Origin of the sequence: Streptomyces graminofaciens, from assembly GCF_030294945.1 — a bacterium.
In the GTDB taxonomy this organism is placed as follows: domain Bacteria; phylum Actinomycetota; class Actinomycetes; order Streptomycetales; family Streptomycetaceae; genus Streptomyces; species Streptomyces graminofaciens.
In genome coordinates this window covers 225,947-282,054 of record NZ_AP018448.1, presented here as the reverse complement: position 1 = coordinate 282,054, position 56,108 = coordinate 225,947, and the positions used below count along the sequence as shown (strand labels likewise).

Sequence of the window (56,108 nt, the reverse complement as noted above, 5' to 3'; positions counted from 1 at the left end):
GAGAGACCGTCGAGGCGGTCACGGGCGACGTGATCCAGGTCCCGGCCGGGAGCGTCGGGCGTTACTGGGCACCGGAATACGCTCGTATGCTCGCCGTCTACGGCCCCAACCCGCAGGGGCTGGAAAGCCGCGTGCACGCCTACACGCGACTGGAGCCGCCGTCGGAGCGCTCCGGCGGATCCCCCTCGTAGCAGCTGCTTCAGCCCCGGGACGAAGCGCATCCTCTGCCCGGTCGCCATCTGTCCTACCTCACGGAGAAGCATTCTCATGGACCAGGCCGTGCGCCGGCGCCGTCACGCGCTGTTCCTGCTCTTCCTGCTGGCCGGAATCGCCATGTCGTCGTGGGTGACGCGCACGCCCGCCATCCGGGACCGGTTGGACGTGTCCACCGCACAGATGGGACTGGTGCTGTTCGGGCTGTCACTCGGCTCCATGGCGGGGATCTCCTTATCCGGGCGGCTGGTGTCCGGGTTCGGGACGCGGCGCGTGATCGCCTGGGGGACATGGCTGCTCATGGCCGGCATGGCCGTGATCAGCGTGGGCAGTCTCGCCGCGTCTGCAGCGGTGGTGGCCACGGGACTGTGCGCTTTCGGTGCCGGTCTCGGCGTCGGCGACGTCGCCGTGAACGTCGACGGCACGGATGTCGAACGGGTCAGCGGCAGGACCACCCTGCCCGCCCTGCACGGCTTCTTCAGCCTGGGCACGGTGGTCGGAGCCGGTGCGGGCATGGCGGCCACGGCGGCCGGGGTGCCGGTGCAGTGGCACCTCGCGGCGGTCGTTCCGCTGGCCGCGGGACTCTACCTCTGCTCGGTGCGCGCCATCCCGGCGGGCACCGGCCGCACCCTCCCCGAGGAGCCGCACGGAGCCGACGGCGGAGGGCGCCACCGCCCGGCGGTGTGGAGGGACGGGAAGCTCCTCCTCATCGGTGCGATCGTGATGGCGATGGCGCTGGCCGAGGGCTCGGCCAACGACTGGCTGCCGCTGCTCATGGTCGACGGGCACGACATGGACGCCACATCGGGTTCTCTCGTCTACGCGGGATTCGCCGCCGCGATGACAGTGGGCCGCTTCTCCGGCGGGTTCTTCGTGAACAGGCTCGGCCGCGCCGCCGTCGTCAGGGCCAGTGCGGTGTCCGGGGCACTCGGCCTGCTCCTCGTGATCGTCTCCGACAACGCTGTCCTCGCCGGAGCCGCCGTGCTGTTGTGGGGGCTGGGTGCCTCGCTCGGCTTCCCCCTCGCGCTCTCGGCCGCCGGGGAGTCCGGCCCCGACTCGACGGCCCGGGTCAGTCTGGTCGCCGTCATCGGCTATGTCGCCTTCCTCGTCGGGCCGCCCGGCCTCGGCTTCCTCGGCGACCACATCGGCCTGCGCCCCGCCATGCTCGTCGTCCTCGCCTGCGTCGGCTGCGCCGCCTTCCTCGCCCCCGCAGTCGAGACCCGGCCCCGCGTCGCCGCGGTGTCCGCCCGCGACGCCGACGCCCCCGCCACCGCTGACGACGCCTGACCTGGGCAGGCCGGCGCACCACATCCGGTCAGGCGGTCGCAGGCAGGAGATCCGAGGAGCTCGCCGACACCGTCAAGGGTGAGGCGCGATGTTTGCTCCGGCGGCAGTGCCGAGTACCGGTCCGCGGGGTGGACTCAGGTGGTCACCGCGATGGTGAGGGCGTCGGCGTGACGGGCCATCGCCATCTCCAGTTCCGGGTCGTCTCCGACGACGGATAGCTCGTGCGGGGCGGCGCCGAGCCGTTTCGCCGCGCACCCGAGGCCGATCGGCGAGGGCTTGCCGACGACCTGCTCGGCGACGCCCGTGACACTGCTGATCATGGCGCAGATGGCCCGGGACGTGCCCAGGGCCCTGCCCTCGGCGCTGGCGAAGAACACCGACTGCGAGCTGCTGTACAGGTTGGCCCCGTCGAAGACGGCATGGCAGGCGGCCTCGAGGTCGTCCATGGTGAACTCGCGGTACCAGCCGACCAGTACGGCGTCGGCTTCCGGCCTGCCCTTGGGTGCGACGCTCTCGATGCCCGCGCGGCGGAGCGGTTCCTTGAGACCTTCGCCCCCCAGCACCAGCACGCTTCGGTGGCCCATGGCCACGAAGTGGTCGACGGCGTTGGTGGCGGGGGTGAGCATGGCGTCGTCGGGCAGGTCGAAGCCGATGCGGCGCAGTGCCTGTGCGTAGGCCTCGGGTGTACGGGTCGTGCCGTTGGTGAAGGTGAGCCAGGGCAGGCCCCGGGCGGTGAGGGCGGCGGTGACGTCCAGGGCCCCGGGCAGGGGGCGAGTCCGTGGTTGCGCCGGCGCCCAGAACGAGCGTGCCGTCCAGGTCGAAGACGATGCCGCGGATGTCGCGCAGGCGGTCTTTCAGTGAGGCGGCGGCTTCGTCCGCCGTTTCGGCGGTCATGGTGCAGCTCCAGTCGGAAGTCGGGCCGTTCCAGGATCAGTTCGGGTATCGCAGGGCGCGTTCGCAGGCCGTGGAGCAGGTCCAGTACCGGCTTCACCGCGGGGTCGTGGTGCCGCCGGGCCGGACCGGCGGCCACCATGGCGTCCACCTGCTCGGTGGGCATGGTGGCCCGCAGGAGCAGTTCTTCGTCGCTGATGCCGCGCGGGAACCGTTTCCGCAGTTCGGCGACGGTCGACGGGGGTGGTTCCGCGGCGAGCTCCCTGGCCTGCGGCCGGTCGAGGATGCGGTCGGCGATGTCCGGGGCGACGGGGGCGGTGGGGCGGCCGAAGCTGCCGAGCACGTACCGGATCACCTGGTCGGTGACGTTCTCGTAGCGTTCGGCGCCGATGACGTTGTACAGCGCCTGAGTGCACACCATCTGCGGGAAGGGGGTGACCATGATGGGGAAGCCGAGTTCGGCGCGCACTCGGGTCACCTCCTCGATCACGGCGTCGAAGCGGTCACCGAAGCCCAGTTCGTCGAGCTGGCGGCGCAGGGTGGTCATCACGCCGCCCGCCACCTGGTGGCGCATGAACGCGGCGTCGAAGTCCCGTGGACCGCCGACGGGCAGTCCTTCGGCCTCGGCCATGTGGTGGAAGTAGTCCGCCACGACCCCGAGCAGCCGGTCGTCGACGTTCACGGTGTGGCCGAACTCGCCCAGATTGGCCACGATTTGCTGGGCGTTGGGCAGCGAGGTCCGGCCTGCCAGGGCTCCACAGGCGACTTGGAGGGCCTGTACCCCCAGGTCGGCGGCCTTGAGGTAGGTCAGGCCGGGCAGGCCGATGGCGCAGTGGAAGTGCAGTTCCAGCGGATTGCCGGCGAGTTCGCGGATGACCTGGCCCTGGCCCGGCTCCTTTCGGCCCAACTCCTCACCCACGCCGCACCGGACAGCGCTCCGAGCGCGCTGGTCACGGACCTGCGCACCGCAGCCCGCCAGTGGCAGCGCGAGGCAGAGGCATGGCATCACGTCGTCGACCTCGACGACCCCAGCGCACACCCGCTCCTGCCCCCGTACGGCTACCTCGCACGCCGCCGAGGCCAGACATCTCCGCTGCCCCAGCCCCCCGCCGCGCATCCCGCCTGCGTCATTGCTGCCACCATGGCGCTGCGCGCCGGACGCCTGCTGTACGGCCCGGCCTGGCAGCCGGACGAAGGAAGCCGCATCCGACCACGCAGGCCGCCCGGCATCCTCGCGGAGGCTGGGGGAGAAGCCCGGCTGCTTCACGCCCTGTACCGGATGTTCGCAACGGGCCGCTTCCTGGCTGCTGTCCTGCCCGCCCTCGTGGAAAGGACGGCGGGCAACCTCGTTACCGACAGTCTCGACCACCGGCCTGCGGACATTGCGGACGCCGTGCGGTTCCTCCCGCCCACCACCGGCAGATCGAACAGATCACCGCCCGGTTCCGCACGGCCGGCACCACCGAAGACGGCCTGTGCACCCGCCTGATCCATCAGGCGCAGGCGCCCGGTCGCCCGATCGCCCGAGCGGGCCTCGACAACGCGATCACAGACCTCTACCCGCCCCGCCCGCCCGCTTTCTCCCGCAGACAAGAGAAGATCATCGAACGCGTCATCGCCGACTCACAACGCCCCATGGCGCAGTTCGCGTCGGCCACCACCCGACTCGCCCAAGCAGCACCAACTCCGCGGCAAGAACGCGAGCTCGGCCCCGCACGCACCCCTTTCGCTACCGCTTACCGCTGGTCCGTCACCGCAGAGCAGCGCGTCCGGCCGCGGTGCACAGCCGGGCCACTCGCACGAGCCGCGGTCTCCGGCAGGATGTGCCTCGGGGGCGCCGGAATCACGGCCGAGCCCGCCCTGCACACTGGGGCGGGGCAACCACCAGGGGAGGGAGCGCAGATGGATGTGGGCTCGGTACTCGGCAACATGGGCCGGGTTGCGGCCGGGGTCGGCCGGATCCTGTGGGCGGTGATGACCGCGCCGACCACGGGCACGGAAGATGACGCCCGGGACGAGATCGGCAGGCTTGCGCAGAAAATCGAGGACGAGGTACCGGAGGAACTGCGGGACCGGGCGTGGGGTCTGGTCCTGACGGCGCTGTACGACGTGCCCCGGGAGATCGAGCAACTGGTGCAGGAACACCAAGTGCCGGACGACGAGGAGCCGCCGGCTACCTGACGGGCATGAGTACATGACGCCTGGCCACCGCGCTCTTCGACGGCGGCTGGACAGCTGAGTACACCGCGCTGTCAGTGCCTCGCCGTAGGGTGCCGGACGTGGCCTCTATCGGCCTCGACTCACAGCTGTAAACCACCGCACTGGCCCCGTACCGCCGCCCGGTAAGCCTGACAGAGAGCAGATCACGCCGTGTTCCAGGAGACCCCCATCTTCAGCCGACTCGTCGCCGAGCGCGGCGACGTCCCCGCCCAGGTACGGGGCGAAGCCGAACGCATACGACGCGACTTGGCCCGCGTTCTGCGTCAGGCGCCTGTATCCTCCCTGAACACACCGCGCAACGCCGCGGGCCCGACGGCTCCCTCCACCGTCTTGTAAGGGTGTGGGGGCCCGGCCGCTTGCCGTGATCCCGCGCAGCACGCCTCGCCCCTTCGGTCCTGGCCGCGCTGATGGCGTCTGGTGGCCCTGTGGCTGGAACGGCCCTTGTTGTCAGTGCTGCCCTTCATGGTTCGGATCATGTTTGAGGGACTTGATGACATCGACTGGGCATCGATGGAGCACGCGTACGGCACCGCCGAGGAGGTACCAGCACTGCTGTGGGCGTTGCGCTCCCCGCACACCGAGGAACGCCGCAAGGCCCTCGACCGCTTCTTCGGCGCGGTCCATCATCAGGGCAGCGTGTACCCGTCGACGGCGGCCAGCCTGCCCTTCCTGTTCGAGCTGGCCGCCGACGGCACCACGCCTGAGTGGGCCGCCGTCGTCGCGCTGCTGGTCAGTATCGGCCGGGAATCCCTCGACCTGGGCTTTGAGGACGACGGCACCGAGATCGAGTACTACCCACCGATGGGCTGCGGGCAGGCCGTCGCCTTCCTGCGCGAGCGGGGTGCGCAGTTCGCCGAACTCGCCCGCGACCGAGACCCGGACGTGCGCCTGGCCACGATCGGAGGGCTCGGACTTTTCCTCGACGACGCCGACCGGGCCGCCGCCGTGCTGCGCGAGCGGCTGGCCGTCGAGCAGGGGATCGCGGCGCGGCTGCGGATCGTTCAGGCGGCGGCCACCCTGGCACTGTGCCTGCCGGCGGCCACGGAACAGGTGATGGGCTGGCTCTCGGGGCTCGCCGCCGACCCGGCCCGGGGCACGGTGACCCGGCTCGCGGCCGTGGTCCAGCGGGCCCGCTGCGCTCCGGATGAGATCGGTGAGGATGCCGTGCCGGTCGCCGTCGGCCTGCTGCGCGGGACTGCCCGCGCCATACCCGTGCGGCCAATCGCACCGGCTCCGAGCTGCCCGGCGGCACCCACGGACAGGTTGCGCCCCAGATCGCCGCCACCTTCGAAGATCTCGACCGGCACACGCGCGTGTACGCACGGACCACAGCTTTGCTGCTTACGTTCCACGAAGCCCTGGGAGCCCGGGTCCCCGAGCGCACCGCAGTGCTGGCCGAGCAGCTGAGCAGCCCCGACCCCGGCTCACGCCTGGACGCGGTCCGTATGAGCGGGGAGTTGATGCTCACCTGGCGCGGGGATCACACCGGCCGCCTCCTGCTGGTCGCCGGCCAGCTCACCACGGCCGACCAGGAGGTCGCCGCCGAGGCTGCGGCCGTCCTGGAGGCATGCCACGCGATCGCCGCCCCGGCCCGGGAGGCACTCGCCGCGCACATCGACGCTCAACGCGCGGCGCACGGCCCTCACGTATGGGCGCGGCCCCCGACGTGCTGCTGCGCAGAAGCCATCAGGAGGCCGTGCGGGCCTTGGCGCGGCTCGGCGACGCACGCGCGCTGCCGAGTCTGCTGGCCGCGCTGGACAGCGGCGTCGACGTCTGGCGTGCGATCCAGGGCGCAGGGCATCTGCCGCAGGCGGCGGACCAGTTGGCGCCCCGGCTCCGCGACCACCTGCACCGGCTCGACCTCTCCCAGCAGTGGAACGAGATGAGCGCCGACGCGATCCTGGCCGCCTTGGCCGCCCTCGGCGATCCGGCCTAGGTCCCTGTGTTCGTGGACACGCTCGGCGCTGCGGTGCGCCATGAGCAGCACGGCGTCACGCGATCAGCCCTGAAGGCGCTGGGGGCGTTCGGCTCGGCGGCAACCGGCGCACGGGACACGATCCGGTCGCTGACCACCGCCACCGACGCGCACGTACGGCCCGCCGCTGTCGCCGCGCTGTGGGCCACCGGCGGTGACCTGGCTGAGGTCATGCCGCTCCTGCTCGGCCTCCTCGACGACCCGATCACCTTCCGGATCAGTGACGCGGCTGATGTGCTCGGCGAGTTAGGGCCGCCGCCCTCCGTCGCACTGCCGCGCCTGCGAGGCCTCCTGACGCACGACTACGAATGGGTCCGGGTGCATTGCGCGGCCGCGCTCTGAAAGATCGCCGGCGAGGCCGAGACACCGCCCGTCCTGGACGCCCTGTTGCAGGCCATGGCCAAGAACCCCGCAACGGCCAACCACATCGTGAACTGCCTGGGCCGCATGGGCCCCCTCGCGGCACCGGCCCTGCCCCTGCTCCGCGAGCAACTGGCCCAGCCCCGGCGCGGCGGCAGGTTCCAGAGCATCGACCACGACGAGGAACTCCAGCGGGTCAGTCGTACCCTCATCGCCCGGCTCGATCCCCCGGCGCCGGCTGGTCCGCCCACCTCGCCCTCGACGACGCGCTCTGGCTGCCCCTGACCCGGGGCCGGCGCCGAGCACACCCCGCCGCGCGTCCCAGGCACCGCCGCCGAACGCGCTGCCGCGCACCCCGGCGTGGTTTGTTGACGGGTCGGTTCTGGCACAACTTTCGTGGTGATCGCAAAGAGTTAGCCTCGCCGTTTCGGTTGGACTGAGGCGGCTGCGTTGATCATCAACTGTTGGGTGGTCGAGGCGATTCTGTTGCCTGGGCATGGTGGAGTCCCGGCGCAATGGTCGGGTTCTCCGGGTCCTTCGGATCGTGGGTGGGCGGGGGCCGCAGGTCAGTCAGCCGGTCGGGGCAGTGCGGCGAGGCGGTGGAAGGCCGTGGCCAGTTAGTGTCTCCAGGGCCAGGTCGCCGAGATCCGCAGGCGGAGGCGGCGTCCACCGCGGGTGAGGCGGGCGGCAACGTGTAGCAGCCGGTAGCGAAGTTTCTTGGGTTCGGCGGCGGCGAGTTCGCCATCCAGCAGGAGGACGCGGGCCCAGGCGAGGAGATCGATCGCCGTGAGGCTGAGTTCAAGCCAGGTGGCGTTGACGTCGAAATGGCGGGAGGGGAAGTGGCCGAAGCCAGTGTTCTTGCCGCACCGGATCTGGTCCTCGACGGTGGCGTGTCCTCGGTGGCGGACCTCGAGGAACTGTGCGGAGCCGCCGCCGGAGTAAGGGGTATCGGTAAGGAATACCTGGTGCCGCAGGCCCTCGTTGTGGTCGAACAGGGACAGTTGGGCGCCGGGGTGCGGTCGTTCGCGCCGCACTGTGATGCGGGTGCCGGCCGGGTAACCGGCGAGGTCGACCATGCCGGTCAGTTCGGCGACCTCGGCGCCGTCTCGCAGTGTCCCGTTCTGGTCCAGGGCGGGATGCCAGAGAGCTTCGGGCAGTGAGCGGATTGCACGACGGACTGGCTCGGTGACCGCGTATCCGACCGAGAACCGCAGGTTCAGCCCGTGCTCGCGCAAGGTCCGGATGTGAGTGAGGAAGGCTTTCGCGGATCCGGCGCTGTCGGCGCGGACCAGGATCTGGGTGCCATACCGGTGAGCGTCGGGGATCTGCGCGAGGGCGTCGTCCAGCACCGCGATGTGATCGGCGGCGGTGTTGGCTCCGGAGTTGCCGGGCCGCAGTCGGCCAGACATGGCCTCGCCGGTGTTCGCGAGGAAGCAAAGCAGCGGATGAAAGCCGAAGCCGCCTTTGTAAGTGGGCGCGGCCTGTTCCTTTTCCGAGTGGGAGGTGATCAGCGTGGCGTCGAGGTCCAGGACCAGGCCGGGAAGTTCTCGTCCGTCGGCCTGGACGGCGGGTATGCCCTGGCCGGTCTCGGCCGCCTGCATCCAGGCGACTTCCCGGGCTGAGGCGCGGGCCGCTCGCAGCGAAGCGAGTACTGCCCCGTCGGTGGCGGCGAGCAACCGCCAGGCGGTGGGCGTGGAGGCGACCGGTCCGAATACCTCGCCCTGGTCCCGCAGCACGGCCAGATCCGCTATCGCCTCACCGCCGTCGGCGAGCATCACCGCGAGATCGGTGAAGGTCCGACCTGGATCGTGCCCGGTGCCACGCGGTCGCAACGGCCTGAGCGCAGTGGAGTAGGCGGAGGTCAGACCGGTGGCATCGGCAAGATCCGCCAGCAAACGTGCGCCCGCGTGCCCGACCACCCCCGAACCGTCAGTGGAGACGTGGAGCTTGGGACGAGAACCGATACCCTGCACGCGCAGAAAGTGCCTTCCACTTGGACCGACAGAACCCCTCGACAACCGTCCCAGCTCAGAAGGCACTTTCGTATTTCCTCCCCGCTTCCGGCCTCATCTCAACCGAAACGGCGAGATCAGTCGCCGAGGATCCGCTCCCACAGCAGCCCGTCCCGCCAGCTCCCGTCGAGAAAGATCGAGGAGTGCGCGACGCCGTACGGGCTGAACCCGTTGCGGCGCAGCACCCGCTGCGACGGCAGATTCTCCAGATTGGTGGACGCCTCGGCGCGGTGCAACCCGAGTTCGTCCGTCATCACCCGAAGTACAAGCTCGACGGCGTGCCCGGCGTGCCCTTGGTTCTGGGCGACACTGGCGATCCAGTATCCGACGGAGGCGCGGCGCAGGTGCGGCTGCGGCAGGATGCCTCCGACGGTGACCTGCCCGATCACCTGGTCGTCGGCGAGTACCACGCCCGGCCAGACCGTGCCGGCTCGGTATCCGGCCAGCAGCTTGTCGATCCGCTCCGCCTGGCCCTCCGGGGTGAAGAAGTCGGCCGGCTGGGCCGGTTCCCACGGCCGGAAAGCCTCGAAGTCCCGCACCCGATGCGCGGCTATCGGGGCGGCGTCGGTGGGCTCGATCAGGCGAATCCTGGTGCTGCTGCGCATGGGCGGGCTGATCCTCGTCGCGGTGCGTCGGATGAGACGGCCAGCCTATGCAAGGGTGCCCGCGCCGCCGCACCCTACGCCCGCCGGAGGATCGAGTCGATCGCGCAGCTCGTGTTTCGATAACCTGCACGCAGAAAGTGCCTTCCGCTTGGACCGACAGAACCCCTCGACAAGGTTCATCGTCCCAGCTCAGAAGGCACTTTCGTATTTCCTCCCGGCTTCCGGCCTCATCTCAACCGAAACGGCGAGGTTAGATGCTTGCGGATTCACGCTGCCTTTGCCGATGGCGACAGCCCATGCTGTGCCTGCCGGATGCGCTGGACGAACATGCGGGTGACAGAGTTGGGGATCTTGGCATCGGCCGCAGCTGGACCATCCGTGTTGATGTTCACGTAGGCGTACACGGAGTCCCATGCGGAGGTTGATCGAGGTGCTGCAGGGGTTCGTGCCGACGCAGAAGGAGGCCGTGAACGCTGCGTCGGTGTCCGGGATCTGTGCAGGTCCCAATTGGGCGTTCGCCATCTGGGACTTCTTTTCCGTGTACCTCGTGATGGCCTGAGCTCGAGTTTGGAACGAGTAAATACCGAACCCGACATCGCCTTCGAGATCGGTCGCAGCGTAGCCTCGGGTGCCGGAGGCCAAAATGCCGCCGTCTTTCGGGTTGGTACCATGGAGACGGAGTGTCCCGGATCTCTCCCAGCCCGCAGGCACATCGTCCAAGTCCGGGACCGCTGCCTGTATTTGTTCCTTCTCCAGGACTCCGGCGCTTTGAGCCGAAGGCGCGTCGGCCGGGGGCGGGCGGTGCTTTCCAGCTCCGGTCCCGGATCCGCACGCTAACAGCGACATGACAGTCGCAATCGGGCATAGAACCTGAATTTTCCTCTTAGTGGGGATTTAGGCATGTCTCGCGGTGTTATGTCGCCCTTGCGGCCGGTGCTCTTTGAAGTGATTAGCTCCCTACGTTCACCTTCGCGGCCTTCCAGGCTCCGACCTCGACGCCCATTTACTCCGCGTCTCGCACCAGGGTTCCGTCTGGTCTATGAGCGTCACAGAAACGCCCTACTGATCAAGTCGCGCTGTCGGTGGCGCCGTTCGTGTAAGAGCCCTTTCGTGAGCCAGCGGAAGCCGTACCCCAGCGACCTGTCCGACACCCGATGGGCGTTGATCGAACCGACCTTATCCGCCTGGAGGAAAGCCCGCCTCGACCGCAGACCCACCGGCCAGCCGGCCCAGGTCGAACTTCGCGATGTCTTCAACGCAATCCTGGCCCGGGCCAAGGGAGGTCGCAAACCCCAACCCACCGCCTCCGTCATCGACACCCAGAGCGTGAAGACCTCCATCAACGTGCCCCTGCCCAGCCAGGGAACCGATGCCGCCAAGAAGATCGTAGGCCGCAAGCGCGGCATCGTGACCGACACGCTCGGCCTCATCCTCGCCGTGACCGTCACCGCCGCCGGCCTCCACGAGAACGCCTTGGGAATACGCCTCCTCGACCAGGCGAAGGAAACGTATCCGACCATCTCCAAGAGCTGGGTCGACACCGGATTCAAGAACGCCGTCGTCGAGCACGGCGCGAAGCTCGGAATCGACGTCGAAGTCGTCGACAGGAACCCCGAAGTTCGCGGATTTCACGTCGTGAAAAGGCGCTGGGTGGTGGAGCGGAGTATCGGGTGGATCATGATGCACCGGCGCCTCGCCCGCGACTACGAGACCCTCACCGCCAGCTCCGAAGCCATGATCCATGTCGCGTCCATCGACAACCTCGCCAAGCGCATAACGGACGAGACCGCGCCAACCTGGCGAGGAACCTACTAGGGCATAAGCGGCAATCCGCCTAGATTAAACGCCCTCTTAGCGCTGGACGGCCCCCGGCGGGGTGGCGGTGCCGTTCAGGCAGTGGTCGAGGAGAGCGTGCATGCGTGGCACGGTGAGGGCCGGATTGGACGCAGCGCCCTCGGCGGTACGGGGGTCGGCGAGGAGGGTCTCCAGGGCTTCGGGTGACAGGCTGGGGTTGGTGGCCGCTGCCCGGCGCACCGATGCGTCGGGGTCCTCCACCGGGGGGTCGGGCAAGGCGGGATCGGCTGCGGCCAGGGCCCGTACCTCGGGATCCGGGTGGTCGATGAGGTGAGCCCGGCCGGTACGGGGGAACGCGGGCAGGGTCAGCAGGTGCGGACGGTGGGCCGGGCGGGTGACGAAGACATCCAGGAGGAGGTGCGGCGGAGCCAGGGGGTGGTGGCAGGCCAGCCGGATCCTCACCTCCTCGTCGTCGTGCTGCGCGAGGGTCTCGACGAGTTCCGCCGACAGGCCCGGCCAACTTGCCGCGACCCGGCGGAGCACCGGTTCCTCGGACACCGCACAGGTGGCGAACCAGTCCGGCGACGGCTCGGTGGCCGGCTGCGTGATCGGGCAGGTGCAGTCGGGCCCGTGATCGACGACCTTTTGGACCTCCTGGAATTCGGCCCAGGTACGGATGGAGGGCTGGAGGCGGGCACGCATCCGCACGTCCTCGTCCGGATCCTGCCTCAGCTCCGCCGCCTCCGGTCCCAGGTCGGGCCGGGTGGCGACCAGCCTGCGGATCTCTGCATCGGGGTGGCGGGCGAGCCGGGCGAGGGCGTCGGCCGGTGTATGGCGGTTCCGGGCCAGCGGGTGCACCTCGTCGTCCGCGAAGCACTGTTCGACGACCGCGGGTGACAGGGCAGAGGTGCTGAGCACGGACACCGCGTGGCGTGATCCGATGGGCGGCAGCTCGGCCTCCACCGCCTCCGGGTCCAGCTGTCGGCTGCCCTTCCTGGCTGCTTCCCGTACGGCGGGGGCGGGGTCGTCGAGCAGGGCATGGCGCTGCGCAGCGGTGAGCGACTGCCACTGGAAGGCGGCGTACAGACGGAGTGCGGGGTGGTCGTGACCGGCCATGTCCCGCGGGAAGGACAGAGGGACCTGCCGGGAGGACCAGAGCTCCCCGACGATGTCCTTTTCGGTGACCCTGCCGTCCTCGCCTCCTTCCTGGGCGGTCAGAAAGGTGACGAGGATGTCGTCCGGCAGGGGCCGGACCCACCGGGGCTGGAGCCGGGTGCCGCCGGCGAGACACGCACGGACGAGTCCCGAAGGGTCCGATGCCAAAGGAGCGAATCGTGCGGGGTCGACGTGCAGGTTGCGGGCGAGGGCGCAGCGGATCCGCTCGACCGGGTGGCGGAGGGCCGCGTCGATGACGGCGTCGGGCAGGTCGCGTCCCTCGCACATCAGCAAGCCGGCCTCACCGGCCGCTTCGTCCAGGAGACGTATCAGCACGTCGGCGGGCGCCGCCGCGTTGAAAGCGATGCCGCGCAGCCACAGTTCACGGAGAGAGTCGGACACCACGTCATCCTGCCACCTCGCCTCCTGAACCGGGCCGCCCGATGGCTCCCTCGTCGGCGCTGACCGGCGGCTCCGTCCGCAGGGCTTCGGACCACGTGGCGACAGCCTTGCTCATCATGCGTACCCTGACCGTACGCGGCACACCGTCAGACTCCGCATCCACCCCCGCCGACGGATGCACGACATCCGGGGCAAGTCAAGCAACCGGGCGTTGCTGAAACTCGGCTACTTCGTCTTCCGTGCCCATGGGGTGTTCTCGCCTCCTGGATAACAAACGCTCTCGCTACTGACCGACAAAGCCACGCGGTCACTGCGACACTGGTGGCCGACGCCCGGTCGCGGGGCGCGGCAACCGTCTCCCTGTCAGCAGGTGACAACCACGTCGCGCAGATCTACGCGCGACTCGGGTTCCGCAAGATCGGTACGGCGCTGATCGCCGAACCGGCCGAATAGGTCCGCTTCGCAGTGGTGCTACGCAGTGGTGCTACTTCTCGCCAACATTTCTGCGCTCTGTGATCGACAAGTGAGTGTCCAAACTCCCGTTTTCACCTACGAAGCCAGCCCCGAACGGCACGTCGACGCGGGCGGGCCGATCGGGAGAAGTGGATCACGCAAACCTGTCGTCTGCTGCACACGCCTCGGCGAGCAGGATTCGCCACGCAACACGGATCGGTACGCGGATATCCGCTGACCGGGCCTGCCGGTCTGCGGTGCTCTATTCGTGGATGTACTGGTCGGAGCATTGACCGATGACGCGTCTGACGCAGGTGCGGGTCGTCGGCAGTGAGGCCCGGACTGCCCAGGAGGTCAGCGCGCGCGGTCGTCGTCCGGCAGGGCGGAAGGGGCCTCAGCGGCCCAGGCCAGCAGCATCCGCAGGGCGTCGTGCGATGGGCTGCCCGGCTCGGCGGCATACATGATCAAGGCCTGATCGGGGTCGTCCGTTGCGCGCAGGGTCTCGTAGGCCAGTTCCAGATCGCCGACGACCGGATGGTGGAATCGCTTGGTTCCCGAGGTCTTGTCCTGCACTGGGTGCTCGGCCCACCAATGACGGAAGTCCTCGCTCTTCATCGACAGTTCGCCGATCAGGCTGGCCAACCGGGGGTCCTCGGGGTGCCGTCCCGCGTCCAGGTGGAGGTAGGCCACGTTCTCGCGGGCGCAGGAGGTCCAGTCGGCATACAGTTCCCGGGACGTCTCGTCGAGGAAGGTGATCCGGGCGATGTTGCGTTCCGCTCGGTCCAGGGCCGCGTAGTCTCCGAAGAGGGCGACCGCTGCCGCATTCCAGCCCAGGATGTCCATGCGTCGGCCCATCACCATCGCCGGCATGTCCACCAGATCGTCCAGCAACCGCTGGAGCATGGGCCGCACGCGTTGCGGTCGGGCCTGGCGCCGGGGAACGTGCCGGGCGGAGGGCTGCGGTCGGGCTAGGCGGTGCAGGTGCCGCGTGGCATCCCCGTCCAGCCGCAGTGCGCGGGCGAGGGCGTCGAGTACCGCGTCCGAGGGGTTGGGCACGCGGCCCTGTTCCATCCGGGTGTAGTAGTCGACGCTCACTCCGGCGAGCTGCGCGATCTCCTCGCGGCGCAGGCCCGCGACCCGGCGCTGGCCTCCGAAGTCCGGCAGGGCAACGTCTTCAGGGTGCAGGAGGGAGCGGCGGGTGCGGAGGAACTCGCCCAGGTTGATCGCTGCGCTCATACGACGATTGTGGCCGATCATGACGGGCGGCTGCCTGGCCCTGCCGGGGCCAGGCAGCCACGCCCGCCGTCAGGGGGCGGGGATCGCGGTCACCAGACCCCCGTCGACGGCGATGTCCTGGGCGGTGATGTACGACGACTGCGGGGAGAGGAGGAAGGCCACGGTCTCGGCGATGTCCTGGGCCTGGCCGAGCCGCCTCAGCGGCACCTGGGAGCGGATGGCATCGTGCGAGGCGGGGTCCGGGTTGGCGGCGTCGAACATCTCGGTGACGATGTAGCCCGGGCTGATCGAGTTGACCCGGATGCCGCGCCCGGCGAGATCGCTGCCCAGCGTGCGGGCCAGATTATGGACGGCGGCCTTGGTGGCCGCGTACACCGGTGCGACGGCCAGGCCCCGGTGCAGTGTCCACGACGCGTTGATCACGATGGAACCGCCACCCGCCGCGTCGAGCAGCGGCAGAACCTTCTGGACCGTGAAGAACACCCCCTTGAAGTTGACGTCGACGCTGAGATCGAAGTCCTGCTCAGTCACCTCGCCACTGCGCTGGAACACTCCGACCCCGGCATTGGCAAACACCCCGTCCAGACGTCCGTGGCGTTCACGGATCAGGGCAGCCAAACGTTCGAGATCGGTGAGGCTGGCGGAGTCGGCCCGGACCGTGAACAGCCGGGCGCCCTGGTCGGACACCTTGTCCAGTTGTTCGGCCGCGCGGTCGAGGCGGGCATCGTCGCGGCCGGTGATGACGATATCGGAGCCGGCTTCCAGGAGCAGACGCGCGGTGGCCAGGCCCATTCCGCTGGTTCCGCCGGTGATCAGGACGACACGGTCGTGGAAGCCGGTCACATCACTGTTGCTGTCGGTCATGACCACAGCCTCACCACCAGCCTTCGGGTCAACCAGGCCCAGATCAACCTGGGTCTCCCAGGCCCCCCTTCTGCAGACAGCCGAGACAGCGTCCACCACATCGCCTTGGACGTCCAACGATGCGACACACACCGCCCGGCTCCGGAATCAACCCCCGAAGGACTTCCGGAGCCGACCACTAATCTAAGAAGACGATCAAGATCGGGCCCCTGAGCATCCTCACTGAGTGCCAGCCATCAGGGCCTGCCCGTCACGGCGGATCATGGTGATGGCCGCGATCTGCGGGTGCCGCTCGGCGACGGTGACCCGCCCTGCACCACGGCGCCCACGCCCTGGTCCTCGACTGCAAGCGGATCTTTCACCCGTGGGCGCGCCAGTTGCCGACGGTGACCTACCGCGCGGACATCGCAGACCGTGCCCCACCGATCCGCGCCGCGGCAGCAAACGTGGGGTCCAGGTGGCGCCCGCGACTGCGGATCAGTGTGGAGGGACGAGGAACCCCTCGGTCACGAGCCGCACCTTGTCCACCACCTCTTCGTCGCCGAGCCGCAACGCGGTGTTGGCGGCGAGGAGTACCGCGTCGAGCTGGAAGGCAGTGAGGTCGGCGTCGAGTTGAGCGATCTCTCCGGTGCCGACGGCATGGCTTGGCTCGGCGGTGATGAGGTCACGCCAGCCGCGCTGGCAACGGAACAGTGCGTCACGTACGGGCCCAGGGCGGCTGTCGAAGCCGGCCAGGTTCGCCGCCCGGAAGCAACCGCCTGGGAACAGCGGCACCGACGCGTACTCGATCCACCGCTCGATCAGCGCGCGTACCCGCGCTGCGCCGCGGGGCACGGTCCGTGTGGGGCGTACTACCGCGTCCGCGAACACGTCACGTGCGCACTCGACTGTCGCTACCTGCAGGTTCTCCTTCGTCCCGGTCGTGGCGACCGTGGGCCTGGCGTTTGGCGGTGTGGTCGGCATCCGGCTACGTCGCGGCGTTCATCCGTACCGCCAACGCGGTGTACGACACCCCCGAGGGACGGCCGGTGTGGAAGGTGCTGCCGGTCCGTCTGGGTGTGACGGTGGCGCTGCTGGTTCTGGCGGTGGTCAGCGCACTGATCGTGGTGTTCACCGGCGGCCTGGCCCACCAGGCAGGCACCGCTCTGGGCATCGGCGACACGGCGCTGACGGCCTGGTCGATCGCGAAGTGGCCGGTGCTGGTCGTGCTGGTCACGATCATGATCGCGCTTTGGTTCTGGGCGACGCCGAACGTGAAGGGCCGCGGCTTCCCGTAAGTCACGCCGGGCAGTGTCCTGACCCTGGTGATCTGGGTGATCGCGTCGGCCGGGTTCGCGTTCTACGTGGCGAACTTCGCGTCCTACAACAAGACCTACGGCACCCTCGCCGGGGTGATCGTGTTCCTGGTGTGGCTGTGGATCAGCAACATCGCGGTCCTGCTCGGTTTGGAAGTCGACGCGGAGATGGCCCGCCAGCGCGCCGTCGCCGGCGGTCTGCCCGAGGAGGAAGAGCCCTATGTCCCGCCCCGCGACACCCGTGCCTGGAGTGAGGAAGACCAGCGCCGCCTCGAATGAGGTAATTGCCGAGGTCATCGAATTAGGCGCTGCTCAGGCCGGGAAGACGCAGGTCATGAGAGTGCTGGCGGATCTTCGTGAGGGTGATCACCGGTTGACGCGGTGGGTGGCGTCGTGGCGGTCGACCTGCGAACGGTGGGGCCTGCCGGCGGTGGAGGAGAGTGCCGAACACCAAGCTGTGGTGGGGCGCCGCCGCGGCCCTGTCCGCCGCCGGGTGGCGGGGGCGCAGGGCCGCGACCGCCGGCCTGGCGAGTATGGCCGTGGCGGAGCTGGCTTCGAACTGTGTCCTCAAGCACGTGTGGCATCGGCGTCGGCCGGCGAAGGAATGGATCTCGCACGAGGAGATCCATGACCGCCCCGGTTCCTCCTCCTTCCCTTCCGGGCACACCGCCGCGGGGTGGCGTTCAGCGCCGCGGTGGCGGCGGTGCGGCCGTGGGCGGGCGCGGTGTGTGCGGTGCCGGCCGTCATGGTGGCCGCCGAACGCGTGCACACGGGCGCCCAGAACCCCTGCGACGTCACCGTCGGTGCCGCGCTCGGTCTGGCTGCAGCAGCCTTGGTACATCGTGCTCCCCGCATGGCAATGCGACTGCTGCGGTGACAAGCACCAACCACCCGGCTGCCGCAGGTCCGCTGGATGCTGCACCCGCATCCGGGTACCCGAGCACCGGTGAGGTGGGCGTACCTCGTTCAACGGCACAGCCGACGCCTCCATCCAAGGCCCGACTACTACCGGCAGCTGAGAAAGGCGGCAATCCGTCATGAGTACTCAGGATTCCCACCACGGCCCGAGCGGCTCGCAGGAGCCGGTCGGTGATCTGGTCCAGCGGGCCTCCCAGCAGCTGAAGGAGCTGGTACGTGGGGAGATGCGGCTGGCGCAGGCGGAAATGAAAGAGAAGGGCAAGCGGTACAGCAAGGGCGGGGGCCTGTTCGGCGGGGCCGGTCTGGTCGGCTTCCTGACGCTGCAGGCCCTGATCGCCACCGCCATCGCCGCGCTGGCTGTTCCGCTCCCGGTGTGGGCCGCGGCCCTGATCGTCACCGCCGTCCTCGGCGTCATCACCGCCGTCCTGGCCCTGACGGGCAAGAAGGAGGTCAGCCAGGCCGCACCGCCGGCACCGCAGCAGACCATCGACAGCATCAAGGCCGATGTGGCCGAGATCAAGGAGAGTGCACAGCGATGACCCAGCCGCCCCACGACGAGCCCACCGCCTCCAGCACCGAAGAGCTGCGGGAACAGGTCGAGCAGACCCGCCACGAACTCGGGGAGACGGTCGAGGAACTGGCAGCCAAGACGGACGTCAAGGCCCGCGCGCAGGAGAAAGCAGCCATGGTGAAGGAGCAGGCGGGCGCCAAGGCCGCGGAGCTGACCGGGCAGGTCAAGGTGAAGGCTGCCGAGGCTGCGCACCTGGTGCAGGACAAGCTGTCCGAGCCGGTCAAGGACAAGGCCACCGCAACTGCCGAGCAGGTGAAGGCCAAGGCAGGACAGGCCGGTCAGGTCTGGCAGGACAAGGCACCCGAACCGGTTCGCGCCAAGGCCCACCAGGGCGCCGAGGCCGCCCGCGACAACCGCACCGCGCTGATCGTGGTCGGCGGCGTGGCGGTGGCCGCCTGGCTGCTGCTGCGCCGCCGGGGCAGGAGGTAGCCGTGGAGGCATCGAAAGTCGCCTACAAGCCGGTCGGCCTGGCGCTCGGTGCGCTCAGAAGCCATCCGCTTACCGATCAACGGGCTTGTCTGGTCGAACGGGGGTCCTGATCGGGTGATCGTGGTGGGGTCCACGCATGGAAGCAGGGCCTCTTGGTAGTTCGGGGGTGGGATCTCGTCCGAAAAGTTCTAGGAGGCCCTGTTGCCGCAGTCTTTCGCGCTCGGGTCTGTGGAGTCCAACTCGTCGTCACGGACGTGTGACTGCCTCGCGCACAGGTTCGGCAATGCGGTGGATGGCCCGCAGCGTCTGCCACGTTATGGCTCGGACATGACCGAGACGGAATGGCAGGTCGTCCGGGCATCGCTGCCGATCCGGCCTGGTTGGAGGGGCGGGGCGACCGGCCGGAGAGTTACTGCCACATGGTGATGCTGGATGCGGTCCGCTACGTCGTGGACAACGGAGTGAAGTGGGCCAACCTGCCCGTGGACTTCCCCCGTTATCGGCGGGTGCATGCCTTCGCCCGCCGCTGGCAGGTGACGGGTCTGATCGCGGAGTTGCACGACCGGCTGCGTGACCGGGTCCGGGAGAAGGAGGGCCGCTCACCGGATCCGAGTGCGGCGATCAAGGTCTCGGGCCGCAAGCGGCACGTGGTGGTCGACTGCCTCGGCATGGTCCTCGCCGTCGCGGTGACCGCGGCAAGCGTGCAGGATCGCGACACTGCAGTGCCGCTGCTGGAACAGCTGCGCAAGCTACACTTCTCCGTCCGTCTTGTCTGGGCGGACGGCGGCTATGCGGGCCGGCTTGTCGCCTGGGTGGCCGAGGACCTGCAGCTCAGCTGGTTGATGCGCTCGCGTCGTCTGGTGCGCGACTACGAGACGCTGCCGGCCATGCACGAAGCCATGGTGCTGTGGTCGATGACCATGGTGATGAGCGGCCGCCTGGCCGGACGCCGCCCGGGCGCCTTCAGCTGTCCGAGGCCGCGAGCGCGGTGAACACTCCCGGCCGCACCTGCAGGCCCCTCCCCGTTCCACCAGGCGTTTCGCCTTCGATCGCACACCCTCGACCTTCGCAGGGACCGCCTCCAGTCCCAGGGCCGCAGCCAGCTGCTGGCATCGCATGCCCTCCCCGCCCGCTTCCGACTGCAGCACCGCCACGATCCGCTGGTAGTCCGGCGAGAGGACCGACGCCGTCATGCCGTCGGCCCGGTGCGGCACCAGTAATCCCGTGACAGCACTTCGCACCGAATCTGCGACCGCGGACGGCGGCCCGGCCAGTACCTCGGCCACCGTTGCACGGGCATCCACCAGCCGCTGAAGTGCGTGTTCCGCCTCACCAAGCACGGCTTGGAGCCGCTCGGCCTCCTCCCGCAGTCGCGCCACCTCTTCCCGGATCTTCTTCTCCCGGGCCTCCAGCAGACCGAGCACCGACGGCACCAGCCACCTCCACAACGCGAGCGGACGAATCACCCCATCTCTCCCGCCCCACAGCGGAGTTCATGCCCATCACAGTCGAACCAACGGATCACGTTCGGAAAGCGGATGGCGTCTCAGGCCGTCGTTCGTACCGCCGAAGCCGGTGCGGCAGCTGCGCGACCTGACCCGGCTGCGGACGGTCCTCAACCAGGAACGCGCCCGGCACAATCAGCGTAGAGAATATCCTGGGAGACGCCCAGATCAAGCTGACCAGCGTGCTCACCGACCTGTTCGGCGTCTCGGGCCGGGCCATGCTCGCCGCTCTCATCGCCGGCGAATGCAACCCGCGGGTCCTGGCCGCACTCGCCCGCGGCAACCTCGTGCGCCAGAAGGTCGCCCTCGTCGAGGCCCTGAACGGGCAGTTCGAGGTCCACCACGGCTTTCTCTGTCAGACGCTGCTGGACAGCGTCGACCATCTCACCGCACAGATCGCACGGCTCACCGAACAGATCACCGCCGCGGTCCGCGACCTGCCCGGCCAGGAAGCCTCACACCCCGGCCCATCGCTGGTTGAGCGCCTCGATCAGATCCCGGGCGTCGGCGTCACGATCGCCCATGTCCTGCCGGCCGAACTCGGCCCGGACATGGGAGCGTTCCCCACCTCCGATCACCCCGCGAGCTGAGCCAAGCCCACCCCGAGATCCACCCAGTCCGGCGCCAAACGCGGCGCCAGTCCCACCGGAAAGGGCAACCCCTGGCTCAAGGGCGCCCTCGGTGAGGCTGCCACCGCCGCTTCACGTACCAATACCTTCCTCGGAGCCCCCTACAGACGCATCGTCAAACGCCGCGGCCCGCAAGAAGGACCTGGTCGCCGTCGCCCGCTCGATCCTCGTCATCGCCTGGCACCTGATCAACGACCCCGACACCGAGTACCAGGACCTCGGCTCCGACTTCCACCAGCGCCTGATCGACCCCGCCCGCCGCACCCGCGACCTGGTCCGCCAGCTCAAGGCCCTCGGCCACGACGCCACCCTCGCACCCGCCAGCTGACGAGCGTCTACTCTCCTCAAGCACCGGCCAACGAACGCATCAGCATGCCCTTGACCTGAGGAATTTTCCGTTCAGCTTCTCACTCAGCGTGACCCTGTAGCGAGTCGGTGGGCGTTCGGGGCCGTGCACCCGGGTGGTACGTGACGGCGTAGTCGCGGCTGAAGCGGTTGGCTTTCCGAGGCGGATCCGGTCAGCTTGTGCAGCCAGAACCCGTACGCCGCCGACTCCGTCTGGTCCCGCGTCAGTTACAGCCGCCACCGGCCCGCGGTGGACTTGGCTGCCCACACCTGTGCTGGGGTTGTCAGCGGGCCCTCCGGATGGCTGGCGGTGGTTCCGGGACCGGCTGAGCAAGTATCTGCTGTGCTTCTTCATCAGTGAGGTCGCCGCAGTCGCGGAGGATGTCTAGTGCCGCGCGCCAGTGGGCGCGGGCGGCGTCCAATTCGTCAAGGTCGTAAAGCGTTTGTGCCAGTCCCCACAGTGACTGGGCCTCGCCGACGCGATTGCCGGTCGCGCGGATGACATGCAGGCTGTCCTGATAGCGGTCGAGGGACTCGCGGACGCGGCCGGTGAGCCGGAAGGCTTGGGCCAAGTCGGTCAGGACGAGGCCGAGGCGGTATTGGTCGCCCAGGGTGCGAAAAGTTTCGGCCGCCTGCTGGTGCGCGACAATCGCCTGGTCGTGGTCGCCGAGGCGCTGGTGGACGAGGCCGAGGTTGGACAGGGCCCGTGCCCGGCCGTTTCCGTCTCCGACCTCCTGGAACAGGAAAATGCTGCGCTCATGCCAGCGCGCTGCCTCAGGCAGGTCGTCACTCAGACGCGCAACGAGGCCGAGGTTATTGGAAATTCTGGCCATTTGCTGCCGGTCGTTGAGTTCCTCCCACAGCCGCAGCGCGCAGCCGAACTCGGTGCGGCTCTCCTCCAACCGGCCGACGTTGCCGTATGCCAAGCCGAGAATGTTGTGAGCGCGTGCCTCCAGCAATGGCTGACCACTGCTGCGGGCTGCCTGGATCGAGATGGTACTCAACCGGATCAGCTCCGACCAGCGATCGCGGATCACAAGCGCCGGGTAGGCGAGCAGTGCGCACAGGGCGATATCGGCGGCGAGCTCGGGGTGGTCGGCCAGCTCGGTCATGACCGCAGGCAGGTGCGGGGCCGCGAAGTCGATCCAGGCGCTTGCCTCCGAGTGGTCGGCGAGCCCGCAGCCGGCCGGATGGACCACCGGTGGGCCCGCTGCGATTGAGGCTGACTCCTCCGGGTCCAGCAGGCGGCTGGCCTGCTCGGCAAGGGCCAGGTAGTGGTCCGCCGCCCGACGCCGTGCGGCGTCCTGTTCTACGGCGCTGAACTGGAGGAGCGCCTGCTCGCGAGCGTAGAGCCGGACTACATCGTGCATTCGGTAGTACCCCGGGGCTGGTGATTCGACGAGGCGGGCGTCTACGAGCTGTTCCAGGACGGGTTCCGCTGCTATGGAGGGCAGGCCTGTGAGCGAGGCCGCCAGTGGCAGGTCGAGTTCTGCCGCGCCGACCATCGCGAGGAACGCGAAGACGCGTGCGCCCTCGTCGCTCGCCTCGCGCAGGCTCACCGCGAGGCTTGCCCGCACGCTCAACTCGCCAACCTGCAATTCGTTCAGACGTCGGTGCTCTACCGCCAGCCGGTCAGCGATCGCGCGGACCGGCCATGCGGGGCGGGCAGCCAGCCGTGCGGCCACTATGCGCAGCAGTAGGGGAAGTCGCTCGCAGAACCCGACGACATCCCCGGCAGCCACAGGGTCTCCGGCCACCCGGCTCTGGCCCGCCAGCCGCCCCAGCAACGCCACCGCCTCAGCCTCGGCCAGCGGCTTCAAGTGCACGAACTTTGCTCCGTCCAGTGTGGACAGCACACTGCGGCTGGTCACCACGACCGCACACCCGCGCTCTGCGGGCAGCAACGGACGGATCTGGGTGGCCGAGGATGCATCGTCGAGCACCAGGAGCAGGCGCCGCCCGGCCAACATCGAACGCCACAGCGCGCTCGCCGCTGCTGGCTCGGCAGGCACCTCCGAGCGCGGCACGCCGAGCTGCGGCAGCCACTGCACAAAGACCTCATGAGGGGTCAGCGGCGCCGTCCCGGCCGCCGCCCCCTGCAGGTTAATATAGAGCTGACCGTCGGGAAACCGCTCCACCATCTGGTGGCCCACGCAGATCGCCAACGCAGATTTCCCCACCCCGGCGACTCCGTCCACGGCCACTACCGGTGTGTACCGAGGCCTGTCGTTGTTCATCGCCTCACACAGGACCTTCACCTCCGCATCCCGGCCCGTGAACATCAAGGGAGGTGCGGGCAGTTGGCGCGGCACCGGAGCGCGCGCTGGCCCAGGACTGGTCGTCGTGAGGTCCGGGTCGGCGGTGAGGATTTGCTGGTGCAGTTGTTGCAAGGCCAGGCCGGGATCGGTGCCCAGCTCCTCCGCTAGTCGTTTGCGGATCTGCTGGTAGTGAGCCAAGGCGTCGGCGGCCCGCCCGCTGCGGTACAAGGCCAGCATGAGCTGGCCAGCCAGCCGCTCGTCCAGCGGGTACACCTCTACGCGGTTGGACAGCCCGGCAAGCAGCCCGGCATGTTGGCCGAGCTGCAACTGGAGGTCACCCAGGTCCAGTTCTGCCGCCAGGCGTTCTCGATGCAAGGCCTCCCGCAGAGTGTTGAACCACGGAGTGTCCAGGGCGGCGAAGCCGTCCCCCCGCCACAGCCGGAGCGCCTGTTCAAACAGGGCCACAGCCCTGCTTTCGTCCTCGGCCGCATAGGCCTGCGCGACTAAACCGCGAAAGCGGTGCAGGTCCACAGCGGATGCCTCGACTGCCAGAACGTAGCCGCCAGACTGCCGCAAAAGACGCACCTCGCTGACGGCGGGAGCCAGGGTCCGCCGGAGGCGGGAGATATAGCTATAGAGCGTCCCTTTTGCCCGTTGTGGAGGACGTTCTCCCCACAACCGGTCGATCAACTGGTCGACCGACACCACCCGGTTCGCATCGACCAGTAATGCCACCAGCACCCATCGCTGCCGGGCAGGTCCCAAGTCAACCAGTTCAGTACCGACACATGCCTCAATTCCGCCGAGTAACCGGAACTCCATCGCCATATAGGCCACCCCCTCGGCCGGAACCCTAGCCACAGGACATCTACTCCCACCAGCCGATTCAAGGTCTTGCGAGGTTTGTCCATGACTAGCCCAGCAGAGTGATTCCCAGCGGAGGCGCCTTCTGAGCGTCGCTTCCGACACCTACGACTCCACGGAGGGAACGTAAGCATGAAACGCAAGCTGTCTGTCCTTTTGGCCGCCGGCGCCGCAGTCACTGGGATAATGGCCATGCCGGGTACCGCAAGCGCCGCTGGCGGCTGCAAGACCATGTCCGCCCCCGGAGGCGGCTCTGCCTACGTGTGCAAGTACTACTACGACACTGACGGCGACGGGTACTACAACGGCGATTTCTCGGTAAGTGACGCCTCATCCCGGGTGTACACCCAGTACTACGCCGACGGCGGGCCGTACTCGCTCACCCCCCGTGGAGGTGGCGTCGTCAACAGCTTCCGGGGCAAGAAGTCGTTCCACATCAGGGTCTGCAACACCAGTTGCAGTTCTTATTACTAAGACGCCATCCGCTTGCCGTTCGGCAGACTTGATCAGTCGAACAGGGTTCCTGTTCGGGTGATCTCTCGGTGGTCGGGGCATAGCGGCAGGGCCTCTTGGTAGCTCGGGGTTACGATCCCAACCGAGCAGTACCAGGAGGCCCTGTTGTCGCAGTCTGTCGCGCTTGCGTCCGTGGAGTCCAACGCGCCGTCTCCTGCGTGTGACTGTCTCGCGCACAGGTTCGGCAACGCGGCGGACGGACCGGAGCGCGTGCGGTGTTACGGCTCCGACCTGACGGAGGCGGAGTGGCAGGTCCTCCGGCCGTTGCTGCCGGTTCCCGCGTGGCTTCAGGGGCGGGGCGGGCGGCCGGAGGGCTATTGCCACCGCGTGATGCTGGACGCAGTCCGCTATGTCGTCGACAACGGCGTCAAGTGGGTCAACCTGCCCTGTGACTTCCCGCCGTACCGGCGGGTGCACGCGTTCGCCCGCCGCTGGCAGGTGACGGGCTTGCTCGCCGAGCTCCACGACCGGCTGCGCGACAAAGTGCGCCAGAAGGATGGCCGTGATGTGGACCCGACGGCCGCCGTCGTGGACTCGCAGTCAGTGCGGGCAGCGGCGAACATCCCGCGCTTCACGTCCGGCTGGGACGGCGGCAAGAGGGTGGGCGGGCGCAAGCGGCACCTGGTGGTGGACTGCCTCGGCCTGGTCCTGGCCGTCGCGGTGACCGCAGCGAACGTGCAGGACCGGGACGCCGCGGTGCCTCTGCTGGAGCGGCTGCGCAGGCTGTACTTCTCCGTCCGGCTCGTCTGGGCGGACGGCGGCTATGCGGGGCGCCTGGTCGACTGGGCGGCCGAGAACCTCCACCTCACGCTCGAGATCGTCAAACGCTCGGACGACACCACGGGGTTCGTGGTGCTGCCGCGCAGGTGGGTGGTGGAAAGAACGCTGAGCTGGCTGATGCGCTCGCGTCGCCTGGTGCGTGACTACGAGACGCTGCCCGCCATGCACGAGGCCATGGTGCTGTGGTCCATGACCATGCTCATGAGCAGCCGCCTGGCCGGGCGTCGCCCCGGCGCCTCCAGCCGGCAGTCGTCCCGAGCGGAGTGAACACCCCTGGCCGTGTCTGGAGCGCCCACCCTCGTTCCACCAGGCGTTTTGCCTTCGACCGCAGTCCCTCGACCTTCGCCGGGACCGCCTGAAGGCCCAGGGCCGCGGCCAGCTGCTGGCACCGCATTCCTTCCTGGCCGGCAGCCGACTCCAGCACGGACATGATCCGCTGGTAGTCCGCAGGCAGGACCGACACCGTCATCCCCTCGGCCCGTCGCGGCACCGCCGACCCCGCCACCACGCTCCCCACCGGCTCCACGACCACGGACGGCGGCTCGGCCAGCACCTCGGCCACCGTCACACGGGCATCCGCAAGACGCTGAAGTGCGCGTTCTGCCTCGCCGAGGGCGGCCTGCACCCGCTCGGCCTCCTCCCGCAACCGCGCGACCTCTTCCCGGACCTTCTTCTCCCGGGCCTCCAGCAGACCGAGCACCGACGGCACCAGCCACCTCCGCAAGCAAGACGAACGGACGAACCACGCCCATCTCTCCCGCCGCCAGCCGGAGTTCATGCCCACCCAGCCCGAACCAAACGATCACGTTCGGAAAGCGGATGGCGTCTCAGCTCAGCGGCGTGCCGGCCGGCGGGCTGTTCAACCAGGTATGGAAGAAGCTCGGCCATGACGAGGACGCCCCGGACGCCACCGACGAGGACCGCACCTGGCAAGAGGTTCTGCTCGCCGCAACCTTGCAGGGTGCGATCTTCGCCGAGGTCAAGGCCGCCGTCGACCGGGCAGGAGCCGCCGGCACCGCCGCCTGACCGGAACCGGCTGATCCACCCTCTGTCGGCGGGTACCCCGCCCCCTGGGCGCCAGGAACCGCCGGGCAGCCGCGCAGCCGGCCCGCAACGGTGAGAGGAACCGTGACCGAACACCGCTCATTGGCCGCTCCCACCGCTGCGGTGATCACCGCAGCGGTGTTGCTGGTCCGGTGGTGGGTGAGCTCCCGCCCCAGCGCCGGCAGTTCCCCGACACGAAACTGGCCCCGCCGGAGACGACCGGGTCGGCGAACTCCACCCTGCGATACAGGACTCCGCCTCCGACCACGCGCTGCGTGAGGCTGAACAAAGCCTGGGGCCGAGTAGCGCCTGGCGGTATCGAGTTCATCAAGCTCAGTTATGGCTTCCCCTGGGGCCCAAACAGGTAGGTGTGAGCCGGCCAACCCGGTGTGGCTGCGGCTGCGCCCTGGTTTGCGACAAACCAGACCGCTGAGCGACCTGCACCACACTGTGTTTCGACTGCACTGTGCCAGGGGCGGCGAGCTCCGTTCGGGGGGCTTGACCCAAGGCCGGGTAGTTACAGCCTTGGGAGCGATTGAGTTCGGGGCGTGCTGGCCTGGCGGGTTGGCTGGTGGGTGATCAGCAGGCGGCCTGCCGGGCGAGCACCAGCTCAGTGCTCGCCTTGCGGCGGGTCGCCCGCCGGGCGGAGCGGTCAGAGACCAGGGTGGCGATCGCGAGGTGAGTCTCGGCGTAGGTCTCGCGGCGGCCGGTGAACCGCTGCAGGGGCCGCCACTGCTTGTACTCGGCATTGGTGTGCTCCACACAGATCCGCGCGGAGGACTGGCGGCGTCGCTGCTCGCGCCAGGCGTGGTGCTCGCCCAGCGGCGCGTCGTCCTTCGGCTTCTTCGGCGGGGCACTGACCTGGCCGGGGAACTCGTTGGCCAGGCCCCGGTAGCCCTCGTCGACTACAGCCTTGACCTTGGGGTGCCGGAGGAACTGCTCGGCGATGCCCTCGGTGCGCACGGCGGTCTGGTCGTGCATGCGGCCCGGCCGGACCACGCCGCTGAACAGGGTGCGACCCTGCGGGTCACTGAAGGTGGTGGTCTTGATGGTGTTCTGCTTCTTCTTGCCGGAGACGAACGCCTTGCGGCCGGAGCGGTGGGCGCGGGGGCGGCGGACCTGCACTTCGGTGCCGTCGATGCGCAGGTCAACGCCCTCCGTGCCGGCGTAGGCGAACAGGTCCTCCAGCGTGCGCAGCCGCACCCCCGGCCGGTCCGGGACGGCGAAGCCGCGGGCCGCCAGCAGCGGGCGGACCTCGCGAATCGCTCCGGAGACGGTGGAGCGGTCCACTGCGTACAACTCGGCTAGAGCGGCGTGCGGGATCCCAAGCCGCAGGTGGACCAGCGTGACCAGAAGTCGGTCGACGAAGACCAGGCGCTGCTTGGGCCCGGCGCCGGCCGCCCGTCTCCGGTCTCCGCCACGCCGCTCGTGTAGCGCCGACTCCCGCGCGGCCTGCCATCGGGGCGCGAGTTCTTTGAGCAACTCGCCGAAGTGTGCGCGCGGGACCCCGGACAGGGCAGGATGGGAACAGGCCGCACGGGCCCAAATAAACCTCACAACTTACCCAACCCGTAAGGCCGTTCTCATGTCACGGGCCAGTGCCACAGCACTCTTGATCGTTTACTGAGTGGAGCCTAGGCTCCTGTGCCCATGGAGATGGGGGAACCGGACCGCGGGCGGCGGGCATGGCGCGACGGGCTGGTCAGGCGTCGTGCAGCCGTGGCTCTGCTGGCCGGGGCGGCGGGGCTGGTCGTTCTAGGCACGGTGTTCGTCGTACTGCCGGGTGTGGTGGTCGACCACGATCTCGCCGGGGCGAGCGTCGCCGCACAGGATCGACTGAAGGCGGTGAACGATGTCCGTACGACGCTTCTGCAGGTGGTCGGCGGCCTGGTCGTGCTCTTCGGCGCGTACGCCACCTGGCGGCAACTGCGGGTGAGTCAGGACGGTTTGCGCGCCACCCAGGAGGGCTACGTCACCGACCGATTCAGCCGGGCCGTCGACCAGCTCGGCAGCGACAAGCTGGATGTGCGCATCGGCGGGTTGCACGCGCTGTGGCGGATCGCCGAGCAGTCCGCCCGCGACCGGGAGGCCATCATCTCCATCCAGGCCGCGTATCTGCGTACGCACCTGCCCTGGCCACCCGCCGGGCCGGAATCACCGGCGGCAGACGTGCCCATCAACGACATCGCACCCCTGGAGACTCGCGCCGCCGACGCCCAGGTGGCGCTGACCGCGCTCGGCGTGCTGTGCCAGCACCGGGAGCAGTCCTGGGTCAATCTCAGCATCACCGACTTGCGCCGGGCCGACTGCGACGGACTCTGGTTCCCCGAGGTCAACTTCGACCGCGCTTGCCTGGAGGCCGCGGGCCTGTACCACGCCAATCTGACCCAGGCGTCCCTGGTCTCGGTCAACCTGCGGCACGCCGACCTCACGACTGCGATTCTCCGCCGGGCTCGCTGCATTCTGGCCGACCTACGGGGCGCGAAGCTGGTCGAAACCGACTTGCGTGACGCCGACTTCACTGAGACCGACCTGCGCGAGGCGAACCTGCGCAAGGCCGTCGCCCACGGAGCGGTCTTCCAACGCGCTGATCTCCGCATGGCCGACTTGCGCGGCACCGACTTGAGCACCGCCAACCTTGTCGAAGCACGCCTGACCGGCGCCGTGGCCAGCGAGCACACCCGCTGGCCCGCCGACTTCGACCACACGGCCGCCGGAGTCGTCGACACCGATGACCCTGGCCCCGAGCCCTCGCCCCTACTCCAGCCCCCGGGGATGACGTGGCAGGCGCCACCGCTGCGGTCCACTCCCTGACCAAGACACGCCGGTCAAGACAGCGGCGACCGCGATCCGCCTGACGGCACCACTCCTCCTCAGCGGCGTCCTGATCGCGCAGGGGCCCAGACCGCCAGGCAGATCCGGGGCTGGTATCGCTCCCAAGGTCGTTAGCGTATTTCCGCTGGTGGCAAGAGGGTTGAGCGAGTTCTCGGGCTGCTGTAGGTGGCGGGGCCGGTCTTGGCGATGTGTCCGTTTACGGCCCATCTATCGAGCTGTCGGTACATCGTGCCGAGGGTGATGTCGCCGAGGTGGCGGGCGAGGTCGCGGGTGTGCCACTGGCGGTCGGGTTCTGCATGAAGGAGGTCCAGGACGCGCTGTCTGCGCCGGTCGGCGGCCGGTGTGTGCCGATCGTCGTGCGAGACGGTGGGCAGGTCGGGATCGGGTTCGAGGATGGTGACGTCGAGGTCGGTGACCAGGCGGCTTGTGTCGGGGCGGCCGTCGTCTTGGCGTTCGGCGTACCGGGAGACCGGTGACCTGACTTTTCGGGTGCTGATGCGGGGGCGCCGGTGCGGGAGGAGCCCGGCCAGGACCCGGTTGCCGATGACGCCGGTGGTGCGGTTGCCCAGGGCGTCGGGCTTGATGACGTCGGCGGCCTGGACCACGAGGTCGCGGGCGGTCTGGATGGCTATGGTGAAGCCGCAGCGGTCCGGGTCGGTGCCCGGCCGGGACTCGGCGGCCTCCACCATCACGGTCCGAAGTGCCTGGTAGAGGGCGAGTAGGGCCCACATCTCCTGCTCGACCCCGACCGGGTCGCCCGAACGCAGGACCCGGCCGTCTGTGATCGTGTGACGCAGAGCAAAATACGCCGACTCGTGCTCCCACCGCTGGTGGTAAAGGGCAACGAGGGCCGGGGCGGGGTAACGACGAGCATCGGTCAGCGTCGTGACCAGCCGGTAGGAGTTGGTGAACGAGCAGTCGTCATAGGCCACGGTGATCTGCGCTTCCACGACGCGTACCGGGACGGTGCCGATGACCGAGAGGTAGGAGCCATCGGTGAGTCGGCTCAGGACCGGGGTGCGTCGGTTGGCGCGCAGTCGGCCCAGGAAACTGGCTCCGGTGTCGTGCACGGCGGCGAGGAAGGCGCTGGCGTCGAAACCCTTGTCCCACAGGACCAGCATGCCGGGGCCCAGGTGGTGCAGGAGCCTGCGAGCGTAGGAGGTCTCCCCGTCGCTGGGAGTGCCGAACACGGCGCCGATCAGGGCACGGGTGCCGGTCTCCACCAGGGTCATCAGTTCCAGCATCGGATACCCGCCACGGCTGCCGGGTCCGAACCACTCCACGTTGCGCTCGGTATCGGGGAGCTTGATCGAGGTGCAGCCGTCGAAGGAGACCATTCGGAACGGCCCGAACCGCACTCCGGGAGTCACCGGCTGGGCGAGCGGGCCGGCCAGGGTCTCGAACACGCGCTTCATCGGTTCTGCACCGAGCCGTCTGCGCAGGTCACGTAAGGCTTTCGCAGTTGGCTCCGCGACCTCGATCCCGACGCCCGTAAGGGCTGCGGTCAGCTTGTGCCAGACCAGCCGGTAGCCGACCTCCGGGAACAGGCACATCGCGAGAAGGAAGTAGACCCCGACCCGCGAGGGCAGATCCCGTAACCGGCGCTGCACGCAACGGGTTTCATCCAGAACGGCATCGACGAGGTCGAACGGTATGACCTGCGTCAACTCGCCCAGATGACCGGGCGCGAACCGCCCCTCGGCCACGATGAACTCACGGGTGACCCTCGCCAGACCGGGTGGCAGGACACAATGACGCGTGGGCAACGGGGCTCCTCAACGGCCGGAAGTCTTGGCGGACTACCTGACCAACGCGGCCCCGATGCCCGCGTTCCTACCCGACACCGAACTCCCCTGCCACCAGCGGAAATACGCTAAGGGCTTGCCGGGAAACAAGCCGTCGCTTCCGGCTCCGAGGCTCGTTGCCATGGTATGGGGAGTCCGGAGGGGATCGAAGCGGCCCTGGCCGCGAAGTTCGCGATGCTGTTCCCGCATCTCGATGAGCGGCAGCGGCGGCTGGCCATAGGAGCAGAAGCACGGTCGCTGGGCCATGGAGGCATCAGGCTCGTCGCTCGTGCGGCCGGAGTCCGGGAGGGCACCGTGTCGTGCGGGGTGTCTGAACTGGAGTCCGGCGAGGCGCCGTTGGGGCGGGTGCGCCGGTCCGGCGGAGGCCGCAAGCGTGCGGTGGACCTGGATCCGGGCCTTCGGCCCGCGTTGCTGGCCTTGGTGGAACCGGATGTACGCGGAGACCCGATGTCGCCGCTGCGCTGGACGACGAAGTCGACCCGGCAACTGGCTGCCGAGCTGACCCGGCAGGGGCACCGGGTCTCGGCGGACACTGTGGCGGCCGTGCTGCGCGAGGAGGGCTTCAGTCTCCAGGGCAACGCCAAGACCATCGAAGGTGCCCAGCACCCGGACCGCGATGCGCAGTTCCGCTATATCAACGACCAGGCCAAGGACTTCCAGGCCGCCGGAGACCCGGTGATCAGCGTGGACACCAAGAAGAAGGAGTTGGTCGGCAACTACAAGAAAGCCGGCCACGAGTGGCGTCGCGAAGGCGATCCGGTCCGGGTTCGCACCCACGACTTTCCCGATGCCGATCTGGGCAAGGCGATCCCATACGGGATCTACGACCTGACCGCGGACACGGGCTGGGCCAACGTCGGCACCGACCACGACACCGCAGCCTTCGCCGTCGCCTCCGTCCGCCGCTGGTGGCACGCGGTTGGGCGCGACACCTACCCGCGCTCGCACCGCCTGCTGATCACTGCGGACGCGGGCGGTTCCAACGGCTACCGCACCCGGGCCTGGAAGTTCGAGCTGGCCGCGCTGGCTGTCGAGACCGGCCTGGAGATCACCGTGTGTCACTTTCCTCCGGGCACATCTAAGTGGAACCGAATCGAGCACCGACTGTTCTCCCACATCACGATGAACTGGCGAGGCAGGCCGCTGACCAGCCATGAAGTCATCGTGAACAGCATCGCAGCGACCACCACCCGCACGGGACTGACAGTCCGCGCCGAACTCGACACCGCCCTCTACGAGACCGGCGTCCGCATCAGTGACGGGCAGCTGAACGCCCTGCCACTGAGCCGCCATGACTGGCACGGCGACTGGAACTACACCCTCCACCCCCAGGAACACCGCCGGGACGGCGTCCTTCCGATCCCGCCCCAGAACGAAGCCGGCCCCGGCCGCGGCTGGCTGACCCATCCCGCCCTCACCGGCATCCCGCAGGAGCAGTGGGACTCGCTGGTCACCGAGCTGGCAGCGGCCCGCGCGGCTCAGCGGGAAGCAGACCTCCAACAGCGACGCGGCGGCGACCGGCAGAAGACCCCTGCCGCTGGCCTCTACCCCGGTCGACGCCCCGGCCTCACCCTCGTCGACCGACTCCTGGCCACCATCCTCTACCAGCGGTTCAAGCTCCCCCAGGTCGTCATCGCCCCGCTCTTCACCGTGACACCCGTGACCCTCAACCGGGCCATCAGCCAAACCCGTCGGCTCCTCCACGACATCGGACACTCCATCGAACCCGCCGAGACGCCGTTGGCCACCTTCGACGACCTCACCGACCTCACCAAACACCTCGGCATCTCCAAACCGGAGATCAAGACGGCGAGTTATTGATCTGCAAGCCCTAACTACCCGGCCTTGGGTCAAGGCCCTTCCTTCATGCACATACCGTAGGTCGTGGGGTGGAGGTGTGACCTGTCCGAAGCCCGAGAGTAAGCGCACTGCGTCACGGGATCGGCGGCCCTCCTGAGGTGTTGCTGAAACTCATCGACATTTCCAGCTTCGAAACCACCCGACCGTTGCTGGAACACATCGACAGTCGTTGATGCCCTTCATCAACATACTCAGCCCAGGGCTGGGGAACCGGTTCGTAGAAACCCCACTGGTGCCTGCTCGTTGGGCTGGCATGAGTAACGACATTGCTCGGACGGCCCGCGAACTGGCGAAGAGCATCGCACTTTCACCCTCCGTCAGCCAGCGCGATCAGGTGGGGCGAAGCGATGGTTCGGCGGTGGCGGCGAGCAGGGCCGTGTCGTCGTCGACCCGATCGGGCGTGCCCAGCAGCTCCAGGGCTCGCTCGGTGATCCGCTGGGGGTCATCGGTGCGGGCGGCGGCGGGCAGCGCGCCGCAGGCATCGCGCAGGGCCGCCAGGCCGACGTCCAGGGGCAGCACCCGGTTCTCCACCAGGCCGTCGGTGTATAGCAGCAGGCTGGTGCCGGGCGGGAACTCCACCTCGCGGTCGACCGGCTCGCTGCTCCCCAGTCCCAGCGGCAGCGCCGGGGGGACCTCCAGGTAGGCGGTCCGCTCGCCCGCCACCAGCAGGGGCGGCAGATGCCCGCTGGCGGCGTAGCGCAGGCGGTGGCGGCAGGGGTCGTAGACCGCGTACAGGCAGGTGGCGAAGCGCTCGGTATCGAGCGACTGCAGGTAGGCATCCAGTCTGGTCAGCACCTCGGCCGGGCTGGCGCCCTTCAGCGCGAGGCTGTGCAGGGCGGAGCGGAGTTGGCCCATCACGGTGGCGGCTTCCACGTCGTGGCCCATGACGTCGCCGATGGCCAGCCCCACGGCGTCACCGGGCAGGGCGAGCACGTCGTACCAGTCGCCGCCGACCTCGGCGCCGCGGGTGCCGGCCTGATAGTGGGTGGCCAGCCGCATCCCGGGCAGCCGGGGCAGGCTGCGGGGCAGCAGGGCTCGCTGCAGAGTCAGAGCGAGTCGGCGCTCGTTGTGGTATCGGGTGGCGTTGTCGTAGGCCAGGGACAGGCGGTGGGCGAGGTTCTCCAAATATTTGTGTTCGACCGCGGAGTAGCCGTCGGTGTGCCGAGCGAGGACGAGTGCCCCCAGGACTTGGTCGCGGGAGCGCAGCGGCAGGGCCAGCACGGTGGCGGGCGCCGGGTCCTGAGGGGCGGGCGTGCCGTGCATCGCGTGGGTTGCTGCGGTTGCGAGTACCTCGCGGGCCAGGCGGGGGGTGCCAGCGGTGTACGCCGGGCTGGTCCGAGTATCGGCAGGGGTGGTGAGCGAGCGGCCTGCGGGGGAGGGGTCGGCGAGGTGGACGCTGAGCTGGTCAGCAAGGTGGGGCACCAGTATGTCGCCGACGGTGTGCAGCACCTGGCGGGGTTCGAGAGTGGCGGACAGTTGCAGGCCTGCGTCGGCCAGGGAGGCCAGCATGGACAGCTGGTTGCGGGTCTCGGCCAGGACCTGTTCGCGAAGCCGGGAAAGTTCCAACCCCGTGCGGACCCGAGCCAGCAGCTGGCGCGCGGAGAAGGGCTTGGCCAGGTAGTCGTCGGCACCGGCGCGTCGGCCCTGCACGGATTCCTCCTCGCTGGCGCGGGCGGTGAGCAAGACGATGGGCAGGCGGGCGGTGCGCGGGTCGGCGCGCAACGCCCGGACCAGCTCAAAGCCATCCATGCGGGGCATCATCACGTCGCTGAGCACCAGCTCCACCGGCTGTGCCAGCACCGTCTCCAAAGCGGCCCGGCCGTCGGCGGCGAGCAGTACCTCGTACTCCGGCTGCAGCAGCCGGGTGAGGTAGGCGCGCATATCGGCGTTGTCATCGACGACCAGCAGCCGGGCCCGGTCAGGGCGGCCGGTTTCGTGCCTGCCGGGGCCGTCGGGGGCGTCGTGGGTCGCGGGGGCGTGCGGGGTGAGAGCCGGGCGAGGAGCAGCGGCGGGAACGGGGTCAGCCGCCAGCCAGCCCCGCGCTTCGTTGACATAGGCCGCGGCGCGGGCGGTCCTGCAGCCTTCGCTTCCCCCGGGGGGCACCGCGCGTGGGACGGGCTGATCCATGAAAGGCCGGGACGGGGTGGTGAAGGAGAGGTCCACGGTGACGGTGGTGCCCCGGCCCGGCCAGCTGTCCACCCCGACGGTGCCGCCGTGCAGTTCCACCAGGTCCTTCACCAATACCAGACCGAGGCCGCTGCCCTCGTGGGAGCGGGAGCGGGCGCCGCGGACCCGGTGGAAGCGCTCGAACAGGCGCGGCAGCTCATCTGCGGGGATGCCGGTGCCGGTATCGGCCACGGTCAGCCGAGCCCGGTCGCCGACCGCGGCCACCCGCACCCGGGCGCCGCCGGTGAAGGTGAACTTCAGCGCGTTGCTGAGCAGGTTCAGGACGACCTTCTCCCACATGTCCCGGTCGAGGGAGACCGGCTTCGGCAGCGGTGGGCAGTCCACCTCCAGCTTCAGCCCGGCCGCCTCGAAGGCGGAGCGGAACACCCCGGCCAGCTCGGCCGTGGCACCGGCGAGGTCGACCGGCTCGAACGTCCCCCGCACCTGCCCGGCCTCGGCCCTGGCGACGTCCAGCAGGGTGTTGACCTGTTTCAGCAGGCGCAGGGCGCCCCGCTCGGCCAGCTCCAGCTGCTCGCGCCGCTCGGGCCGGTCCTCCTCGGCCAGGGCCTGCTGGATTGGGCCCAGGAGCAGGGTGAGCGGGGTGCGGAACTCGTGGCTGACGTTGGCGAAGAAGGTGGTCTTGGCCCGGTCCAGCTCGGCCAGCGCCTCCGCCCGCTGGCGCTGCTCCTCCTGGGCAAGCGCGGCTGACAGCGCCCCGGCCACGGCGGAGCCGAACACCTCCAAAAAGTCCCGGTAGGCCCCGGCCGGGGGGAAGCAGGGGTTGACGCCCACCACCAGCACGCCCTCCACCCGGCCTGCGCAGCGCAGCGGCAGGGCCAGCGCCCGCTCGACCGCGACCGGGAGCTGGCGGCCCCCGACGTGCTGCCCGGCCGTGCCGCCGCCGAACGTGGTGGCCGCCAGCGTGGCCGGGGCACCGTCGGCGACCACCTGCGCCAGCCGGGCAGCCGCCTCCGCCCCGCCGACCGCGAGCAGGGGGACGGTCTCGGGCGCCCGCCGGGGCTGGTCCGGCAGGCCGGCGGAGGCCGCCAGCCGCAGCACCCCTGGCTCGGCGGTCAGGTACAGGCCCAGAAATGGGACCTCCTCGGGGTAGCCGCCCGCCACCTCGGCAACCACGCGGGCGACCTCGCCCGGAGTGGGCAGTCCGGCGGTGCGCGTGCCGGTCTCGCTCAGCAGCCGCAGCCGGCGCTCGCCCAGCACCCGGCCGGTGGTCTCGGTGATGATCTGCAGCACGCCGCCGACAGTGCCGTCCTCCAGCAGCACGGGCTGGAAGCCGACGTCGAAGTAGCACTGCTCCAAAAAGCCGTGGCGCTCCATGATGAGCGGCTCATCCGAGATCAGCAGGGGCTTGCGGGTGCCGGTCACATATTGGAAGTGGGAACGCCCGGAGTCCCAGAGCTCGGGGAACGCCTCCCGGAAGGGCCTGCCGAGCGCCCCGGGGTGCTTGGCGCCGAGGCCGCATGTGGAGCTTAGGTTGTACAGCGTGGTGAATTCAGCGCCCCAGTACAGAGCCATCCCCTGCTCAGAGGCGATCATGAGGCGTAGGGTTTCCACCAGCCGCGCCGGCCAGGACTCGGGGGGCCCGAGCGGCGTCGCCGCCCAGTCGATCCCGGCCAGGACTTCGCCGAAGGCGCCGCCTTCGGCGAACACCCGGGCCGCCGCGGTGCGTGGGTCATCGGGCCGGGTCATCGAGGAACCTTCCTCCTGACGCCTATGTGATCCGTCCGCGACGCCTCATGGACGCGGACAGATGAGGGGTCACCAGGCTGCGGAGCGTGCCACGGACCTCCCGGGCATACCGAACGCCGGAACCGACGGTTCTGGCTATGTTTCTGCCCCAATTGCAAGGTTAGGACAATTAAAGACAATTTGCCCAGTAGTGTGCTCCTGCCGTCGCACGGCGACCGTCGACTCGTAGTCTCTGTGGGCGGCCGACACCGTCTGCGCCGACACCCGGGGCTGGGAGGGCCGGAAGGAGGCGGGGGCCCGCAAACGGGGCATCGCCACCGACGTCCTCGGCCTGGCCATCGCGGTCGTCGTGGCCGCGGCGATTGCACCTTGGAAAGCGTTCCAGAGTGCACGTGGTGACGTGTCCCGACGACGGCCGTAACGTTCCCTACCGCCTGACAGGCGAGTCATCGTCCTGACCTGCACGAACATGCCTGCACGCCAGATAACTGTAGCGGCGGGACCGGGACGACGCCCCATGCCGCCCGACGACTGCTGATCAGCAAGTTGGACTTGTCTGCCTCAGATCACGCGGGTTGAACAGTTCCTGCCGGTCGGGGTGCTGCCGATGTGGGGTAGGCGGTCTGGCGGGTGAGGCGACGTGTCATAAGGGTGATGGCGGCGAGGGTGAGCATCGCCTCGGAGTGCTCGGGCCGGGTCTCGTAGTCGCGCGCGTTCCTGCAGGCGTGGAGCCACCACGCCAGACTGCGCTCTACCACTCAACGTCGTGGTAGGAGAACGAAGCCCTTCGCCCCTTCGGGCCTGCTCACGGTCTTGACCGTCAGGTTGAGTAAGGACTTGGCCCAGTCGACCAGCGTTCCGCCGTAGATCGAATCGGCCCAGACGACGGCGATCTGCGGGTGCATGAGACGCAGCCGGAGGAGAACCTCCTTGGCCGCGACGGCGTCGTGGGTGTCGGCCGGCGTGACCATGACGAACAGCAGCAGCCCTTTCATGTCGACGACGATATGTCTCTTCCGGCCCGGGATTTTCTTGCCCGGATCGAATCCGGACGTGGATCTCGGGACGGTAGCGGCGACCTTGACGGACTGTGAATCGATCACTGCGGCCACGGGGTGCGGGGAGGTCCCCATGGCGCGGCGGACCCGGCGCCGGAGCCGGTCACGGATGAGATTGAAGATGCAAGCCGCGCGCCACCGGCTGAGAACCCGAAGACTGTCTGGAAGGGCGGGAAGTCCGCGGGCAGGGCCCGCCACTTGCAGCCCGTATCCACCACATACCGAATGGCGTCCACGACCGCGCGGCGAGGCCACTTCTCAGGGCGGAGCCCGTGGACAACTGGCAGGCGGGAGTGGGCAGTAGAGGCTCCAGCAGGGCCCACTCTCCGATGCTGGTGTCCGAGGGATAGCGGCGTTTTCGCATCCCGTGCTCCTCAGTACCCGTCCCTGCGGAGGCGGGTATCAGGCAATCAGGTCGAGGGTGGACTCGACGGAGTTGAGCTGGGCAACCATGTGGCGGACCCACTTGTCCTCGGGGGCGAGTGCGGCGTGCGGGGTGACCGTGCCCGTGATCAGCCTGCGGATCTCGGTCAGTTTCTCGCGGATCACTCCCACTTCGTATGCCTGGAGGACGTCGCCGTCGGCGGTGAACTGGTAGCCGTCGGCGCGTGTGTAGATGAGGGGTGGCCAGCCCTTCTTCGCGATGACGTGGCGCAGCATGGCGAGCCCGGAGCGGACCTGGCTGCGGGTCAGTTCGGTGGCACGCATCAGCTGCGGCATGTGCAGGCCGGCGGGGCGGGCTTGGTCAGCTCCTCGTCCATGTCCAGATGGCCGCTGTCGACGGCGGTGACAATCCACTCGCAGGTCGCCCGGACACGGTCGACGTTCTTGTGGATCACCTCACGCTCGTCCTCGGACAAGCGGCGTCCGCGCATCTGCGGCACCAGGCGGCCGGTCGCGGCCACGAACTTGTGGCAGGCCCCGATCAGATCCAGGAATTCGATCGTCCGGTCGAGCTGCCTCACTACCGGCGCGACCGGGCTCTCCGGCCGCCCGGGAACCGGCTCGCCCTCGTCTGCCTGGCGCCACCGGTCGGTCTGCGCCTTGTTGAGCCACAGGTGGTCCTCCCCGGTCGCCGGCCGGTACAGCCGGGCGGAGCCGACGTTCTTCAGCCTCGGCAACAGGCTGAAGCCGAGCATGTGGGCGAAGGCGAACCCGACGATCGAGGCACCGTGGGTGTCGGTGTAATGGCGGTCGATCTCCATGTCGCTGCAGTGCCGCAGTACACCCTCGATCATGGCCGCGACCTCGGAGGCCGAACAGGACTTCAGCTGGCTGTAGACACAGACCGACTTGCGTTCCATACCAATAAATCATCACGCCGGGGCCCCGGTAGCGCTGGTGCCACTCGGTCATGAAGTTCGTCGACCACGACCCGAACTTCTTCGAGTCCGACGCGCACGCAGTACCCGCGCCCCACCACTGCTCATCCCGCACAGTGAAGGTGGCGTTGACCAACTTCACCAGCGCGGACCGGAGGTTGGCCCGGTTGACGAACAGGTGCCGCGTCCTGCGCAGCACCGCCTCGGACTCGCTGTGCTTGCCGGTGGCCACCACCCGCTTGATGCCCATGTTCGTGCCCAGCGCGAACAGCACCAGCAGCAGCCGGCAACACAGAACCTCTGTGCTGGTCACCTCCCTGGTCGCGACGGAGGCGAACTCACCAGTGAACCCGGTGGCGAACTCGGACTCCTTGAGAATGTCGAGCAGGTCGATGGTCCCCCACCTGTGCTCGATCTCCGCCTTCAAGGCGACCAGGTTCTCCGGCTCCTCCTGCCTGCCCAGCGGGGAGATCCTGATCCACGGCTCGCCGCGCCGGGTGGTGACCTCCACCCCGCCCGTCGTGCCCAGCTCCAGCGCGGTGTCCAGACGGGCCAGCGCGTCGCGGAGCTTCTTCTCCAGCGCATCCGTGAACGCCGTCGCGTCCAGCGGCTTCTTGATCGCGTTGTAGTGCACGTCCCGGTTACCCTCGAAGTCCGGCGGCAGGTCGTCCTCCGGGTTCCGCCACCGGCTCGCCCCCACCACCCATATCTCCCGCCGCCGCAGCGCGTCCCTCAGCGAGACGAGCACGCACAACTCATACGGAATGCGCTCGACCATGCCCCGCTCGTCGACCACGGCCTTGCGCCACTGCTCCGGCACCACCCGCTCCAGAGGGATCCTCTCCGCCTCGTCGAAGTGCGCCCCATCCCTGATCGGCTGATCGAGGTACCGCTTGAGCAGGTCGATCGCGTCCATCACCGGCCGGTAGACGGTGTTGTTGCCTTCAGCTCCAGCGCCTTCAGCAGCGGCTTGAGCATCCGCCGCCAGTGATTCGAGTACGACGAGCGCAGCACCATGCGCACCCGCGCCCGGTAGCGGGCCTCGTTCGCCTTCGCCTTCGCCGCGAGCGCCTTGAGCGTGGACTCCCCGGCCACCGGATAGATCACCCGGCGCACGGTGCCGTTCGGCTCCGCGACCGCAGCCTCCGCCAGGCGCAGCAGGATGCCCTCCTTGCCGCGCACCCGCCTGAGTTCCTTGACGAACTCGCCCTCGATCTTCTTCGCCGCCCGCGTATTGATCTTCGCCACGAGCTGGATGAACAGGTCCACCAGCGTGTCCGTGATCTCCGTCTGCCGCACATGGCACAGCGCGGCGAGCAGCGTGTAGCGCATCTGCGGCTTCATCGCCCGCAGATCAGAGGGGTACTCCTTGGAGTCACGGGCCCGCCAAGCGGCCACCTGCTTCTCCGACATGTCCGCGAACAGCTCCGACGGCAACTGCAGCTTCCGCACCCGCTCCAGCTTCGTGATCTCCTTAAGCAGGCTCTCCAGCCCCAGCCCCGCCGGGTCCGCCTTCAGCTCGGTGAAGAACGCCGTCCCGCCCCCGACACTCCCCTCACCCTCCGCACCGCCGACGTCCTCGGCGACCAGCTCGTCCAGCAGCATCCGCGTCGTCGCCGACAGCCGCCCGGCGGTGGCCTGACAGAAACCCTCCTCGAAGGTGTTCACCGCCGAGCCGACCAACCGGCCCACCTGCCCCGGCGCCGGCGGCTCCAACAACAGCTTGCGGCAACGGGCCACCACCGCCTCCGCCAACCGGTCCCGGGACAACTCCACCGGACACGACTCGACGCCCAGCCACTCCGCGAGCTGGGCCTGCTCCTCCTCGGTGCAGATCCGGAACCCGTACGCCTCCCGGATCCCCACCCGGTGCCGTTTGATCGCCCGGCCCGCCCAGTCGTACGCCGCCCACTCCCCGGCCGATACCTTCACCTGCTGCGCGACATACCCGACAGCAGCCTCCGGCACCTCCCTGGCGCCCTCCGGGAACCGGGCCTCCACCTCGAAAAACTTCAACAACAACGCGAAGCCCAGCCGGTTCGCCCCCGACTTGTTCCGCAGCTTCGCCATGTCGTCTTCGAGAAGCGTCCAGACCTCGATCAGACCCTCCGGCTCCCAGTCCTGCCGCACTCCGCGCTCCTCCTCGGCCGTCGATGACACGACCAAGGTGACGGAGCATCACCACCACAAGGACGAGAAGCGGCGAACCACTGACAAGCGCACCCTTGGTCCGCTACAGAGAGCTACTTGTCACTTCGCCGTAGCTTCGGGAGCGGAGGGCCAGGAGCCCCGTTGTCCGTTCCCGGTGCTTGTGAGGGTTTCCCGCTGGATCTGCTCGGCAGATTGATCGAGTCCCGATCAATCTGCGCGGCGGATGTCCTGTCTCGCTGAAGCCGAAACAGTCTCGGTCGATGTGAGGCATCGGGCTGTACGTCTCGCTCAATCTCGGGCAACTGCCCCTGTGTCTCGCGTGTCAGCCCGGAGCGTCCATCAGGGCGGTGACATAGGCATCCAGCCGATCCTCCACAGCTCGCGTCGTCAGCTCTGTTCTCCCGGCCTCCCGCCACGGCTGCGACACCGACTGCACTTCCTCCGAGGCGGCCAGCGCGTCCCGCACCCGCCAGTACAGCCGCTCGCTCTCGCTCGCAGCCAGCACACCGCCGGCCTCCTCGCACGCCTCGGCGAACCGCAGCCCCCAAGCCGGGCCGTGCAGCAGCGCGAGATTGACGGAGCAGTGCGCCACATCGAGATCGGCCGGGCCCCAGGAGGCTGCTGCCCAGTCGATGACGCCGGTGATCCGAGCGCCTTCCGGGTTCGAAGGCGACACGTCGAACAGCACGTTGCCGGGTTGGAAGTCCCGGTGCAGGAAGCGCCCTTCATAGGATGGCGCGGGTCTGCGGATCACTTCGATCGCCGCGGCCCATACGGCCGCGTCGGCGCCCTTGGGAACCACGACGGTGTCGGCGGTCGTCAACGTCGTATATTCCCGGGGCCGCTCAGCGGGGTACACCGCGTGGATCGCAACAAGTTGACGGGCCAGCAGGCGCACGCGCGCCTCCACTCCCATATCGTCCAGGACCGTCCAGCCCGCCAGATGGGTCATCAGGAGCGACGGATACGCGCACTGCGCGGCGGTCGGATCAACCGCGACCAGTGAAGGAGCCGGCACGCCGGTCCCCGCGAGCAAGGTCAGAGCGCCGGCCTCCCCAATCAGCCCGTCCTCGGCGTTCTCCATGTAAAACGGGTCGACGTAGCTCCGCAGCACCAGGTCACGGGTGCCTCCGTCCCGTGCGCCGATGATCAGCCTCCGCATCTCGGCGGTGATGCCGCCGTGCAGCGCCTCGGCTTTGACGATCCGTTCGCCAGCTTCCAGGTGCCGAACCACCCAAGCCAGCGTCAACGGTCGGATGGTCGCGGTCTCATCGTGGTTCATCACCGTGCCACCTCATCATCCGGGCGGCGGCACGGGCGAAGGCTTTTACAGGTACCGACGGCCGTGCGGCTCAGTCTCTCCAGCAAGCCTGGATCCGGACGCAGATGCTCTACGAGGCGCAAGTCAGAGGTCAGTTGGGCGAGGCAGACGGACACTCGGCATCTCACTCAACCTGAGACACACCAGGTCAGACGGCCGCCGTGCCTCAGCTCCAGCGAGGCGGGACAAAGGGCAACGTCAGCGGGGCGACGGTCGCTCAGCTCCGCGTCAGCCAGCGTTCGTTGTGCGCAATCGCCCAGGCCGTCCGCGCCTGGCCTGCGGCGTGGCGGTCGCCGACCTCACGGCAGATGGCCAGGTCCTGGGTGTGGGTGTCGCGCCGCACCTCCCGCAGGGCGAGGCCGAGGTTGTTCAGCGCCGTGGCTTCGCTGTGGCGGTCACCGAGCTCACGGAAGAGGGTCTGTCAAGCGGTGTACCAGGGTGGTTGGGTTACTGGCGGGCTGCTGAGAGTCGGCCGTCGAAAGGTGATGTCGAAGGCGTTCCACGCGGTCTTCCAGCGCATGGTCCAGCGGGCCTGGCCCTTGGGGATCGAGGGACATGATCGCCATGTATACGCACTTCAACGCGGCTTGCTCGTTGGGGAAGTGCCCGCGAGCCTTGACCGCCCGGCGGATCCGCGCGTTCACCGACTCGATCGCGTTCGTCGTGCAGACGATGCGGCGGATCTCGGTGTCGAACCGCAGGAACGGGGTGAATTCCTCCCAGGCGTTCTCCCACAGAGCACGTCGGGCCGTACCAGTTCGCGGACGCGCTTGTCCCAGGTGCGGTCCGCGTGGCCTCCGGCCAGTTCGGGGGGTTGAGACTGGTAAGCGCGCATGTTGAGGTGTCGCGTATTCGTCAGCCGAGGCGTGTTCACGGCCTGAGGAGGTGACGGACAGTGATGTCCGGGAGTCTCGCTCTCGCTGTTTGACCTCGTCTTGTGACTGCGAGCTTCCGCTTACTCCAGATAGAGCGCTGCCAAGCGGGGCAGTCGGCGAGTCATTTCGTCGTGGTCATCGAAATCGAAGTTCCAGGTGGGGTCCAGCTCCCGGTAGCGGATGGTGGGTGGGCTCGCGGGGAGTTGATCACCGGTCGCCGAGATGTGTGCGTTCCAGGCGATGCCCAGCATGTCCTCGCCTTCCAGGTCGACGCCGTCGGCTGCGGAGGCTTGAACGATGGGCAGGTCCGCCAGGGCATCGGGATCAGCGACTACGCGCTCGAAGACTTCACGGCCCTGAGCGATCAGCCAGCCGCGGAAGTAGTCGAAGCCGTCGTCAGAGCACCCGCCGTTGGCCATGTAAGCAGCGGCCCACAGAGGATTGGTGTAGGAGACAACCATCAGGTCCCGCAGCACCTGCTCAGCTGCGAGGATCTCCTCGACCAGCCGGGAGGCCAGCAGCGAGGCCGCCTCGCGAGCGACCGCTTCGCCATCGTTTGGACGCCTGATTGCGGGCTGCCTCGATGAGCTGCCAGAACTGCTGCTTGTTCATGGAGGCAGAGCCTGCCACCTGTTACTGACATCGGGCTGGTCGCGGGAGCTTGGCCCATCAGAGCAGCCATGTCGCTCCTGTCAGCGTGTGTGGTCGCCGGGTGCATATCGGCTCCAGGTTCCTCCGGCTTCGGTGACCAGACGGGTGGCGGTCTCGTCGTGGTAGCCGAGTGCCTTCGCGATGATGGGTGCCGGGGCTTGGAGGACGAGCTGGCGGATCGCAAAGGTCCTGCCTCGTTGCGGCGGGACGCCGATCTTTCGGAGGTGGACTTGGAGGCTGACTGGGTTCATGGGCTGTCCGGGCTGGCGGCCAGGGAAGAGCCACTGTGAGCTTCTGCTACTGGCGTAGGGCATGTGCTGTCGGGATCGGATGTAGGCCCGCAAGCGGGGCCACTACTCATCCGTGAAGCCAATCAGAGCGGGCGCCGGATCAAAGGCCGAGAGGCCAGTCAGCCGGGGGCTCGCCGTCGTCGGACGCAACGGCAGGCGGAGATGGGCCCGGGCGGGTGGCGGTACTTTTTCCGCAGCGTTGATGGTCGGCGACGGCCACCGCTCTGCGGGCAAGCCTCTGCGCGCTGCCCAAGACGAAGCGGGTGTCCCGGCCGGGTTCTGGACGGGCCGTGGCCCGGGTCCCGCTCGGGATCGGCGTACTCGGCGTTGAGCCGGCTGACCCGGCGCAGGATCTCACCCAGCCCCCGCACGGCCATCCGCCGGTTCTCCTCCTCCCCGGGCAGCCGCGGCTGGGACTGCGGCACCCCGGTCAGGAGCTGCTGCGCCGAGACCCCGAAGATGTCCAGCCGGGCATCGGCACGGTTGGCGCCGGTGGCATGGTGGCCCCGCCAGATCTCCCGCCGCGACCCGTCCTGGTCGGTCACAGGATCGGCTGTACTGCCGGACCGTGCGCTGGGGCGCGCCTGGCGTGCTTCGACGCGCCACCCCAGGGACGAAACGAAATACGAGCACCAAGCTTTTCTCCTGTGGGGTGGTCCGAACCGGTCCGCCCGGAGACGAGGCGGGGAGTGCGGTGCGGCAACTGTCACACGGGCTGATCAAGCAGCTGTTCCTCATCGGTGTGGTGGCCATGGTTGCCGTCGTGATAGGTGGGTTGCTGATCAGCAGCTCCGATGAGGACAGCAGCCTGAAGGACACACTGGGACTCGTCTTGCCGCTGTGCATCGCCGTCCTCGGGGCCCTCATCACCCCGCTGCTCACGAAGATGCTCGGCGCCGCGCCGGAGACCGTCGACAGCCAACTGCCTTGCGTAGAGAGGGCCCTTGCCGTGTCCGTGGGCAGCCGCTGGAGGTCTGGTGCCCAACTCTGGCAGTTGCAGGACCCGACGCCGATGGAGGTCGACTGGGTGCGTAGCGCCCCCTGGCTGGCAGACCACCGGTGCAATGCGCCCGACGAAGGAGCACTCGGCTCGCCGGAGGAACGGGGTGGCCTCGACGAACTGGTCGAAGCCTTTCGCGCCGCCCCAAGCCGACGCGTGGTGGTCCTCGGGCCCGCTGGCTCCGGGAAAAGCATCCTCGCCCTGCGCTTCACGCTCGCATTGCTGGAGCAGCACACCACCGGCACTCCACTCCCAGTGATCTTTCCCCTCGCCACGTGGAACCCCGAGCGTGAATCCCTGGCGGAGTGGCTGGCCGAGCGGCTCGCGGCCGACTACGAGGCGCTCGGCATGACGGGACCGAGTGGCCTCATGGCTCGGGAACTCCTCGCCCGCAGACTGATTCTGCCGGTCCTGGACGGCTTCGACGAACTGCCCCAGGCCGCCCGCCCTCTTGCCATGCGACGCATCAACGCCGAGCTGGATGAGAACACGCCACTGCTGCTTACCAGCCGTGTCGACGAGTATGCCGCCACCGTGCGCTCCACAGACGTGTTGACCGCCGCGTCAGTTCTGCAACTGCTGCCGCTAGGCCTCGCAGAGGCATGCCGATATCTCGCTGCGGCGAGCCCACCGGTGATGGAACACACCGATGCCACCGGCACGTTGGACACCGCCTGGGCACCGGTGATCCTCCGGTTGCGCGATGCGCCGGAGGGGACGCCTGAGTCCGCGCTGCGTACCGTCCTGCGCTACCCGCTGATGGTGGCCATGGCGCGCGCTGTGTGCGAGGGCCACCGCTCCGACCCGGCACGGAATCCGGAGCGGTTGCTCGACGCACGTCTCGGTACGCCCGAGCGGATGGAGAAGCATCTGCTCGACGCTTATCTCCCGGCCGTCTACTCTCGTACGTCCGGCTCGCGTTGGACCCCTGATCAAGCACAGCGATGGCTTCGCTTCCTGGCCTGGCGCGCCGTGGACGAGGGCGACGGACTGATCGCCTGGTGGCGGCTGGAGAGGGCCATTCCAAGGGCCGTCCGGGTGTTCGCCCCCGGGACCCTGGCGGTGCTCTTGGCCTGGCCCGTGCTCTACGCGCTGTATGCCGGGCTCGACGGTAACGTTTACCGCAGCTACTGGGGAAGCGAACCCAGCAGTGGATTCGGGGGCACAAACGACCCGGTGAACTTCCTCGTGGCACGGCTTCCCTGGATCGTAAGTTTCAGCCTGGGCAGCCTGCTACTCACGCTGCGACGAAGTCTGAGTTCCGATGCCGAGCTTCAGCGCTTTCTGCGGCCGCGCCGGGCCGCGATCCTGCTCGCCATCATCGCTGCCGACATCGCGACGAACCAGCTGATCGACCGGGCACCTTGCACGGGCAGCACCCATCGCGATCACCTGCGCGACTGCTGGCAGTACTGGGGGGCACAAGCCGGCTACTCCTGTGTCCTCGGGCTGCTGACCGCGTACGTGTTCGGATATCTCGGCATCCGCCGGACACCGCTGCCTGCCGTGCTGTTCCGCCGTGAAGGCTGGGCGATGAGGAGGCCCGGCATCAGCAGGGCGACACTGAACGGTGTGCTGGTGGGAGTGCCAAGCGGAGGGGTGCTCGTGACGCTTCTCGTCGCAGTCAGCAATGAAGTCGGGCATTCCACAGCGGTCTACGCGGACTACTGCTGGAAGGGGATGGCCGTGGGAGGAGTCCTCGGCGGAATCCTCGTGCTAATCGGCTCCACGTTTCATACGCTGGGCGCCGTAGTGGACCCCGACGCGGTGTCCACTCCGCACCGGAGCCTAGGCCAGGACCGCTCCGCCGCGCTGGCTCGCGCCGCACTGCTGGCCGTCGGGTCCGCACTGCTGCTGCTCGCGCCCCCCTGGCACATCGAGTTCAACCTCCAGATCCCCTGCGGTCTGCTCTGGCTCACTCTTGGTCCAGCCGCCCTCGCGCTCAGCGCCTGGGGGCGGTGGCTCACCGCCCGCCTGTGGTGCGCGGCAACCGGCCAACTGCCCTGGCGGCTCATGACCTTCCTCGACGACGCCCATAGCCGCGGGGTGCTCCGACAGGCAGGCGCCGTCTACCAGTTCCGGCACCTGAAACTCCAAGAGCGCCTTGTCTCTTGTACCGCGGGTGGTGGGGCGCCGGCCACCGGTGCCCCACTCCCACAGCCGAGAACCGCTCCGGTGTATCGACCGGACGACGAAGCGCAGAGGTGAGACGCGCATGGGCAGGCGCCGTGCACCCGGTCGGGGACACGCAACAGCGCCGCGCTCCAGTCTGGGGCTTGCGCGCCGTTGCTGGGTGGGGGAGGGGCTCGAAGGAGGGCATGGTGTCTTCCGGGCAGCACGACGAAGTCCCCGGCGGTTGCCGAGGGCTGAGGGTTGGTCGGATCGGGGCTGGTGGTGACGGGTGCTCTTCGGTGGCTGCTGATGGGTGGTCGTCGGGGTGGAGTTGGTGGGTGTCTGTGGTGGGGTGTGGGGCTGGACCGGAGAGCGTTGACACTTGCTGGCCGGCCGGGACGGCTTCCCGCCTGACGGGCGCCCGGGAAGAAAGTTCGGCCGCTGCTCCCGCCTGGCGGGACGCAACGCTGATCGGGCTTTTCGCGCAGGTCAGAGCCGTGTGGCGTGGCCTGCATGATGGATATCGCGCTGATCGCCGCCGGGCAGATGTACCGCTACTTCCTGCGCCAGGTCCTCGTCGGCGACGGCCGCAGACCGGCCCGCAAGCCACTTCGGAAGGCGCACAGGACGCCGGAGTTCCGGTCGGCAGATGGATGGGGCGGGGCCTGCCCTCCCTCGGTCTGGCGCTCGGTCAGGAGGTGACCGAGGCGCAGATGCGCTCCCTCTTCGGCGAAGGCCGGCACCCGGACGCCGACCGGCTCGTAGCCGAGCAGTTGGCGGCGGGGAAGAAGCCCGCAGCCGCGCGCCGGGCTGGGGCGCTCGGAAGCAAGGTGAAGGTCACCGGAGCCCATCTCGTCTTCCGCCCGCAGCCGACCCTGCAACTGATGTGGGCTCTCGGGGATGAGGAGACACGGAAGGCGATCGAGGCCGCGCACGAACGGGCCATCGCCATCGTGCTTGCGTGGATCGAGGACGACGTCGCCGTCATCCGCTACGGCGCGCAGGGCATCCACCGCACCCGCCCCGCGCACGGCCTGGTCGCCGCCCGCTTCCGCCACTGCGAGGCGCGCTCCGGTATGCCGCTGCTCCACGATCACCTCCTTCTGTCCCTCAAGGGCCTGCGCCCGAAGGACGGTATCTGGGGTGCGGTGCACTCCACGGCCCTGCTGGAGTCGGTCGTCGCCGCGTCCGCGCTCTACAACGAGGTCGTGATGATGGAGGCGTGCGAGGCGCTGGGGCTGGCCTCCGAGCCGCGCACCGTCACGCGAGGCCGCCGTCCGGTCATGGAAGTCGCCGGCGTTCCGCACGAGCTGATCCGCTGGACTTCCAGCCGCAGCGCGCAGATCGCCGCCTGCCTCACCGACCTGGAGCACGAGTACGTCACCGCCACCGACGATGACGGCAACCTGAAGTTTGGGCCCGCGGTCTCCGAGCGGACCCGGGCGAAGCTGAACCGGATCGCCGCCCGCAAGATCCGCCCCGCGAAACCGCGGCCCCGCTCACTGACGCAGCTGCGCGAGGACTGGCGAGACAGTGCGCGGGACTTCCTCGCCGCCGGCGCCTACCTCATCGACTCCCCAAAAACCCGCCCCCCGCGTTTAGCTCCGCACACCTGCGCGGTGCGAATCCGCACATCGCGGTTCGTCCCAGGGCTACGTGCACTCCGGGGCGCTTGCTTCGCAGGTGGACGACGGACACCGGAGCGCACCAGGCCCACACCCGCGAGGAGTCGGATGACGGGGCGGGCCGGCGCTGTGGTTCGGCTGCTTGTCGTGAAGAGCCAGGAACTGCCCCACCCGGCGGAGAACGACCAGCCTGTCCACGGATGCCCGCGCCGCCCTGGAGCGAGCAGGCCGGCGACCCCAGCACCTGCCGCCCGGGCGAGGGTGGTGGTGCGGCCGACGTACTGAAGGCGGCCTCGGTGTCGTACCTGCCGAGCAGTATCGTGCGGGGAGCGGCTGGGGAGCCGGTGATCGCGCCGACGATCGCCTCGCTCGTCTCGCGGACCTAGTATTTCTGCCAGCCCCTCACCGACGGCTTGTAGGCGTCGTCCAGCCTCTTGAAGACCACGCCCTCCATCCCGACCGACGCCCACGTCAGCCACTCGCGCACGACATCGGCTTCGGTGGACGACGGGCACAGCGTCCACGGCGCGATGAGCCGGCGGGCGGCGAACACGGACTCCAGCGCGGCCCTGCGCCGCCGGTACGGCCAGGAGGTCGTGTCCGTCGCGGACAGCCGCAGCAGATCGAACGCGACGAAGTGGGCCGGCCACTCCTCCGCAGCTCGGGCCGCCCCGGCGCCGCGCTGGGTGAGCCGGTTCTGCAACCGCTCGAACGCGAGGCGGCCCGCGGAGTCCCATACGACCAGCTCGCCGTCCAGCGCGGTCGCGTCCGGCAGCCGCACGGCCCCGGCCACGACCTCCGGGAATGAGGCCGCCATCTCGGTGCCGCGCCTGGAGCGCAGCACCACCCGCCCTGCGTCGACGGAGACGAGAGCCCGAAATCCGTCCCACTTCGGCTCGGCAGCACAGCCAGGCCGTAGACCGGGCACGGACACGGGGGTGGTCAGCATCGGCTCTGGCAGCGTCCATGGCACTTTCCATTCCTTCCACCCGCCATGTCCGCCATCCGAGTGGCTGCTTCAGTCTTTGAAACTCCAGCTCCAAGGCCGCCTCAACGGCTTCACACGAACGTCAGTAGATTCGGTCCCCGTTCAGCGGAGGCGTCGCGGGCCGTGGTGCTGTTTCCCGGCGCCTGCCGGTGCGTCCTGGGCCTCGCGCAGGTCGGGGGTGGTGGCCTTCGCGGTGTCGTACCAGTTCCCGTAGCGGTTGGCGAAGTACGGGGCCGACATGCCGTGCAGCAGGATGCTGAGGCCGATGGTGACCGCGATGACCCGGCCCAGCAGTTCGATTCCGGGTACGTGGTCTTCGACCAGGAGGAGTCCGAAGACCACGGAGGCCAGGCCGCGGGGTCCGAACCAGCCGACGTAGGCCAGGGTGGGCAGCCGCATGCCGGTGCCGGCGAGCGCGAGGGCCACCGGGAGCATTCTGACCACCGTCAGGCTGAGCACCGCGTAGGTGATGATGCGCCAGTCGAGGTGCTCCAGTGCCGGGCCGAGCAGGACCGCGCCGAAGACCAGGAAGCTCAGGCTCCCCAGCAGTCCGCCCACGTACTCGGCCAGGTCGGCAGGCCGCTTCTCGGCCGGCTCCCCGCCCGTCGGCTTGCCCTGGCGCAGTGCGACGCCGAACGCGAGGCCCCCCATCCAGGTGGCGATGAAGCCGCTCCCGTCCAAGGCCGTCGCCACGCTGTACGCGCAGAACGCCACCGCCAGGACGACGACCTGCTGCCATTCACCCGTCACCCAGCCCCGGGCCCGCGCGAGGGCCAACAGCCACCCTCCGACCCAGCCGAAGGCCAGCCCCACCACAGTGCTGACCACCAGAGCCCGCCAGAACACCCCGCCCACGCCCTCCTCGGAGGCGATCGTGCCGGGGATCGCGGCGAGGAACATGAGGAAGAACGGCAGTGCCAGGCCGTCGTTCAAGCCGCTTTCGACGTCGAGCCCGTGCCGCACGAGGGCCGGGACACGCGGGCTGGAACAGGCGGTCTTGCCGAGCGCCGCGTCGGTGGGGGCGAGAACCGCGCCCAGCAGCGCGAACTCCCACAGGGTCAGGCCCGGAAACAGGGGCCATGCCAGCAGCCACCCCGCTCCGATGCTCAATGGCAGGCCGACGGCCAGCAGCCGCAGGGGCAGGAAGCCGCCCGTGCGCAGGTCGCGTCTGCGCACGGTCATCGAGTCGGTGAAGAGCAGGAGGGCCAGGGCGGCCTCGATCAATGTCAGGATGGGGCCGACGTCGTGGCCCAGGTCGAGTACGTCCAGCCCGATGGGCCCGATGAGTACTCCGAAGCCGGTGAACACCATCGGAGCCGACACCGGCGTCGAGGCGAGGCGGCGCGAGAACAGTGCGTAGCCGGCGGTGACGGCCGCGACCGCGGCTCCTGTCCAGGCGCTGCCACCACTCATGACGCCTCACTCTTCCTGTCGCAACGCACGAAGCCGTGCCCGTGGGACGGCTGGCGCACCGCGCGGACCGGCTCACCGCGGTGTCGTCCCTGCATGGCATCCGAGCTGCGGGCGGCAAGCCGCCCGCCACCGGCCTGGGGCAGCCGCGCCGCAAGGGCTGCACCTCGTCGGGCACCAGGGCGGACCGGAGATCAGTGTGGCGCTTGGCCGGATCCCGAGGCGGTCACCGACACGCATACGGCATTGGATCGGCCGCCACCTCATGCTCATGCAGCCTCAGACCCCAACGGGAACGCGGTTCCCCCCTCACTCGTCACCCCAGCCCCGGCCCGCCGCGGCGGATGCGGATGATTCAGGAGACGCGCACAGTGATGCTATGAGCGTATTCGCGAAGATACCGCCGTCGGTCACGACCCCTGACGTGCAGGAGACGAGGATCGGAGCGCTGCGATTCACCGACGGGATTCCGGACGCGGACACGTGCGACACGGTGTTCGACAACCTTGATCTGACGCACGGCGTGGACGCGTATCTCGCAGGTCTGCCGGGCGTGTCGGTCCGTGCGATCCGGCAGGACTTCCTTGACGCAGGGGTGGCCGACAACACGGTGCTGCTGTACTCGGGCCTGATGGACAGCGCATCGCTGTTCCTGACCGGCAACGCCGACACCGTGTACTTCCTGAGCTTCCTCGACCTCACGGACGGGCCGGTGACGCTTCAGGTCCCACCCGGATGTCTTGGCACGATCGACGACATGTGGTTCCGCTGGGTGACCGACTTCGGCCTTCCCGGGCCGGACCGCGGCGTCGGCGGCACCTATCTGCTGCTGCCGCCCGGCTACGACGGGCCGGAGCCCGAGGGCGGGCTGTTCGTCTATCGCTGCTCCACCTGGCAAGCCATCGTGCTGGGACGCGCATTCCTTGAGGACGGAGACCCGGCGCCGACGGTGGCGCGCATCAAGGAGACGCTGCGGATCAGCCCCTACACGCCCGGCAGTTACGGCACCAGCATCGGGTCCTTCCTCCAGGGCAGCGCGCCGCTCGCGCCGATCACCCCCGCCGACCCGCCGGCCTTCACCGAGGGCACCGGCCTGGCGATCAACACCCTCCCGCCGAACGACTACTCCTTCTACGAGCTGCTCGACACCCTCGTCCAGGAGCAGCCCGCCGAGTCGGTCGGCCTGGAGGCCGGCGGCGCGTTCCGTGAGATCGGCATCGCCCACGGCCACGACTTCAAGCCCGACGACCGGATGCGGCGGCTTCTGAAGGAGGCCGTCGCGATCGGCAACGCGAGCGCCCGCACGGTCGGTCTGCGTGCGCGCCCGCAGGAGGGCTTCTCGTACTACGCGAACTCGGCCTGGTACAACCCGCTCTTCATCGGCGGGTACGACTGGACGTCCCCGCCGCCGGAGATTACCGCAGACGGGGTGCAGCTCGATGAGCGCGTCTCGGGGCGGGCGCTGGACTCCCGCACCGCGTTCTTCTACATCGCCACCGGTGACTCACCCGCGATGTGTATGCGCCTGACGGGCGTCGGCTCCCAGTACCTGATAGTCACCCTCGACTCCGCCGGTCAGCCGTTCGACGGTGCCCGTCACTACCGGCTGACGCTGCCGCCTGGAATCCCCGCCGCCCGCTTCTGGTCCTTGACCCTGTACGACAACCAGACCCGCTCCATGCTGCAGACCCCGCAGCGGTTCCCCTGGGCGGGCAGCCAGAGCTACCCGGGCCCCGCGGCCACCGCGAACCAGGACGGCACCATCACCCTGCACCTCGCCCCCGAGCGCCCCGGCGACGCGGCCGAGGGCACCTGGATCCAGACCACACCGGGCAAGGGCTGGTTCGCCATCCTGCGCTTCTACAGCCCCGAACAGCCGTTCTTCGACAAGACCTGGCGGCCGGGCGAGGTCGAACCCGCCGGCTGACACGGGCACCCAACTGCACACGAGGAATGACAGGAGCGACACAGTGGCTACCCCTGACGCAGTCTTCATCTACATCGGCACCTACCCGAGCGGACCCGCGGCGCAAGCCGACTACGACGTCCTCAAGGACCTTCATGCGGTCGGTGCGGTCGGCTCGTACGACGCATCCGTCGTCACCAAGGACGAGGCCGGCAAGGTCCACGTCAACAAGGACGAGACGGCCACCCGGCACGGGGCGTGGGGCGGCGCCGCTGCCGGTGCGGTCGTCGGGCTGCTGTTCCCTCCGGCGATTATCGGTACGGCCGCCGTCGGTGCCGCCGTCGGTGGCGTGAGCGGGCACCTTTGGCGCGGCATGTCCCGGGCAGACGTCAAGGAGTTCGGCGAGATCATCGACGAGGGGCAGGCCGCCCTGGTCATCGTGGGCGAAAGCACGCTCTCGCAGGCGCTGCAGCGAGCCCAGCTCAAAGCGGACAAGCATGTCGCCAAGGAACTCGACGTGAGCGCGAAGGACGTCGACAGGGCCGTCCAGCAGGCCGCCACCGAGGTTCGCTGACCTCCCGCCGCATCCGATTCACGGGTGGGGACGGCGCCACCATGCAACCAAGATCCATCGAGACCCTCAATACCGCAATGCGTCGCGGACCTCGGTGGTCACCGTGCCGGTCAGGTCCCGGTTGCTCCGAGCTGTGGCTTTGGAGGTCTTTCCTGCGGCGACCTCGGGGACATCGAGGACGACCACGTCGGCCAGGTTGCCCGACTGGTCCTTGAAATTGACCACGACGATGTAGCTTCTCGACTTCGAGTCGTGGTTGGCGATGGTCACCGGGACTTCTGCCTTGCCGTCGGAGCCCGTCGTGACGCTGCCGAGGGTGACGTCCGGCTTGGCGTCCAGGCCGCCCTTCACCTCGTCCAAGGCAGACGAGGCGGCCGCCTCCGCGGAAGCGGCCGCAGTAGCCACCGCGGAGGCTGCCGCGCTGCTGGCCGCAGAGGCAAGCTCGGACGCACCCGACTTCACAGCAGAAGCCGCCGAGGAAGCGGGGGAGCTCGGAGACTCGTCGTCCGACGAGCAGCCGGTCAGACCGGCCCAGCCGAGCAGGACGGCCACCCCGACAACAGCGCATCGGTTGGTCCGGCGTTCCATGGCTTCTCCCGCCTCGACGGCACTCTTCCCTCCAGCCTCAGCCAGCCCGGCCGCCCGTACCAGCAGAACGCAGCACCCGGGTGACGTACCTGACGACAGCTCTGCAGCAACGGCGGCACCCGAACACGCGTGACAGCTTCGGATGAGGGAGCTGTCGGCACTCCCCGCCCCCCGTTCACCCGCCTCGCTGACAGCCCGCGCACCTTCATCTTCGGGTGCGGCCCCGGCCCCCGCGCAGCTCCTCGACGATGCCGACGCCCGCAGCGGCGAGCGGGACGGCGAGGAGCGCTCCCGGACCCTGCTCATGACGCGCCGCCTTGCCCGGCCGGGCCCCGGGAGAGGGTGAACTGGCCCGGCTGCCGCTCGGCCAGCCAACCCCGCGCGACCAGGCGTTTCGCCTTCGACCGCAGAGCCTCCACCTTGGCCGGCACCGCGTCCAGGCCGAGCATCAAACTGGGACCGGGCGTCTCCTGTCCTTCGCCTGGCGTGCGGTCCGGGGTGATGCGCTCGGAGTCACGAGGCAGGCACCCCGCCGGGCCGGTCCTCCGCTGCCTGAACCGGCAGCGGCCGGCTGAGACCGGCACCTTGACGGCCACCCAGCTGAGCACGTTCATCCGTACCTGCCTGAGAGGTGAAGGGACGACGCGGGTCATGTACCACGCGGCGACGGACGGTTTCGACGATCAGACGCTGCCGTGGACGAAGACGGAGACCGTCGAATTCACCGAAGCCCACCAGGAGGTGGGATACCTGGTGTCCGTGATCCCGGGCTCGGTCACCGGCGGTGACGGACTGCTGCAGTTCTCACCGTGCGTGATCAAGGTCGACGGCAAGCAGGTCGCGGACAACGACGGCGGCAAGAGCACCAAGGGCTGCAGCGACACCATCAAGTAGGAAACGGCGAGAGACCGCACACGGGCTCCGTAACAGGCCGTGGTGTCCCGGGTCGCCTGCGGGTTCCAGTGATCGTCGCAACACGTGACCACTGGAATCTACTGCGGCGGCGTCGGTGCGCAGAAGGGGTCTGCGGCCGTCATGCCGCAGACCCCTTCTGGCTGCGTATGCGCGTCCCGGCTGGCGGTTACGCGTCCTTGAGCTTGGTCACGATCCACTCTCCGAGTTCTCGGGTCACGACGGTGTGGCCTTCGTTGGTGGTGGCGCAGCGGAAGTCGTGGAGGCTGCTGTAGTCGGAATCGATCTTGCTGTAGAGGGCGTCGTGGTTGTCGATGTCAGCGACAGCGACGGC

Annotated in this window: 53 protein-coding genes and 5 pseudogenes (2 of these 58 running past the window's edge); 29 read left to right on the top strand and 29 right to left on the bottom strand. The window is 68.9% G+C overall.

All coding sequences use genetic code 11. From position 1 onward, the window contains the following. Both SGFS_RS01425 and SGFS_RS01420 read left to right on the top strand, forming a co-directional pair. Window positions 1–191, top strand: the end of a protein-coding gene (locus SGFS_RS01425) for a cupin domain-containing protein (protein WP_286246956.1). Its footprint begins 208 nt before the window's first position; 191 of the gene's 399 nt are visible here — the last part of the coding sequence; its start codon lies off the left edge, out of view; the stop codon is at window positions 189–191. A 76-nt stretch (window positions 192–267) separates the two neighbouring features. Continuing rightward, window positions 268–1,500, top strand: a complete 1,233-nt coding sequence (locus SGFS_RS01420) for an MFS transporter (RefSeq protein ID WP_286246955.1) — start codon at window positions 268–270, stop codon at window positions 1,498–1,500. 134 nt (window positions 1,501–1,634) lie between these two features. Here the strand turns inward: SGFS_RS01420 and SGFS_RS01415 are convergent, their stop codons facing one another. Continuing rightward, the gene (locus SGFS_RS01415; protein WP_286259729.1) at window positions 1,635–2,222 is read right to left on the bottom strand and encodes an HAD-IIA family hydrolase; all 588 of its coding nucleotides are present in this window, start codon (window positions 2,220–2,222) and stop codon (window positions 1,635–1,637) included. Window positions 2,223–2,602: 380 nt separating this feature from the next. Then, window positions 2,603–2,938: pseudogene (locus tag SGFS_RS01410) on the bottom strand (biotin carboxyl carrier protein); the annotation flags it as partial. A 291-nt stretch (window positions 2,939–3,229) separates the two neighbouring features. On the opposite strand from SGFS_RS01410, the gene SGFS_RS01405 reads away from it, so the two are divergent. The 3 genes from SGFS_RS01405 (at window position 3,230) to SGFS_RS01390 (ending at window position 6,018) form a co-directional block, all read left to right on the top strand. Next, the gene (locus SGFS_RS01405) at window positions 3,230–3,880 is read left to right on the top strand and encodes a hypothetical protein (protein WP_286246953.1); all 651 of its coding nucleotides are present in this window, start codon (window positions 3,230–3,232) and stop codon (window positions 3,878–3,880) included. 413 nt (window positions 3,881–4,293) lie between these two features. Beyond that, the gene (locus tag SGFS_RS01400; protein ID WP_286246952.1) at window positions 4,294–4,572 is read left to right on the top strand and encodes a hypothetical protein; all 279 of its coding nucleotides are present in this window, start codon (window positions 4,294–4,296) and stop codon (window positions 4,570–4,572) included. Window positions 4,573–5,085: 513 nt separating this feature from the next. Next, window positions 5,086–6,018, top strand: coding sequence for a hypothetical protein (locus tag SGFS_RS01390; protein WP_286246949.1), 933 nt, complete (start codon window positions 5,086–5,088; stop codon window positions 6,016–6,018). A gap of 17 nt (window positions 6,019–6,035) precedes the next feature. On the opposite strand, the gene SGFS_RS01385 is transcribed toward SGFS_RS01390, so the two are convergent. Continuing rightward, on the bottom strand, window positions 6,036–6,248 hold the full coding sequence (locus SGFS_RS01385) for a hypothetical protein (RefSeq protein ID WP_286246947.1): 213 nt from the start codon (window positions 6,246–6,248) through the stop codon (window positions 6,036–6,038). A gap of 11 nt (window positions 6,249–6,259) precedes the next feature. Between SGFS_RS01385 and SGFS_RS01380 the strand changes: the two genes are divergently transcribed. From SGFS_RS01380 to SGFS_RS01370, 3 genes are read left to right on the top strand one after another with little or no spacing between them, the layout of a single operon-like run. Further along, on the top strand, window positions 6,260–6,547 hold the full coding sequence (locus SGFS_RS01380; RefSeq protein ID WP_286246946.1) for a hypothetical protein: 288 nt from the start codon (window positions 6,260–6,262) through the stop codon (window positions 6,545–6,547). A gap of 12 nt (window positions 6,548–6,559) precedes the next feature. After that, entirely contained in the window at window positions 6,560–6,928 is a 369-nt protein-coding gene (locus SGFS_RS01375; RefSeq protein ID WP_286246944.1) for a HEAT repeat domain-containing protein, read from the top strand. A gap of 54 nt (window positions 6,929–6,982) precedes the next feature. Beyond that, window positions 6,983–7,231, top strand: coding sequence for a hypothetical protein (locus SGFS_RS01370; RefSeq protein ID WP_286246943.1), 249 nt, complete (start codon window positions 6,983–6,985; stop codon window positions 7,229–7,231). A gap of 332 nt (window positions 7,232–7,563) precedes the next feature. Here the strand turns inward: SGFS_RS01370 and SGFS_RS01365 are convergent, their stop codons facing one another. Further along, window positions 7,564–8,925, bottom strand: a complete 1,362-nt coding sequence (locus tag SGFS_RS01365; protein WP_286259727.1) for an IS1380 family transposase — start codon at window positions 8,923–8,925, stop codon at window positions 7,564–7,566. A 110-nt stretch (window positions 8,926–9,035) separates the two neighbouring features. Continuing rightward, window positions 9,036–9,563 (bottom strand): GNAT family N-acetyltransferase, encoded by a 528-nt coding sequence (locus tag SGFS_RS01360; RefSeq protein ID WP_286246941.1) that lies wholly within the window; start codon window positions 9,561–9,563, stop codon window positions 9,036–9,038. A gap of 421 nt (window positions 9,564–9,984) precedes the next feature. Between SGFS_RS01360 and SGFS_RS01355 the strand changes: the two genes are divergently transcribed. Beyond that, on the top strand, window positions 9,985–10,122 hold the full coding sequence (locus SGFS_RS01355) for a hypothetical protein (RefSeq protein WP_286246939.1): 138 nt from the start codon (window positions 9,985–9,987) through the stop codon (window positions 10,120–10,122). A 551-nt stretch (window positions 10,123–10,673) separates the two neighbouring features. After that, window positions 10,674–11,378, top strand: a complete 705-nt coding sequence (locus SGFS_RS01350; protein ID WP_286246937.1) for a transposase — start codon at window positions 10,674–10,676, stop codon at window positions 11,376–11,378. 36 nt (window positions 11,379–11,414) lie between these two features. Here the strand turns inward: SGFS_RS01350 and SGFS_RS01345 are convergent, their stop codons facing one another. Next, window positions 11,415–12,914, bottom strand: a complete 1,500-nt coding sequence (locus SGFS_RS01345) for a hypothetical protein (RefSeq protein ID WP_286246935.1) — start codon at window positions 12,912–12,914, stop codon at window positions 11,415–11,417. Between the two features lie 321 nt (window positions 12,915–13,235). Between SGFS_RS01345 and SGFS_RS01340 the strand changes: the two genes are divergently transcribed. Beyond that, the gene (locus SGFS_RS01340; RefSeq protein WP_350283958.1) at window positions 13,236–13,367 is read left to right on the top strand and encodes a GNAT family N-acetyltransferase; all 132 of its coding nucleotides are present in this window, start codon (window positions 13,236–13,238) and stop codon (window positions 13,365–13,367) included. 354 nt (window positions 13,368–13,721) lie between these two features. Here SGFS_RS01340 and SGFS_RS01335 read toward each other — a convergent pair whose 3' ends face one another. The 3 genes from SGFS_RS01335 to SGFS_RS01325 all read right to left on the bottom strand — a co-directional run bounded on the left by SGFS_RS01335 (window position 13,722) and on the right by SGFS_RS01325 (window position 16,301). Continuing rightward, window positions 13,722–14,603, bottom strand: a complete 882-nt coding sequence (locus tag SGFS_RS01335) for a helix-turn-helix transcriptional regulator (protein WP_286246932.1) — start codon at window positions 14,601–14,603, stop codon at window positions 13,722–13,724. 69 nt (window positions 14,604–14,672) lie between these two features. Then, window positions 14,673–15,467 (bottom strand): SDR family NAD(P)-dependent oxidoreductase, encoded by a 795-nt coding sequence (locus tag SGFS_RS01330; protein WP_286246930.1) that lies wholly within the window; start codon window positions 15,465–15,467, stop codon window positions 14,673–14,675. 477 nt (window positions 15,468–15,944) lie between these two features. Beyond that, entirely contained in the window at window positions 15,945–16,301 is a 357-nt protein-coding gene (locus SGFS_RS01325) for a TetR family transcriptional regulator C-terminal domain-containing protein (RefSeq protein ID WP_286246928.1), read from the bottom strand. 110 nt (window positions 16,302–16,411) lie between these two features. Here SGFS_RS01325 and SGFS_RS01320 point away from each other — a divergent pair. The 7 genes and pseudogenes from SGFS_RS01320 to SGFS_RS01290 form a co-directional block, all read left to right on the top strand. Next, window positions 16,412–17,041: pseudogene (locus tag SGFS_RS01320) on the top strand (YihY/virulence factor BrkB family protein); the annotation flags it as partial. 397 nt (window positions 17,042–17,438) lie between these two features. Beyond that, the gene (locus tag SGFS_RS01315) at window positions 17,439–17,639 is read left to right on the top strand and encodes a phosphatase PAP2 family protein (RefSeq protein ID WP_350283957.1); all 201 of its coding nucleotides are present in this window, start codon (window positions 17,439–17,441) and stop codon (window positions 17,637–17,639) included. Between the two features lie 160 nt (window positions 17,640–17,799). Then, window positions 17,800–18,219, top strand: coding sequence for a phage holin family protein (locus SGFS_RS01310; protein WP_286246926.1), 420 nt, complete (start codon window positions 17,800–17,802; stop codon window positions 18,217–18,219). Further along, window positions 18,216–18,680, top strand: a complete 465-nt coding sequence (locus tag SGFS_RS01305) for a DUF3618 domain-containing protein (protein ID WP_286246923.1) — start codon at window positions 18,216–18,218, stop codon at window positions 18,678–18,680. Before SGFS_RS01310 ends, SGFS_RS01305 begins: the two co-directional genes overlap by 4 nt. Window positions 18,681–19,099: 419 nt before the next feature. Beyond that, entirely contained in the window at window positions 19,100–19,672 is a 573-nt protein-coding gene (locus SGFS_RS01300) for a transposase (RefSeq protein WP_286246921.1), read from the top strand. A 695-nt stretch (window positions 19,673–20,367) separates the two neighbouring features. Continuing rightward, window positions 20,368–20,775 carry a hypothetical protein gene (locus SGFS_RS01295; RefSeq protein ID WP_286246920.1) on the top strand — a complete coding sequence of 136 codons (408 nt, stop codon included), beginning with the start codon at window positions 20,368–20,370 and terminating at the stop codon, window positions 20,773–20,775. 91 nt (window positions 20,776–20,866) lie between these two features. Further along, window positions 20,867–21,142, top strand: a complete 276-nt coding sequence (locus SGFS_RS01290; protein WP_286246918.1) for a hypothetical protein — start codon at window positions 20,867–20,869, stop codon at window positions 21,140–21,142. Window positions 21,143–21,443: 301 nt separating this feature from the next. Here the strand turns inward: SGFS_RS01290 and SGFS_RS01285 are convergent, their stop codons facing one another. Continuing rightward, window positions 21,444–24,245 carry an AfsR/SARP family transcriptional regulator gene (locus SGFS_RS01285; RefSeq protein WP_286246916.1) on the bottom strand — a complete coding sequence of 934 codons (2,802 nt, stop codon included), beginning with the start codon at window positions 24,243–24,245 and terminating at the stop codon, window positions 21,444–21,446. A 168-nt stretch (window positions 24,246–24,413) separates the two neighbouring features. On the opposite strand from SGFS_RS01285, the gene SGFS_RS01280 reads away from it, so the two are divergent. Beyond that, window positions 24,414–24,755 (top strand): hypothetical protein, encoded by a 342-nt coding sequence (locus SGFS_RS01280; protein WP_286246913.1) that lies wholly within the window; start codon window positions 24,414–24,416, stop codon window positions 24,753–24,755. A 144-nt stretch (window positions 24,756–24,899) separates the two neighbouring features. Then, window positions 24,900–25,841 (top strand): IS5 family transposase, encoded by a 942-nt coding sequence (locus SGFS_RS01275; protein ID WP_286246910.1) that lies wholly within the window; start codon window positions 24,900–24,902, stop codon window positions 25,839–25,841. Here the strand turns inward: SGFS_RS01275 and SGFS_RS01270 are convergent. After that, the gene (locus SGFS_RS01270; protein ID WP_286246907.1) at window positions 25,774–26,283 is read right to left on the bottom strand and encodes a hypothetical protein; all 510 of its coding nucleotides are present in this window, start codon (window positions 26,281–26,283) and stop codon (window positions 25,774–25,776) included. The genes SGFS_RS01275 and SGFS_RS01270 overlap by 68 nt on opposite strands. Before the next feature lie 110 nt (window positions 26,284–26,393). Here SGFS_RS01270 and SGFS_RS01265 point away from each other — a divergent pair, with 110 nt between their 5' ends. Then, window positions 26,394–26,600 (top strand): DUF4235 domain-containing protein, encoded by a 207-nt coding sequence (locus SGFS_RS01265; RefSeq protein ID WP_286246905.1) that lies wholly within the window; start codon window positions 26,394–26,396, stop codon window positions 26,598–26,600. Between the two features lie 597 nt (window positions 26,601–27,197). On the opposite strand, the gene SGFS_RS01260 is transcribed toward SGFS_RS01265, so the two are convergent. Beyond that, on the bottom strand, window positions 27,198–28,100 hold the full coding sequence (locus SGFS_RS01260; protein ID WP_286246902.1) for a transposase family protein: 903 nt from the start codon (window positions 28,098–28,100) through the stop codon (window positions 27,198–27,200). Window positions 28,101–28,268: 168 nt separating this feature from the next. On the opposite strand from SGFS_RS01260, the gene SGFS_RS01255 reads away from it, so the two are divergent. Further along, window positions 28,269–29,432, top strand: a complete 1,164-nt coding sequence (locus tag SGFS_RS01255) for a pentapeptide repeat-containing protein (protein WP_286246900.1) — start codon at window positions 28,269–28,271, stop codon at window positions 29,430–29,432. Window positions 29,433–29,563: 131 nt separating this feature from the next. Here SGFS_RS01255 and SGFS_RS01250 read toward each other — a convergent pair whose 3' ends face one another. Further along, on the bottom strand, window positions 29,564–31,219 hold the full coding sequence (locus SGFS_RS01250) for an IS4 family transposase (protein ID WP_286246898.1): 1,656 nt from the start codon (window positions 31,217–31,219) through the stop codon (window positions 29,564–29,566). Between the two features lie 165 nt (window positions 31,220–31,384). On the opposite strand from SGFS_RS01250, the gene SGFS_RS01245 reads away from it, so the two are divergent. Continuing rightward, on the top strand, window positions 31,385–33,079 hold the full coding sequence (locus tag SGFS_RS01245; RefSeq protein ID WP_286246895.1) for an ISAzo13 family transposase: 1,695 nt from the start codon (window positions 31,385–31,387) through the stop codon (window positions 33,077–33,079). A gap of 369 nt (window positions 33,080–33,448) precedes the next feature. Here the strand turns inward: SGFS_RS01245 and SGFS_RS01240 are convergent, their stop codons facing one another. The 11 genes and pseudogenes from SGFS_RS01240 to SGFS_RS01185 form a co-directional block, all read right to left on the bottom strand. After that, the gene (locus SGFS_RS01240) at window positions 33,449–36,991 is read right to left on the bottom strand and encodes a SpoIIE family protein phosphatase (RefSeq protein WP_286246893.1); all 3,543 of its coding nucleotides are present in this window, start codon (window positions 36,989–36,991) and stop codon (window positions 33,449–33,451) included. Between the two features lie 566 nt (window positions 36,992–37,557). Next, a pseudogene (locus tag SGFS_RS51675) lies at window positions 37,558–38,413 on the bottom strand (IS5 family transposase). 38 nt (window positions 38,414–38,451) lie between these two features. Next, window positions 38,452–38,769, bottom strand: a complete 318-nt coding sequence (locus tag SGFS_RS01225) for a RacP protein (RefSeq protein ID WP_286246890.1) — start codon at window positions 38,767–38,769, stop codon at window positions 38,452–38,454. Then, window positions 38,757–39,353 (bottom strand): DUF6192 family protein, encoded by a 597-nt coding sequence (locus SGFS_RS01220; RefSeq protein ID WP_286246889.1) that lies wholly within the window; start codon window positions 39,351–39,353, stop codon window positions 38,757–38,759. The genes SGFS_RS01225 and SGFS_RS01220 overlap by 13 nt, the downstream gene beginning before the upstream one ends. A gap of 58 nt (window positions 39,354–39,411) precedes the next feature. Further along, a pseudogene (locus SGFS_RS51195) lies at window positions 39,412–40,149 on the bottom strand (Tn3 family transposase); the annotation flags it as partial. A 137-nt stretch (window positions 40,150–40,286) separates the two neighbouring features. Further along, complete coding sequence (locus tag SGFS_RS01210) at window positions 40,287–41,531, bottom strand: DUF4158 domain-containing protein (protein WP_286259726.1); 1,245 nt, start codon at window positions 41,529–41,531, stop codon at window positions 40,287–40,289. A gap of 313 nt (window positions 41,532–41,844) precedes the next feature. Continuing rightward, entirely contained in the window at window positions 41,845–42,804 is a 960-nt protein-coding gene (locus SGFS_RS01205; protein WP_286246885.1) for a phosphotransferase family protein, read from the bottom strand. Window positions 42,805–43,060: 256 nt separating this feature from the next. Beyond that, window positions 43,061–43,186: a hypothetical protein gene (locus SGFS_RS01200; protein ID WP_286246883.1), complete on the bottom strand. Its 126-nt coding sequence runs from the start codon at window positions 43,184–43,186 to the stop codon at window positions 43,061–43,063. 78 nt (window positions 43,187–43,264) lie between these two features. After that, window positions 43,265–43,580: pseudogene (locus tag SGFS_RS01195) on the bottom strand (transposase); the annotation flags it as partial. A gap of 218 nt (window positions 43,581–43,798) precedes the next feature. Further along, window positions 43,799–44,224: a DUF4240 domain-containing protein gene (locus SGFS_RS01190; RefSeq protein WP_434028171.1), complete on the bottom strand. Its 426-nt coding sequence runs from the start codon at window positions 44,222–44,224 to the stop codon at window positions 43,799–43,801. Between the two features lie 554 nt (window positions 44,225–44,778). Next, entirely contained in the window at window positions 44,779–45,204 is a 426-nt protein-coding gene (locus SGFS_RS01185) for a hypothetical protein (protein WP_286246882.1), read from the bottom strand. A 149-nt stretch (window positions 45,205–45,353) separates the two neighbouring features. Between SGFS_RS01185 and SGFS_RS01180 the strand changes: the two genes are divergently transcribed. From SGFS_RS01180 to mobF, 3 genes are all read left to right on the top strand, one after another. Beyond that, window positions 45,354–47,867 (top strand): NACHT domain-containing protein, encoded by a 2,514-nt coding sequence (locus tag SGFS_RS01180; protein ID WP_286246881.1) that lies wholly within the window; start codon window positions 45,354–45,356, stop codon window positions 47,865–47,867. Between the two features lie 417 nt (window positions 47,868–48,284). After that, the gene (locus tag SGFS_RS01175) at window positions 48,285–48,473 is read left to right on the top strand and encodes a hypothetical protein (RefSeq protein ID WP_286260446.1); all 189 of its coding nucleotides are present in this window, start codon (window positions 48,285–48,287) and stop codon (window positions 48,471–48,473) included. Continuing rightward, entirely contained in the window at window positions 48,425–49,681 is a 1,257-nt protein-coding gene (mobF, locus tag SGFS_RS01170) for a MobF family relaxase (protein ID WP_286246880.1), read from the top strand. The genes SGFS_RS01175 and mobF overlap by 49 nt, the downstream gene beginning before the upstream one ends. 97 nt (window positions 49,682–49,778) lie before the next feature. Here mobF and SGFS_RS01165 read toward each other — a convergent pair whose 3' ends face one another. Together SGFS_RS01165 and SGFS_RS01160 are read right to left on the bottom strand one after the other, a co-directional pair. Next, window positions 49,779–50,345: an ATP-dependent DNA ligase gene (locus SGFS_RS01165; protein ID WP_286246879.1), complete on the bottom strand. Its 567-nt coding sequence runs from the start codon at window positions 50,343–50,345 to the stop codon at window positions 49,779–49,781. A gap of 141 nt (window positions 50,346–50,486) precedes the next feature. Beyond that, window positions 50,487–51,797, bottom strand: a complete 1,311-nt coding sequence (locus tag SGFS_RS01160; RefSeq protein ID WP_286246878.1) for a cation:proton antiporter — start codon at window positions 51,795–51,797, stop codon at window positions 50,487–50,489. A gap of 376 nt (window positions 51,798–52,173) precedes the next feature. On the opposite strand from SGFS_RS01160, the gene SGFS_RS01155 reads away from it, so the two are divergent. Both SGFS_RS01155 and SGFS_RS01150 read left to right on the top strand, forming a co-directional pair. Then, window positions 52,174–53,721, top strand: coding sequence for a DUF1254 domain-containing protein (locus tag SGFS_RS01155; protein ID WP_286246877.1), 1,548 nt, complete (start codon window positions 52,174–52,176; stop codon window positions 53,719–53,721). Window positions 53,722–53,764: 43 nt separating this feature from the next. Next, window positions 53,765–54,274, top strand: coding sequence for a DUF1269 domain-containing protein (locus SGFS_RS01150; RefSeq protein WP_286246876.1), 510 nt, complete (start codon window positions 53,765–53,767; stop codon window positions 54,272–54,274). A 66-nt stretch (window positions 54,275–54,340) separates the two neighbouring features. On the opposite strand, the gene SGFS_RS01145 is transcribed toward SGFS_RS01150, so the two are convergent. After that, entirely contained in the window at window positions 54,341–54,862 is a 522-nt protein-coding gene (locus SGFS_RS01145) for a hypothetical protein (protein ID WP_286246875.1), read from the bottom strand. A 302-nt stretch (window positions 54,863–55,164) separates the two neighbouring features. Further along, window positions 55,165–55,476, bottom strand: coding sequence for a hypothetical protein (locus SGFS_RS01140; protein ID WP_286260445.1), 312 nt, complete (start codon window positions 55,474–55,476; stop codon window positions 55,165–55,167). A 37-nt stretch (window positions 55,477–55,513) separates the two neighbouring features. On the opposite strand from SGFS_RS01140, the gene SGFS_RS01135 reads away from it, so the two are divergent. Continuing rightward, window positions 55,514–55,756, top strand: coding sequence for a hypothetical protein (locus SGFS_RS01135; protein ID WP_286246874.1), 243 nt, complete (start codon window positions 55,514–55,516; stop codon window positions 55,754–55,756). 187 nt (window positions 55,757–55,943) lie between these two features. On the opposite strand, the gene SGFS_RS01130 is transcribed toward SGFS_RS01135, so the two are convergent. Continuing rightward, window positions 55,944–56,108: the 3' end of an esterase/lipase family protein gene (locus SGFS_RS01130; protein ID WP_286246873.1), read on the bottom strand. Its footprint extends 1,092 nt past the window's final position; only the last 165 of its 1,257 coding nucleotides appear in the window; its start codon lies off the right edge, out of view — the gene reads right to left on this strand; it ends in the stop codon at window positions 55,944–55,946.

What these genes read in the sequence shown, in the direction of transcription:
- SGFS_RS01420 (WP_286246955.1), top strand. Translation starts at nt 268, where the DNA reads ATGGACCAGGCCGTGCGCCGGCGCCGTCACGCGCTGTTCCTGCTCTTC.
- SGFS_RS01400 (WP_286246952.1), top strand. Translation starts at nt 4,294, where the DNA reads ATGGATGTGGGCTCGGTACTCGGCAACATGGGCCGGGTTGCGGCCGGG.
- SGFS_RS01390 (WP_286246949.1), top strand. Translation starts at nt 5,086, where the DNA reads ATGTTTGAGGGACTTGATGACATCGACTGGGCATCGATGGAGCACGCG.
- SGFS_RS01380 (WP_286246946.1), top strand. Translation starts at nt 6,260, where the DNA reads ATGGGCGCGGCCCCCGACGTGCTGCTGCGCAGAAGCCATCAGGAGGCC.
- SGFS_RS01370 (WP_286246943.1), top strand. Translation starts at nt 6,983, where the DNA reads ATGGCCAAGAACCCCGCAACGGCCAACCACATCGTGAACTGCCTGGGC.
- SGFS_RS01360 (WP_286246941.1), bottom strand. Translation starts at nt 9,563, where the DNA reads ATGCGCAGCAGCACCAGGATTCGCCTGATCGAGCCCACCGACGCCGCC.
- SGFS_RS01335 (WP_286246932.1), bottom strand. Translation starts at nt 14,603, where the DNA reads ATGAGCGCAGCGATCAACCTGGGCGAGTTCCTCCGCACCCGCCGCTCC.
- SGFS_RS01330 (WP_286246930.1), bottom strand. Translation starts at nt 15,467, where the DNA reads ATGACCGACAGCAACAGTGATGTGACCGGCTTCCACGACCGTGTCGTC.
- SGFS_RS01310 (WP_286246926.1), top strand. Translation starts at nt 17,800, where the DNA reads ATGAGTACTCAGGATTCCCACCACGGCCCGAGCGGCTCGCAGGAGCCG.
- SGFS_RS01305 (WP_286246923.1), top strand. Translation starts at nt 18,216, where the DNA reads ATGACCCAGCCGCCCCACGACGAGCCCACCGCCTCCAGCACCGAAGAG.
- SGFS_RS01300 (WP_286246921.1), top strand. Translation starts at nt 19,100, where the DNA reads ATGGTGATGCTGGATGCGGTCCGCTACGTCGTGGACAACGGAGTGAAG.
- SGFS_RS01285 (WP_286246916.1), bottom strand. Translation starts at nt 24,245, where the DNA reads ATGGCGATGGAGTTCCGGTTACTCGGCGGAATTGAGGCATGTGTCGGT.
- SGFS_RS01280 (WP_286246913.1), top strand. Translation starts at nt 24,414, where the DNA reads ATGAAACGCAAGCTGTCTGTCCTTTTGGCCGCCGGCGCCGCAGTCACT.
- SGFS_RS01265 (WP_286246905.1), top strand. Translation starts at nt 26,394, where the DNA reads ATGGCGTCTCAGCTCAGCGGCGTGCCGGCCGGCGGGCTGTTCAACCAG.
- SGFS_RS01255 (WP_286246900.1), top strand. Translation starts at nt 28,269, where the DNA reads ATGGAGATGGGGGAACCGGACCGCGGGCGGCGGGCATGGCGCGACGGG.
- SGFS_RS01245 (WP_286246895.1), top strand. Translation starts at nt 31,385, where the DNA reads ATGGGGAGTCCGGAGGGGATCGAAGCGGCCCTGGCCGCGAAGTTCGCG.
- SGFS_RS01240 (WP_286246893.1), bottom strand. Translation starts at nt 36,991, where the DNA reads ATGACCCGGCCCGATGACCCACGCACCGCGGCGGCCCGGGTGTTCGCC.
- SGFS_RS01225 (WP_286246890.1), bottom strand. Translation starts at nt 38,769, where the DNA reads ATGCCGCAGCTGATGCGTGCCACCGAACTGACCCGCAGCCAGGTCCGC.
- SGFS_RS01220 (WP_286246889.1), bottom strand. Translation starts at nt 39,353, where the DNA reads ATGGAACGCAAGTCGGTCTGTGTCTACAGCCAGCTGAAGTCCTGTTCG.
- SGFS_RS01205 (WP_286246885.1), bottom strand. Translation starts at nt 42,804, where the DNA reads ATGAACCACGATGAGACCGCGACCATCCGACCGTTGACGCTGGCTTGG.
- SGFS_RS01175 (WP_286260446.1), top strand. Translation starts at nt 48,285, where the DNA reads ATGATGGATATCGCGCTGATCGCCGCCGGGCAGATGTACCGCTACTTC.
- mobF (WP_286246880.1), top strand. Translation starts at nt 48,425, where the DNA reads ATGGGGCGGGGCCTGCCCTCCCTCGGTCTGGCGCTCGGTCAGGAGGTG.
- SGFS_RS01165 (WP_286246879.1), bottom strand. Translation starts at nt 50,345, where the DNA reads ATGCTGACCACCCCCGTGTCCGTGCCCGGTCTACGGCCTGGCTGTGCT.
- SGFS_RS01160 (WP_286246878.1), bottom strand. Translation starts at nt 51,797, where the DNA reads ATGAGTGGTGGCAGCGCCTGGACAGGAGCCGCGGTCGCGGCCGTCACC.
- SGFS_RS01155 (WP_286246877.1), top strand. Translation starts at nt 52,174, where the DNA reads ATGAGCGTATTCGCGAAGATACCGCCGTCGGTCACGACCCCTGACGTG.
- SGFS_RS01145 (WP_286246875.1), bottom strand. Translation starts at nt 54,862, where the DNA reads ATGGAACGCCGGACCAACCGATGCGCTGTTGTCGGGGTGGCCGTCCTG.
- SGFS_RS01140 (WP_286260445.1), bottom strand. Translation starts at nt 55,476, where the DNA reads ATGAACGTGCTCAGCTGGGTGGCCGTCAAGGTGCCGGTCTCAGCCGGC.
- SGFS_RS01135 (WP_286246874.1), top strand. Translation starts at nt 55,514, where the DNA reads ATGTACCACGCGGCGACGGACGGTTTCGACGATCAGACGCTGCCGTGG.